At 66.5% G+C, this 56,648-nt stretch carries 49 protein-coding genes and 3 pseudogenes (2 of these 52 only partly in view); 17 read left to right on the top strand and 35 right to left on the bottom strand.

What is annotated here, in order from left to right; translation table 11 throughout:
* On the top strand, positions 1 to 1,616 hold the 3' portion of the coding sequence (locus K3F48_RS12100; protein ID WP_222575691.1) for a carbamoyltransferase N-terminal domain-containing protein. It extends 154 nt beyond the left edge of the window; only the last 1,616 of its 1,770 coding nucleotides appear in the window; its start codon lies off the left edge, out of view; its stop codon occupies positions 1,614 to 1,616.
* Here K3F48_RS12100 and K3F48_RS12095 read toward each other — a convergent pair.
* Positions 1,601 to 2,263, bottom strand: coding sequence for a hypothetical protein (locus tag K3F48_RS12095; protein WP_222575690.1), 663 nt, complete (start codon positions 2,261 to 2,263; stop codon positions 1,601 to 1,603). The two genes, K3F48_RS12100 and K3F48_RS12095, sit on opposite strands and share 16 nt — an antisense overlap.
* 36 nt (positions 2,264 to 2,299) lie before the next feature.
* Between K3F48_RS12095 and K3F48_RS12090 the strand changes: the two genes are divergently transcribed.
* Positions 2,300 to 3,658 (top strand): hypothetical protein, encoded by a 1,359-nt coding sequence (locus K3F48_RS12090; RefSeq protein ID WP_222575689.1) that lies wholly within the window; start codon positions 2,300 to 2,302, stop codon positions 3,656 to 3,658.
* 291 nt (positions 3,659 to 3,949) lie between these two features.
* Here K3F48_RS12090 and K3F48_RS24885 read toward each other — a convergent pair whose 3' ends face one another.
* The 7 genes and pseudogenes from K3F48_RS24885 to K3F48_RS12050 form a co-directional block, all read right to left on the bottom strand.
* Positions 3,950 to 4,183, bottom strand: coding sequence for a hypothetical protein (locus tag K3F48_RS24885; RefSeq protein WP_370631410.1), 234 nt, complete (start codon positions 4,181 to 4,183; stop codon positions 3,950 to 3,952).
* A 70-nt stretch (positions 4,184 to 4,253) separates the two neighbouring features.
* Positions 4,254 to 4,657, bottom strand: a pseudogene (locus K3F48_RS12075) (transposase); the annotation flags it as partial.
* A 143-nt stretch (positions 4,658 to 4,800) separates the two neighbouring features.
* Entirely contained in the window at positions 4,801 to 5,955 is a 1,155-nt protein-coding gene (locus K3F48_RS12070; protein ID WP_222575688.1) for an SRPBCC domain-containing protein, read from the bottom strand.
* Positions 5,952 to 7,649 carry an MFS transporter gene (locus K3F48_RS12065; protein ID WP_255608888.1) on the bottom strand — a complete coding sequence of 566 codons (1,698 nt, stop codon included), beginning with the start codon at positions 7,647 to 7,649 and terminating at the stop codon, positions 5,952 to 5,954. Before K3F48_RS12065 ends, K3F48_RS12070 begins: the two co-directional genes overlap by 4 nt.
* A 41-nt stretch (positions 7,650 to 7,690) precedes the next feature.
* A complete protein-coding gene (locus K3F48_RS12060) occupies positions 7,691 to 8,038 on the bottom strand; it encodes a helix-turn-helix transcriptional regulator (protein ID WP_159289268.1) in 348 nt (115 codons plus the stop codon).
* 178 nt (positions 8,039 to 8,216) lie between these two features.
* Positions 8,217 to 8,420: pseudogene (locus K3F48_RS12055) on the bottom strand (transposase); the annotation flags it as partial.
* 379 nt (positions 8,421 to 8,799) lie between these two features.
* A complete protein-coding gene (locus tag K3F48_RS12050; RefSeq protein WP_370631409.1) occupies positions 8,800 to 9,336 on the bottom strand; it encodes a TetR/AcrR family transcriptional regulator in 537 nt (178 codons plus the stop codon).
* Between the two features lie 167 nt (positions 9,337 to 9,503).
* Between K3F48_RS12050 and K3F48_RS12045 the strand changes: the two genes are divergently transcribed.
* Complete coding sequence (locus K3F48_RS12045) at positions 9,504 to 10,931, top strand: coniferyl aldehyde dehydrogenase (RefSeq protein WP_222575686.1); 1,428 nt, start codon at positions 9,504 to 9,506, stop codon at positions 10,929 to 10,931.
* Between the two features lie 264 nt (positions 10,932 to 11,195).
* Here the strand turns inward: K3F48_RS12045 and K3F48_RS12040 are convergent, their stop codons facing one another.
* Entirely contained in the window at positions 11,196 to 11,960 is a 765-nt protein-coding gene (locus K3F48_RS12040) for a transporter substrate-binding domain-containing protein (protein ID WP_222575685.1), read from the bottom strand.
* Positions 11,957 to 12,997, bottom strand: a complete 1,041-nt coding sequence (gene moaA, locus K3F48_RS12035; protein ID WP_222575684.1) for a GTP 3',8-cyclase MoaA — start codon at positions 12,995 to 12,997, stop codon at positions 11,957 to 11,959. The genes K3F48_RS12040 and moaA overlap by 4 nt, the downstream gene beginning before the upstream one ends.
* A 135-nt stretch (positions 12,998 to 13,132) precedes the next feature.
* Between moaA and K3F48_RS12030 the strand changes: the two genes are divergently transcribed.
* Positions 13,133 to 13,510 carry a gamma-butyrobetaine hydroxylase-like domain-containing protein gene (locus tag K3F48_RS12030; protein WP_222575683.1) on the top strand — a complete coding sequence of 126 codons (378 nt, stop codon included), beginning with the start codon at positions 13,133 to 13,135 and terminating at the stop codon, positions 13,508 to 13,510.
* Between the two features lie 99 nt (positions 13,511 to 13,609).
* Here K3F48_RS12030 and K3F48_RS12025 read toward each other — a convergent pair whose 3' ends face one another.
* The 3 genes from K3F48_RS12025 to K3F48_RS12015 form a co-directional block, all read right to left on the bottom strand.
* Positions 13,610 to 14,194, bottom strand: coding sequence for a L,D-transpeptidase (locus K3F48_RS12025; protein WP_222575682.1), 585 nt, complete (start codon positions 14,192 to 14,194; stop codon positions 13,610 to 13,612).
* A 200-nt stretch (positions 14,195 to 14,394) separates the two neighbouring features.
* The gene (locus K3F48_RS12020; RefSeq protein WP_222575681.1) at positions 14,395 to 14,802 is read right to left on the bottom strand and encodes a MucR family transcriptional regulator; all 408 of its coding nucleotides are present in this window, start codon (positions 14,800 to 14,802) and stop codon (positions 14,395 to 14,397) included.
* Between the two features lie 431 nt (positions 14,803 to 15,233).
* Positions 15,234 to 16,763 (bottom strand): FAD-dependent oxidoreductase, encoded by a 1,530-nt coding sequence (locus K3F48_RS12015; RefSeq protein ID WP_222575680.1) that lies wholly within the window; start codon positions 16,761 to 16,763, stop codon positions 15,234 to 15,236.
* Between the two features lie 173 nt (positions 16,764 to 16,936).
* On the opposite strand from K3F48_RS12015, the gene K3F48_RS12010 reads away from it, so the two are divergent.
* The gene (locus K3F48_RS12010; protein WP_222575679.1) at positions 16,937 to 17,425 is read left to right on the top strand and encodes a CDP-archaeol synthase; all 489 of its coding nucleotides are present in this window, start codon (positions 16,937 to 16,939) and stop codon (positions 17,423 to 17,425) included.
* A gap of 106 nt (positions 17,426 to 17,531) precedes the next feature.
* Here K3F48_RS12010 and K3F48_RS12005 read toward each other — a convergent pair whose 3' ends face one another.
* Entirely contained in the window at positions 17,532 to 18,614 is a 1,083-nt protein-coding gene (locus K3F48_RS12005) for an AI-2E family transporter (RefSeq protein ID WP_222575678.1), read from the bottom strand.
* 226 nt (positions 18,615 to 18,840) lie between these two features.
* Here K3F48_RS12005 and K3F48_RS12000 point away from each other — a divergent pair, with 226 nt between their 5' ends.
* From K3F48_RS12000 to lpdA, 5 genes are all read left to right on the top strand, one after another.
* Positions 18,841 to 20,223 (top strand): M20/M25/M40 family metallo-hydrolase, encoded by a 1,383-nt coding sequence (locus tag K3F48_RS12000; RefSeq protein ID WP_222575677.1) that lies wholly within the window; start codon positions 18,841 to 18,843, stop codon positions 20,221 to 20,223.
* A 92-nt stretch (positions 20,224 to 20,315) separates the two neighbouring features.
* Positions 20,316 to 21,059, top strand: coding sequence for an N-acetylmuramoyl-L-alanine amidase (locus K3F48_RS11995; protein WP_222575676.1), 744 nt, complete (start codon positions 20,316 to 20,318; stop codon positions 21,057 to 21,059).
* Entirely contained in the window at positions 21,056 to 21,943 is an 888-nt protein-coding gene (locus K3F48_RS11990; protein WP_222575675.1) for an SDR family NAD(P)-dependent oxidoreductase, read from the top strand. The genes K3F48_RS11995 and K3F48_RS11990 overlap by 4 nt, the downstream gene beginning before the upstream one ends.
* 23 nt (positions 21,944 to 21,966) lie before the next feature.
* Positions 21,967 to 22,320: a DUF2200 domain-containing protein gene (locus K3F48_RS11985; protein ID WP_222575674.1), complete on the top strand. Its 354-nt coding sequence runs from the start codon at positions 21,967 to 21,969 to the stop codon at positions 22,318 to 22,320.
* A 126-nt stretch (positions 22,321 to 22,446) separates the two neighbouring features.
* On the top strand, positions 22,447 to 23,859 hold the full coding sequence (gene lpdA / locus K3F48_RS11980) for a dihydrolipoyl dehydrogenase (RefSeq protein WP_222575673.1): 1,413 nt from the start codon (positions 22,447 to 22,449) through the stop codon (positions 23,857 to 23,859).
* A 44-nt stretch (positions 23,860 to 23,903) separates the two neighbouring features.
* On the opposite strand, the gene K3F48_RS11975 is transcribed toward lpdA, so the two are convergent.
* From K3F48_RS11975 to K3F48_RS11940, 8 genes are all read right to left on the bottom strand, one after another.
* Positions 23,904 to 24,173 carry an usg protein gene (locus tag K3F48_RS11975; protein ID WP_222575672.1) on the bottom strand — a complete coding sequence of 90 codons (270 nt, stop codon included), beginning with the start codon at positions 24,171 to 24,173 and terminating at the stop codon, positions 23,904 to 23,906.
* Between the two features lie 182 nt (positions 24,174 to 24,355).
* Complete coding sequence (locus K3F48_RS11970; protein ID WP_222575671.1) at positions 24,356 to 25,933, bottom strand: RecQ family ATP-dependent DNA helicase; 1,578 nt, start codon at positions 25,931 to 25,933, stop codon at positions 24,356 to 24,358.
* Complete coding sequence (locus tag K3F48_RS11965; RefSeq protein ID WP_222575670.1) at positions 25,927 to 26,535, bottom strand: response regulator transcription factor; 609 nt, start codon at positions 26,533 to 26,535, stop codon at positions 25,927 to 25,929. Before K3F48_RS11965 ends, K3F48_RS11970 begins: the two co-directional genes overlap by 7 nt.
* A gap of 432 nt (positions 26,536 to 26,967) precedes the next feature.
* Positions 26,968 to 29,568 (bottom strand): DUF3772 domain-containing protein, encoded by a 2,601-nt coding sequence (locus K3F48_RS11960; RefSeq protein WP_255608885.1) that lies wholly within the window; start codon positions 29,566 to 29,568, stop codon positions 26,968 to 26,970.
* A 106-nt stretch (positions 29,569 to 29,674) separates the two neighbouring features.
* Entirely contained in the window at positions 29,675 to 30,856 is a 1,182-nt protein-coding gene (locus tag K3F48_RS11955) for a lysine-2,3-aminomutase-like protein (RefSeq protein WP_222575668.1), read from the bottom strand.
* A 54-nt stretch (positions 30,857 to 30,910) separates the two neighbouring features.
* Positions 30,911 to 32,182 (bottom strand): choice-of-anchor tandem repeat GloVer-containing protein, encoded by a 1,272-nt coding sequence (locus K3F48_RS11950; protein WP_222575667.1) that lies wholly within the window; start codon positions 32,180 to 32,182, stop codon positions 30,911 to 30,913.
* A gap of 105 nt (positions 32,183 to 32,287) precedes the next feature.
* Complete coding sequence (locus K3F48_RS11945; protein WP_222575666.1) at positions 32,288 to 33,541, bottom strand: glycosyltransferase; 1,254 nt, start codon at positions 33,539 to 33,541, stop codon at positions 32,288 to 32,290.
* On the bottom strand, positions 33,538 to 34,773 hold the full coding sequence (locus K3F48_RS11940; protein ID WP_370631408.1) for a glycosyltransferase: 1,236 nt from the start codon (positions 34,771 to 34,773) through the stop codon (positions 33,538 to 33,540). The genes K3F48_RS11945 and K3F48_RS11940 overlap by 4 nt, the downstream gene beginning before the upstream one ends.
* A gap of 89 nt (positions 34,774 to 34,862) precedes the next feature.
* On the opposite strand from K3F48_RS11940, the gene K3F48_RS11935 reads away from it, so the two are divergent.
* Positions 34,863 to 35,768, top strand: a complete 906-nt coding sequence (locus K3F48_RS11935) for a hypothetical protein (protein WP_222575665.1) — start codon at positions 34,863 to 34,865, stop codon at positions 35,766 to 35,768.
* A 75-nt stretch (positions 35,769 to 35,843) separates the two neighbouring features.
* The gene (locus tag K3F48_RS11930) at positions 35,844 to 37,007 is read left to right on the top strand and encodes an LptF/LptG family permease (RefSeq protein ID WP_222575664.1); all 1,164 of its coding nucleotides are present in this window, start codon (positions 35,844 to 35,846) and stop codon (positions 37,005 to 37,007) included.
* 83 nt (positions 37,008 to 37,090) lie between these two features.
* Here K3F48_RS11930 and K3F48_RS11925 read toward each other — a convergent pair whose 3' ends face one another.
* The 5 genes and pseudogenes from K3F48_RS11925 to K3F48_RS11905 form a co-directional block, all read right to left on the bottom strand.
* Positions 37,091 to 38,614 carry a SpoVR family protein gene (locus K3F48_RS11925; RefSeq protein ID WP_222575663.1) on the bottom strand — a complete coding sequence of 508 codons (1,524 nt, stop codon included), beginning with the start codon at positions 38,612 to 38,614 and terminating at the stop codon, positions 37,091 to 37,093.
* A complete protein-coding gene (locus K3F48_RS11920) occupies positions 38,614 to 39,921 on the bottom strand; it encodes a YeaH/YhbH family protein (protein ID WP_222575662.1) in 1,308 nt (435 codons plus the stop codon). Before K3F48_RS11920 ends, K3F48_RS11925 begins: the two co-directional genes overlap by 1 nt.
* A 37-nt stretch (positions 39,922 to 39,958) precedes the next feature.
* Positions 39,959 to 41,902, bottom strand: a complete 1,944-nt coding sequence (locus K3F48_RS11915) for a PrkA family serine protein kinase (RefSeq protein ID WP_222575661.1) — start codon at positions 41,900 to 41,902, stop codon at positions 39,959 to 39,961.
* Between the two features lie 312 nt (positions 41,903 to 42,214).
* Positions 42,215 to 42,652 carry a Fur family transcriptional regulator gene (locus K3F48_RS11910; RefSeq protein WP_222575660.1) on the bottom strand — a complete coding sequence of 146 codons (438 nt, stop codon included), beginning with the start codon at positions 42,650 to 42,652 and terminating at the stop codon, positions 42,215 to 42,217.
* A 117-nt stretch (positions 42,653 to 42,769) separates the two neighbouring features.
* Positions 42,770 to 43,126, bottom strand: a pseudogene (locus K3F48_RS11905) (winged helix-turn-helix transcriptional regulator); the annotation flags it as partial.
* A gap of 72 nt (positions 43,127 to 43,198) precedes the next feature.
* Here K3F48_RS11905 and K3F48_RS11900 point away from each other — a divergent pair.
* Positions 43,199 to 43,816, top strand: coding sequence for an FMN-dependent NADH-azoreductase (locus tag K3F48_RS11900; RefSeq protein ID WP_222575658.1), 618 nt, complete (start codon positions 43,199 to 43,201; stop codon positions 43,814 to 43,816).
* A gap of 63 nt (positions 43,817 to 43,879) precedes the next feature.
* On the opposite strand, the gene K3F48_RS11895 is transcribed toward K3F48_RS11900, so the two are convergent.
* A complete protein-coding gene (locus tag K3F48_RS11895) occupies positions 43,880 to 44,749 on the bottom strand; it encodes a right-handed parallel beta-helix repeat-containing protein (protein ID WP_222575657.1) in 870 nt (289 codons plus the stop codon).
* Between the two features lie 247 nt (positions 44,750 to 44,996).
* Between K3F48_RS11895 and K3F48_RS11890 the strand changes: the two genes are divergently transcribed.
* The 4 genes from K3F48_RS11890 to K3F48_RS11875 all read left to right on the top strand — a co-directional run bounded on the left by K3F48_RS11890 (position 44,997) and on the right by K3F48_RS11875 (position 50,076).
* Positions 44,997 to 46,244: an argininosuccinate synthase gene (locus K3F48_RS11890; RefSeq protein WP_222575656.1), complete on the top strand. Its 1,248-nt coding sequence runs from the start codon at positions 44,997 to 44,999 to the stop codon at positions 46,242 to 46,244.
* Positions 46,245 to 46,328: 84 nt separating this feature from the next.
* Positions 46,329 to 47,672 (top strand): TAXI family TRAP transporter solute-binding subunit, encoded by a 1,344-nt coding sequence (locus tag K3F48_RS11885; protein WP_222575655.1) that lies wholly within the window; start codon positions 46,329 to 46,331, stop codon positions 47,670 to 47,672.
* A 152-nt stretch (positions 47,673 to 47,824) separates the two neighbouring features.
* Entirely contained in the window at positions 47,825 to 48,580 is a 756-nt protein-coding gene (locus K3F48_RS11880) for an ATP-binding cassette domain-containing protein (protein WP_222575654.1), read from the top strand.
* Positions 48,577 to 50,076 (top strand): glycine betaine ABC transporter substrate-binding protein, encoded by a 1,500-nt coding sequence (locus K3F48_RS11875; RefSeq protein WP_370631407.1) that lies wholly within the window; start codon positions 48,577 to 48,579, stop codon positions 50,074 to 50,076. Before K3F48_RS11880 ends, K3F48_RS11875 begins: the two co-directional genes overlap by 4 nt.
* Positions 50,077 to 50,136: 60 nt before the next feature.
* On the opposite strand, the gene era is transcribed toward K3F48_RS11875, so the two are convergent.
* The 7 genes from era to rpoZ all read right to left on the bottom strand — a co-directional run.
* On the bottom strand, positions 50,137 to 51,036 hold the full coding sequence (era, locus tag K3F48_RS11870; RefSeq protein ID WP_222575653.1) for a GTPase Era: 900 nt from the start codon (positions 51,034 to 51,036) through the stop codon (positions 50,137 to 50,139).
* A gap of 91 nt (positions 51,037 to 51,127) precedes the next feature.
* On the bottom strand, positions 51,128 to 51,829 hold the full coding sequence (rnc, locus tag K3F48_RS11865; RefSeq protein WP_222575652.1) for a ribonuclease III: 702 nt from the start codon (positions 51,827 to 51,829) through the stop codon (positions 51,128 to 51,130).
* Positions 51,830 to 51,845: 16 nt separating this feature from the next.
* Positions 51,846 to 52,637 (bottom strand): signal peptidase I, encoded by a 792-nt coding sequence (gene lepB, locus K3F48_RS11860; protein WP_222575651.1) that lies wholly within the window; start codon positions 52,635 to 52,637, stop codon positions 51,846 to 51,848.
* Positions 52,638 to 52,763: 126 nt separating this feature from the next.
* Positions 52,764 to 53,159, bottom strand: a complete 396-nt coding sequence (gene acpS, locus K3F48_RS11855; RefSeq protein WP_222575650.1) for a holo-ACP synthase — start codon at positions 53,157 to 53,159, stop codon at positions 52,764 to 52,766.
* Positions 53,156 to 53,923: a pyridoxine 5'-phosphate synthase gene (locus K3F48_RS11850; protein ID WP_222575649.1), complete on the bottom strand. Its 768-nt coding sequence runs from the start codon at positions 53,921 to 53,923 to the stop codon at positions 53,156 to 53,158. The genes acpS and K3F48_RS11850 overlap by 4 nt, the downstream gene beginning before the upstream one ends.
* Positions 53,924 to 53,932: 9 nt before the next feature.
* On the bottom strand, positions 53,933 to 56,146 hold the full coding sequence (locus tag K3F48_RS11845) for a bifunctional (p)ppGpp synthetase/guanosine-3',5'-bis(diphosphate) 3'-pyrophosphohydrolase (RefSeq protein WP_222575648.1): 2,214 nt from the start codon (positions 56,144 to 56,146) through the stop codon (positions 53,933 to 53,935).
* Between the two features lie 180 nt (positions 56,147 to 56,326).
* Positions 56,327 to 56,648: the 3' portion of a DNA-directed RNA polymerase subunit omega gene (gene rpoZ, locus K3F48_RS11840; protein WP_222575647.1), read on the bottom strand. Its footprint extends 65 nt past the window's final position; only the last 322 of its 387 coding nucleotides appear in the window; its start codon lies beyond the right edge, outside the window; it ends in the stop codon at positions 56,327 to 56,329.

Below are 56,648 nucleotides of genomic sequence, written 5' to 3'. Positions count from 1 at the left end.
GTCTCGATCGGGCCGATGTCACGATCGACGAGGTCGAATGCGTGGCCTATTATGAGGACCCTTACGCGAAGCTCGGTCGCAACATATGGCTCGGATTGCCCGATCTCCCGATCGCCACGCCGAAATCGCTCTATCGCCTCAATCCACATCTGCCCGAGCAGAGCATTCGCGAGCGCCTCGGTTTCGAAAGAGAGATTCTCTTTTACGACCACCACCTCTCCCATGCGGCGAGCGCCTACCATTATTCCGGTTTCCGAGAGGCCGCCATTCTGGTGGCCGACGGCGTCGGCGAGTGGCGGACGTTGAGCTTCTACAAAGCCGAAGGCGCGAGGATCGAACTCTTGGGCGACGTGTCGTTCCCGCATTCGATCGGTCTCCTCTACAGCGCGATCACCGCCTATCTCGGCTTCGAGGTGAACGACGGCGAGTACAAAGTGATGGGGCTCGCGCCTTACGGCTCGGACAAATATGTTCCGCACATCAGAAAGCTGGTGCGTCGCTCCGACGGCGGATCGTTCGAGCTCGACCTTTCATATTTTGCATTTCTGCGCGAAGAGAAAATGTATTCGGAGAGGCTCGTCGAGCTGTTCGAGCATCCTCCGCGTCGCAAAGAATCGGAACTCACGGATGTCCATGCCGACATCGCCAAGAGCCTGCAGATCGTGCTCGAGGAGCTTCTTCTCGAAAAGGCCGCGCATCTCCACACACTTTATCCGAGCGAGAATTTATGCATGGCCGGCGGGGTGGCGCTGAATTGCGTCGCCAACGCCAGGATTCGGCGCGATGGTCCTTTCGAGAGGCTGTTCGTGCAGCCTGCCTCGAGCGACGCCGGAGGCGCTCTCGGCGCCGCCGCGCTCGCATATGCGGAGCGTCACGGCGGATGCTCATCTGGGCGAGCTCTCGACCATGTGTATCTCGGGCCGTCATTCACCGATCGCGAGATCGGCGCGATGTTTTCGGCCAGGCATGTTCCTGTCGAAAATTATACCGCGGATGTCGAGCGATTGATCCAGGCCGCCGCGCGGCGATTGGCCGATGGCCAGGTCGTCGGATGGTTTCAAGGCGCCATGGAGTTCGGGCCGCGCGCGCTCGGCAATCGCTCGATCTTGGCGGATCCCCGCCGCCCCGAAATGCGTGACCGCATCAACGCCTCGGTCAAGATGCGGGAAGCGTTCCGCCCCTTCGCCCCTGCGACGATTTTGGAGCGGACGCCCGAGCATTTCGATCTCGACCATGAATCCCCCTTCATGTTGGAGACCTGCCGCGTCATTTCCGCGCTCGACCTTCCGGCGATAACGCATGTCGACGGCTCGGCGCGGATCCAAACGGTCGAAGCCGGTCGAAATCCACGCTTTCATGCGCTGATCGAAGCGTTCGGCGTCCTGACCGGCTGTCCCATCCTGCTGAATACTTCGTTCAACATGCGAGGCGAGCCCGTTGTCTGCACGCCGCTCGAAGCGCTCCTGTGCTTCATCAGATCGGATTTGGATTGTCTCGTTCTCGGCGGATTTCTGCTCGATAAGACAGCGGTTCCGCAGCGCTGGTCGGAATGGTTTGCGAACACGCGCCCAGAGCGTTTCGAGGGCGTCAGCAATACGGTCTACACATTCCTGTGAACGAGGACGGTCTCGTGGAAGATTTCGACAGGACGAAGTTTCTCGCGACGGAGCTCGCAAAACATCTGCGCGGTCGCGAAGGGGCGATGAGCTTGGCGCTCATGCAACGTCTGCGCTCGCGCATAGACGCAGAAAAGAAGTGCGAGGCGCCGGTTCGAACGAGCGAATCGAAAACCATCGGCGTCTGGAAGGCGTCCGCCGACGGCGGCTGGACACGGCAGATCGAGCGATTCGAGGAATGGCGATGCTGGGCCGATGTCGAATTCATTCCGCCGAAAGCCGACGGTAAGACTCGCATTCTGCTCATAGGCGAATCCGTTGCGCGAGGCTATTTTTTCGACCCGGCGGTCACTCCGGCGCGCATGCTTCGAACCCGGCTCGAATCCGCCTATCCGGGGCGGTTCGAGGTCGTCGACTTGGCTCGGATCGATATCAATCAATTCGCAATGCTCGACTTGATCGACAAAGCGAAGTGTCTGGAACCGGATTTCGTCGTCTTCTGGGGCGGGAACAATTGGGTCAATCGCGGCGAGCTCGAACCGCGGCACATGGATTGGCTTCTCGCCAATCTCGATCGCTACTATCAGGAAAGCCATCGCTTGTTCCTCGAAGAGCTTCTGCCGGCAGCAGCGGAGCGAATCGCGCATCGGTTGGCGCGGCTCGCGGAGGCCGGGAAGACGCTAATGATCGTTCCGGATTGGAATCTGGGACGCTGGCGTAACGAGCCCGGCGTCGCAATTCCGTTTCTGCCCGGCGGCGGGCATGGCCGCTGGTATAGGTTGCGCGAGGAAGCCGAGCGCGCGCTCGCCGAAGGCGATCTCGCCCATGCGCTCGAGATCGCAAATGAGATGGGTGCGATCGACGGCGGCTCGGGCGCGGATACATTCGAGATTCGGGCGCAGGTCGCGCTCGCGCAGAACCGTCCGGCCGACGCGCGGCGGGAGCTGGAAAAGTCGCGTGATGCGTTGGTGGGTCTGCCGATCCCGACGGGGCCGCGCTGTCCGGCGTCGCTGCAGGACGCCTTGGAGCGCGCAGCCACCGCGTCGGGCATGCGCGTGTTCGACCAACGCGAGAGATTCGCCGTCGACGGGCGCGAGCGCTACTTCATGGATTACTGCCATCTCTCCAGGGAAGGGCTGCTCGACTCGGTGCAGGAGATATTCTCGCATTTGCAGTCGGCTTTCGACTTGCCTGCCGCGACGCCCGAGAGCCCACCATCGGAATTTCCTCCCGAGGACGAGGCCCTGGCGCATCTTCTCGCCGCCGTGCACAATGCTCATCATGGCCAGAGCGACGCCGAAATCGGTTTTCATGTGCGCAAGGCGGTCGAGATCTTTCCGCAGATCCGCGACGACATCCACTCGCTGCTGGACGTCGTCAATCGACGAGCTCCTCGTTGGATGTGCGAGAGCTTCGAGCGATTGGCGAAGAAGGCCGTCGTGAATCGCTACCTGCATCCACGCAATCCGACGGAATGGGACAAATTCGAAGAGACGCCGTTGAATCGCGCGCTGTCGAGCGTGCTCGAGGAGGCGGAGGCGGCGGCCCTGAGCGAATTGATGCTGGCCGAACATTTCACTCCGTCGAAAGGCGTCGACCTGCTCGACTACCAATATCGCGCCCGCACCTTCCGTTCACGATTCGGCCATGGCTTGGGCTTGCCTGTCGGCTTCTTTCGCTCCTGCGAGCCGGTCAGCCGCTTCCGTTTGATCGCGCCGCAGTCCGCGCGCGTGACGCTGAAGATCACCTATCGGCTCGCATTCGATCCGACGCCTGGATGCGGACCAGAGGTAAGAGTGAACGGACGTGCGATTGCCGCGCTGGCGCCCGCGCGGTCCTGGGTCAGCTTCGTTATCGACGTGCCCGAAGAGGCGCTCGTCGGTGCCGGCCAAGAGGTGACGATCCATTGGCCCGAGCAGGATTTCGACTGGAGCGCGCATCGCAGGGAGATCGAATATTGCGTGAACTCGGGCGGGTTCGCCGACGCGCTTCCGATATTCGGCGAGGTCTTTCGGTTCCGGGCGACGTTCTCGACGCCGTGACGCCGTGTCGGCCGATCACTCTTCCATCGGCAAAAGGGCGTAAGCTGGGAGCGAAGGCTTATGCCGACCGCCCTTTTCTAGCAGAGGACAGCAAGGAGGAGGCAAGTCGGAGCGTGTCCAGGCGGCGCGCTTCGTTTCTTGCCTGCTCGGCGGTGAACTCGACGCCGTGTCGGCCGACCGTCACGCGATGGTCTCGGCCGCCCTGGCTGTATTGCAGGAGGTAGATGCGGCCCCCTTTAGGGGTCACCTTGCAGCCAAATCCGGGAATCTCGCTGTCCCAAAGACAAGGTGTCACGCACCGAAGGCTCGATCGCCTCGACCGTCCGCTTGGTGATCTTCTCCCGCATACCCGCTGGAAGCCTCGCCGCCGGTCAGGTCGAAGCCGATGACCGTTCCCGAGGCATCGGCTTTCGCGTGGATTTTCGTCGTGAAGCCGCCGCGCGAGCGCCCGAGCGCTTGCCCCTCTTGCCCCCCTTTTGCGCCAGCGGCGGAGACGTGAGCGCGGACGATCGTCGAGTCGAACATTTGGATGAGATGGGCGGAAGCGCTCATCGACGCGAGCGTGTCGAAGAACGCCTCGAACACGCCGGCCTTCGGCAGAAACCGGCCGCAGCTTGTAGTAGACGGAGCTGCGGGCGACGCCCAGCGCCTTCGCTTGCCGGGCGATCGGAAGATCGTGCTTACGGTCAATCATCTTTATGCGCTCAGCAATCCCGCTTTTGTGAGCGCGCCGGACAAAAAATCGTTCGCCAGCGTCAGTTCGCCGATCTTCGCGTGAAGCCCCTTCAGGTCGACGGCGGCCTCCTTCGGCTCCGTCTTCTCCGGCCCGAAAACGCCGGCCGCGCCTTCCAGCAACTGGCTCCGCCACGTGGTGATCTGGTTCGGGTGGACGTCGAACTGCTGCGCCAACTCGGCCAGCGTCTTCTCGCCCTTGATCGCGGCCAAAGCCACTTTCGCCTTGAAGGCCGGAGAATGCGTCCGGCGGCTCCGCTTCGTCATCGAATGCTCCTGATTCGCAGCGAGAATCCTCGCCGCTGTCAGGCAGAAAATCCACTCAAGCTACTGTCCGAATTTCCAGGGCCGGCTCTCTCTCCGCCGGGCCGTGATCCGCGACGAAACCCAGCAGGAGGAGAGGCGGACTCTCAAGTCTCCCCGCGCTTCAGGCGCGCCAGATACTCCTCGCGCGTCATGGATCTCGATCCCGCCTCCTCGCGCCGAACCCGATCCCGGCCCGGGAGGACGTCGCGGAGGACGTCCAGATTCTTCCAGGGCGCCATCTCGTCCCCGCGCGGCTCGCCCGGCACGAAGGGGGATGTTTCCGTGCGCTGATAGCGATGCACATAGCGCGAGCAGTTCACGAAGGCCTCATAGACCTTCACCACCAGCAAAAGCTCCGCGCCGGGAAAGGCGGCGAGCTCCGCCTCGTCGCGCACGAGGCGCGCGGCGCCGTGGATGCGCAGCCGGTGCGGCTGCTCGAAATCGATGAACAGCAGTCCGACCTTCGCATTGGCGGCGACATTGCCCGCGGAGAGATACATGCCGTTGCCGTCATAGCTCGGCAAGACGAGGGTGTCGTCGTCTGGCGCTCGAACGAATCCCGGCGCCCCGCCCTTGTAGGAACAGGTCGGAAAGCCGCGATGGTCGACGGTGGTGAGGAACACCATGTCCCGTCCGGCGATGAAGGCCCTGTGCTCGGCGGTCAGCGTGCTCGTCACCATCATCTTGCGCAGGGCGTTGGCCAGCGGCCGGCTGTCGAAGGCGTCCTGCAGCGAGCGGTGCGACTCGCCATAGAGCTCGGCGATCGCCCCGAGCGATGGGCGAAAGGCGGGCTCGTCCGGCGGGGGAACGAGCGACCAGACGAGCCGGTCGAGGCAGATCGTCCACAATATGCGGTGCGTCGCGGCCGCATCCTCCCCCTTTAGCTCGCCGTGGGTGAGCGTCAGCTCGCAAGCGTCGGCGCCCAATGGGCGCAGATCGACGTCGACCCGCGTCGGCGGCCCGCACAAGCCGGCTGCGGCGCCCTCATATTCCCAGCTCAAGGCGATCCGCCGCTCCGGCGCGACCTCGATGTAACGGCCGCAGAGCCGATAGCGCGTTCCATCCGGATCGAGGCCCTCCAGCCGGTATGCGCCGCCCGGACGCGGGTCGATGACCGCCTCCCGCAGCGCCCCGGCTCCCGGAATCAGCCAGCGGACCAGCCATTTCGGGTCCGTCCAGGCGGCGAATATCCGTCCCGCCGGCGCATTGACGCGGCGGACCAGGACGAGCGAGACCGGGCGACCCGCGGCGCCGGTCATGTCACGTTCTCCAGGGCGCGGCCGCGTGTCTCGGGCAGGAACAGTCCTCCGACGATGAGGGCGACCAGCAGGACGCCGGCCGCGTACCACAGGCCCGCATAGAGATCGCCCGTGGCCGTGAAGGCGGCGAAGGAGATCGCCGGCAGGAAGCCGCCGAACCAGCCGCCGATATTGTAGGACATCGCGAAGGCCGTGGTGCGGATGCGGGTCGGGAACATCTCCGCCATCCAGGCCGAAAGCGGGGCGGACGCCATTGCGACGAAGACGCTGAGGGCGGCCATGAGCGTGATCAGCATCGACACATTGGTCAACTCCGGCGCGGCGCGGGCAGGATATCCCGCATCGGCCAACGCAGCGGCGAGGGCGACGTCGAAGGCCTTGGCCTGCTGCGTGAAGGCCGCCCGGTCGAGCCCGACGCCCTCGAAGGCGGGAACCACCGCGGCGCCGATCTCCACCTCAGCGACGCGGCCCGGCGACGCTGCGCGATTGGCGTAGGGCACGCCGAGCTTGGCGACGGCGCGCCGGGCGATGTCGCAGGGGTTGCGGAACTCGGCGAGGCCGAACGGATCGAACTGGGGGCTGCACGTCGCCGGGTCGGCCGCCACCGTCACCGGATGCGTGGTCATCGCCGCCGCAAGGCGCGGGTGCGCATAGTGGGTGACGCCGAGGAACACCGGATAGGCGGCGAGCGCCGTGCCGATGAAGCCGGCGAGCACGACGGGCTTGCGGCCGATCCGATCCGACAGCCAGCCCGCCAGGATCATGGCGGCGATGAAGACCACGCTGTAGCCGAGGATGGTGTAGTGCAGCAGGAAGGGATCGATCTTGAGGTTCAACGCCAGGAGGTAGATCGGATAGGAGCCGGTCGCGATCGCGACCGACTGGCCAGCGGCGGCGCCGAACAGGACGAGCAGCGCTACGCGCAGATGGTCCCAGCGGCCGAACGCCTCGCGTAGCGGCGTCCGCGAGCCGCCGCCCGACCGCTTCATGGCCAGGAACACCGGAGATTCCTGCAAGCGCAGCCGGATATAGACCGAGACCAGCATGAGCACGGCGGAGAGCAGGAATGGAATGCGCCAGCCCCAGGCCTCGAACGCCGTCTTTCCGAGCGCCAGCTCGCAGGCGAGCACGACCAGGATCGCCAGAGCCAGGCCGCTCGCCGCGGTGACGGCGATCGCGCTGGTGGCGAAGCCGCGCCGGTGGGCGGGGGCATATTCGGCGATATAGGTGACTGCGCCGCCGAACTCGCCGCCATAGGCAAGGCCCTGCAGAATGCGCAACGCCATGAACAGCAGCGGCGAGGCGACCCCTATCGCCGCGTAGCTCGGCAGCAAGCCGATGAGCACGGTCGACAGGCCCATGATCAGGATGGTGAGTAGAAAGGTGAATTTGCGCCCGGCGCGGTCGCCGAGGGGGCCGAACACCAGCCCGCCGAATGGGCGGGCGACATAGGTCACGGCGGCGGAGAGCAAAGTGAAGATATAGGCATAGGCGGGATCGAGCCCGGAGAAGAACTCGGCGGCGACGATCGCGGCCATCGGCCCGTAGAGCACGAGGTCATAAGCTTCGAAGATGGCTCCGAGAGAGGAGGCCACCACCACCCGGCGCAGGCTTCCGGGATCGGCCGCCTGGTCGGCGGCGGGCGCGGGCACGGACGTTGTGGCCCGTTCGCTCGAGAGGGCATTCTGGGTCAAGCGCTTCCTCCATCTTGTTTCTACCGGTTGACGCCCGACTCCTAGGGGCCCGTGTCCTCCGCCTTCATCTGAGCGACCACGGCATCCAGGGCGTCGAGGCGCTCGCTCCAAAAGCGTTCATGCGCATCGAGCCAGTTCCGGGCGGCGTCGAGACCACGGCGGTCGAGGCTGCACATCTGATGACGGCCCTGCTTGCGTCGGATGACGAGACCCGCTCGTTCCAGCACCTTCATGTGGTTGGAGACAGCGACGAAGGAGATCGGAAATGCGGGAACGATTTCTCCAATGCTGCGCTCGTGTTCGGTCAGCATGCGCAGGATCGCCCTCCGGTGCGGGTCGGCCAGAGCGTGAAAGACCGTGTCGAGCGTCGCCTCAGAACATTTAATCATCTTATTAAATATCATCGCCCGCGACGTCGGTTGTCAAGATGGAGTGCAGAATAAAGGGCCACGCCTCTGCGGAAGGACGAAGGCGCCGACAAGACGAGCTATGCCGGAAAGTGGGTGATGACGGCGTGAGGAGAGCGGCGTAACGGGGTTGGTGTCCAGCCGACCCGAACCTCCAAGAGGCGCGCGTCTCCCAATCGCGATCACGATAGCCGTTGCGCTGAACACGGCGGTCCGCCGAGCGCTCGCCGTGGGCGGCGCCGGTCAGGGCGCCGACTTCGAGCTCCATCAGCCGCTCGGCGGCGAAGCCGATCATCTCACGCAGGAAATCCGCGTCCGGGGACTTTTCCAGCAGGGCGCGAAGGTTCATCATCTCGTCGGTCATCGGTGTTCCTCGGTTGCGTTTCGAATCGCAAACCGATGCTACCGGAGAACCGCCGATGACCGCCCAGCGGCACTCGGACGCGCTGCGCGGCGGCCTACGGCCTCCGCTCCGCGCGCCCGAGCGCCGCTGCTACACCTCTCCAAGGGGCACGATCCGTCTCCTCTCCAATCCTTCATCGAGGGGCTGGGCCGATACCCTTCGGCTGACGCGCTTCTTCTTCTGTGGGCGGCTATGTTCAGCCGCTCGCATGCGCAAGCGGCGCTTCGAATATCCGGTTTACGCAGAACCCACTACATAGGTGCGCCGTCGCCATTCTTTCTGCCGCAGCAATGCGCCGAGCGTGATTGACATTCGTGCGGGTTCCATTGGCGGCTCGACTTCACTCCTCTAGCCCTTCGAGCAGTGCAGCGAGCGCTGCCTCCATGGCGTCCGGTCCGACTTTCGCGGGCGGAAGCAATCCGCCGATGGCGAGCATGGTGAGCCCGTGCACCAGCGCCCAGCATGTCGTTGCTTGACCTTGAATGGGCCGTTTTCGTAAGACGCCTTCCTTCTGTCCGCGCTCCAGCGTTTCGAGCATGACGCCGAATGCAGCGAGCGCGCGTTCGCCCGAGTGGATATCCGCCGCCTTGCCCGCATCGGCGCCGAACATCAGCCGGTAGAGAGCCGGATTGGACGTTCCGAACCCGACATAAGCATGCGCCAAAGCAAATAGCTCCTCGCGGTGCGAGGCGAACGGGCGGCGCTCGGCCGCCGTCAGTTTTTCACGGAGGCGGTCGAAGCCGAGCATGGACATTTCAGCAAGCAGGGCGCCCTTGTCGGAAAAGTGCTTATAGGGAGCGGCATGGCTTACGCCAGCGCGACGCGCAACCTCCCGCAGCGTGAATTGCCAGCCCTGCTCCTCGTCCAGCATGCCCATCGCCGTCTCGATAATCGTCCGTCTCAAGTCCCCATGGTGATACGGGCGGTCGGATGTCTCCTGCATGGGTCCTCGAAGTTGTCAGTGACAACATATGTAGACGTCGCCTACTTTTAGGCCTATGTCAATGAGAGAAAGTTTTCACTGTCAACATCGAAGGAAGCGCCATGAACGCCACTTCCGAAATCCGAACCGACGCCCAATTCGGCGATATCCTCGCCCGTCAGCGCGCCGCCTTCCTGCACGATGGCCCGCCTCCGCTCGGCCGACGCCGGGCTGATTTGAAGAGGCTCAGGGCCGCCGTCATCGCCCGACGACCTGCCATTGAAGCGGCGTCGAACGCCGACTTCGGCCATCGCTCGAGGCATGAAACGGCGATGATGGAGATAATGACCTTGGTCATGGGCATCGACTATCTTCACCGCAATTTGCGCCGCTTCATGCGGCCGACGCGTCGGCATGTCGCGCTGCCCTTCCAGCTCGGCAGCGCACGCATCGAGTATCAGCCGCTCGGCGTCATCGGCGTCATATCGCCGTGGAATTATCCCTTCTCGCTGGCGCTGATGCCGCTCGCCACGGCGATTGCAGCCGGCAATCGGGCGATGATCAAGCCGTCGGAGCTCACGCCTGCGACAAGCGATCTACTCGGGACGCTGCTCGCGGAAATCTTCCCCGAGGAGCAGGTGGCGGTGGTGACCGGCGACGCAGCGGTGGGCGCCGCCTTCTCCGCCCTGCCGTTCGACCATCTGGTGTTTACCGGTAGCGCCTCGGTCGGGCGCGCGGTCATGAAGGCGGCCAGCCAGAACCTTGTGCCCGTGACATTGGAGCTCGGCGGCAAGTCTCCGGCGATCATCGGCGAGGGAGCCGCCATCGATCACGCGGCGGCGGGCGTCGCCTATGGCAAGCTCGCCAATGCGGGCCAAACCTGTGTCGCTCCGGACTATGTGCTCATAGGTGAGGCTGAGGTCGACGCCTTCGTCGCCGCCTATGGCGAGGCGGTAGCCGTGCAGTATCCAGATGGTCCGGCGAGCGATGATTATACCTCCATCGTCAATGACCATCACTATGCGCGTCTGACCGGCTTGCTCGAAGACGCTCGTGCGAAAGGCGCGCGCATCATAGAAGTCGGACAAAGGCCGAACGAGGCGCGTCGCCGTCCGCACACTATGCCGCCGACGGTCGTCGTCGGCGCGACGGACGACATGGCGATCATGCAGGAAGAGATCTTCGGCCCCATCTTGCCAGTCCTGCCCTATCGCGATATCGACGAGGCCGTCGCTTACGTCAATGCTCGGCCGCGACCGCTGGCGCTCTACTATTTTGGCGACAACGGCGAGAACCGCCGCAAGACGTTGACGCGCACCACCTCCGGCAACGTCACCATCAATGGCGCGCTGATGCACTATGCGCAGGACGATCTGCCCTTCGGCGGCGTCGGGCCCAGCGGCATGGGCGCTTATCATGGCATAGAGGGCTTCCGCTCGCTCAGCCATGCCAAAGGCATTTTCGACCAGGGGCGATGGAACGCAAGCACGCTTCTCCGCGCGCCCTTCGGGCAAATCGCCGATAAGATCCTCGGGCTGATGCTCCGTTAGGTCACCCGAAAACGGCGCTGTCGCCTCACAGGTCGCGGCGATGGCCACCGATCAAAAATCGCGCCACTGCTCGATAAGAGTCGCATTTCCGAATGTACAAAAATATCGATTGTTTGATTTCGATCAAGAGCAAAGATGCGCCTTCAAATTGTGGGTGGAGGCATGTCCGCCCTTGGAAATGACTTATGGTGAGTCGTTCGATGATGACGATCATCGCCCATTTTTAAGATCGAGCATGCCATGGTAGGGCTGCTTTGTTGGCGCTTATCTGAGCTCGAAGTCGAAATATCTGGCGCTTATCGCTCGAAGAGTTCCGTCGGCGATGATCGCGGCGAGCGCCGCGTCGACGCTGCTCTTCAGCGCGGAATCCTCCTTGCGCAGGCCGACGCCGAGCCCGGCGCCGAAATAGGCCGGGTCCTGCGGCAGATCGGCGGCGATGCGGCAGCAGCGCCCTTCCTTGCGGCTCTTCAGAAAGTCGAAGGCCGCGAGCTTGTCCGTGGCGACGGCGTCGACACGGCCTTCGGCGAGGTCGAGCATCGCCTCTTCCAGAGTCGCATAGCGGCGCAGCTCGATCTCCGGCAATTTGTCCTCGAAATAGGACTGTTGCGGACCATCGGCCGGCACGCCGACATGCAGGCCCTTCAACGCCGCGGCGTCGGCGCGCGCGAGCGCCGACGCCCGCTCGACGATCAGCGTCGAGGGCGTGCGCGCATAGGGCTCGGAGAAGGCGATGCGCTCGCGCCGCTCCTCGGTGATCTCCATGGCGGCGATAACGACGTCATATTGCTTCGCCGTGAGCCCTGGAACGAGGCTCTCCCATTCCTGCGTGACGAAGGAGCATTCGGCCGCAATGCGCTTGCAGATTTCGCGCATGAGATCGATCTCGAATCCGGCGAGCTGATTATTGGCGTCGAGATAGTTGAACGGCGGCCGTGCCCCCTCGCTGGCGACGCGCAGGCTTGAAGCGGCTCGCGCGCCGCAGGGCGCGAGAGCGAGCAGGGCGAGGACGAGCGCGAGGAGGCGGCTCATCCGCCGGTCGTGCTCATATGACGCGCGACCGCGGGGGCGCGCGTCGCGCGATCGATGACGAAATCATGCCCCTTGGGCTTGCGCGCGATCGCCGCGTCGATGGCGGCGTGCAGCGAGGCGTCGCTCGCGTCCGTGCGCAAGGGCGCGCGCAGATCGGCGGCGTCCTCCTGGCCGAGGCACATGAACAAGGTTCCCGTGCAGGTGACGCGCACGCGATTGCAGGATTCGCAGAAGTTATGCGAAAGCGGCGTGATGAAGCCGACACGCCCGCCTGTCTCGGCGATCCGCATATAGCGCGCCGGTCCGCCGCTGCGATAGTCGATCTCCTCGAGCGTGAAACCTTCGGCGAGGCGCTCGCGCACATGGGAGAGCGGGACATATTGGTCGATCCGCTCCGCGCCGTCGATCTCGCCGAGCGGCATCACCTCGATGAAGGTCATGTCCATGCCGCGCTCATGCGCAAAGCGGGTCAGGTCGACGAATTCCGACTCGTTCACGCCGCGCAGCGCGACGGCGTTCAGCTTCACGGCGAGTCCGGCGCGCCGCGCCGCCTCGACTCCCGCGAGCACGCGCGAATGGTCGCCCGTGCGCGTCAAGGCGCGGAAACGGTCGGGGTCGAGCGTGTCGAGCGAGACATTGACGCGCTTCACGCCGCAATCGGCGAGCGCCTGCGCATAGCGCTCGAGCTGCGAGCCATTGGTGGTCAGCGTCAGCTCCTCGAGCCGCCCGCCAACGAGGTGGCGGGAGAGGCGGCGGAACAGGCTCATGATGTCGCGCCGCATCAGCGGCTCGCCGCCGGTGATGCGCAGCTTGCGCGTCCCGCGCTCCACGAAGGCCGTGCACAGCCGGTCGAGCTCCTCCAGCGTCAGCAGGTCGCGACGGGGCAGGAACTCCATATGCTCGGACATGCAATAGACGCAGCGGAAGTCGCAGCGGTCGGTCACCGAGACGCGCAGATAGGAGATCGTCCGTCCGTAAGGATCGACGAGAGGGGCCGGCGCAGCCGGGTCATAGGCGATTGTCGGGCGCGGATTCATCGATAGACCGTCTCGCGGCGCGCCGCTTGGCGCGCAGCCTGCATCTACGGCCTATATATTTGGCGAAAGACGCCGCGTGAAGCCCCTCGGTCCACAGGGCGGGGGCGGCGCGGAACGGGAGCGAAGGAGGGGGACATGGGCGACGCCGACATTTGGCCGAGCGAGATACGCCTGCTCGAGGCGGGACGACGGCTGCGCGTGAGCTTCGAGAGCGGGGAGACCTTCGAGTTCTCGGCCGAACATTTGCGCGTGCGCAGCCCCTCGGCGGAGGTGCAGGGCCATTCGCCCGAGGAGCGCAAGACCGTCGGCGGCAAGCGCAATGTGGCGATCATAGCGGTCGAGCCGGTCGGCCATTATGCCGTGCGGCTCACTTTCGACGACCTGCACGACACCGGCATCTACACCTGGCCCTATCTGCACGCGCTGGGCTCGGGCGCCGAAGCCGATTTTTCCGCCTATCTGGGCGAGCTGGCCGCCAAGGGCCTGGATCGGGACCTGCCCGGGGAGCGCTGAGGCGCGCTCCCGTCGTGCCGCGTCCGAGCCTTTAGAGCGCTTTCCGATCGAACGGAACCGTCCGATCGATCAGAATTCGCTCCAATCAAGAAAACGGCTCTAGCGCTGGACGATGACGCGCGTGCCGACCCGCACGCGCTGGTAGAGGTCGACGACATCGTCATTGGTCATGCGGATGCAGCCGGAGGACACCGCCTGGCCGATCGTCTCCGGCTCGTTGGAGCCATGGATGCGATAGAGCGAGCCGCCGAGATACATGGCTCGGGCGCCGAGCGGATTCTCCGCTCCGCCGGCCATGTGGCGGGGCAGGTCGGGACGGCGGCGCAGCATCTGGGCGGGAGGCGTCCAGTCGGGCCATTCACGCTTGTTGGAGATGTAGCGCGTGCCGGACCATTCGAAGCCGGGGCGGCCGACGCCGACGCCGTACCGGATGGCCTGGCTGTTGCCGAGGACATAATAGAGCCGGCGCTCATTGGTGGCGACCACCACCGTGCCGGGCTGGTAACGGCTCGTGAAGCTCACGATCTCGCGGGGGATGGCGGTCGCCTGCGGCCGGCCGTCGGACGACTGGCCGCGCGTGGGGCCGAGCTCGAACAGCTCGCCGAGGGGGCCGCCGCCGTCATAGGCGAGAGCGGCCGAGCACGCGGAACCAAAAGCAATCAGAGCCACTGCGAAACGCCGCATGTTTCTTCCCCCGTTCCGGCATGATGAAAAGCTTCGGCGAGCCCTGCGCGCGCGACTGCCGCGCGGGAGGCGTTGCGCCGATCCGCGTTTTTGAGGTCCCGCACGCGCGCAAGAGAGGCGAGAGCGCGTGAGGCGATTTTCGGATTCCGGCGCGGCGCGTTGCGGCTGCGCGACGATCTCGGCGGCGGCGCGGCGCGTTTTTAGCGCGTGCGGCGGCGGCGCTGCTGGCCGAGGCCCATCTGCTTGGCGAGATTGGAGCGCGCCTTGGCGTAATTGGGGGCGACCATCGGATAGTCGGGCGCAAGACCCCATTTCTCGCGATATTCTTCGGGCGAGAGGCCGTATTGCGTGCGCAGATGGCGCTTCAGAGACTTGAATTTCTTGCCGTCTTCGAGGCAGACGATGAAGTCGTTGGTGACGGATTTGCGAACCGACACGGCGGGCTTGGGCGCCTCGACCGGCTCCACGACGGCGCCCGTGCCGACGCGCATCAGCGCCCCATAGACTTCGTTGATGAGCCCGGGAAGATCAGCCGCGGGAACGGAATTGTTGCTCACATAGGCGGAGACGATATCGGCGGCGAGTTCTATGTTGTTGGTCGAGGTCATTGCTTCACTCTTCACTTTCTTTCGTTTGGGTAAGCCGGTTTACCCTGGCGCGACCGAGCAGCCGACGGGACGGCGTCCGGAACAAGACTCGCGAGGGCAGATCAGCGCCGTTCGGTCCGCAAAGACACGGACTGTATACATCGGTGCATTGAGCGCCGCAACTATTTCCTAACGATCATGGACTAAATCTGGGTATAAATATTTAGGGCGACTGCTAAGTAGTACTACGGGCCGGGTCCGGCCCGCCGAACACTGTCCGGTTGTTCTTGGCCCTGCGCCCGGCCGCGGATCGAACGCCCGAGCCGCCCTCATCGCCTGGAAAACCGTCGCAAAAATGCGGGCGGGCGGGCACGCGGCCCGCCTGCGCCGAAGCCTTTCGGAAGAAGAGAGACATGCGCTCGCGCGAGTGAGTCTCGCGACGTCTTCGCGCCTCACGCGCCGGACGATTGTTCGAATTCGACTTCCGCGCGAAGACTGTCGAGATCGCGGCCGATCGTCGCGACGGCCAGCTTGCGATCGCCGCTGAAATAGCTCACGGCGCAATCGCGTTGTGCGACATCGCCGTCGATCTCGACGCGCTCCCAGGCGGGGGCGTGTCCGACATAGGAGATGACGAGATCGAAATGCCGGCTCCAGAAGAAGGGCGGCGCTTCGAAAGCTTCGCGCCGGCCGAGAATATTGCGCGCGGCCGTCTCGCCCTGCCGCTCGGCGGTGACGAAATGCTCGATCCTGATGCGTTCGCCCGTGCGATGATCTCTCCACCGGGCGATATCGCCGGCGGCGAACACGCCGGGCGCGCTCGTCTGCAGATATTCGTCGACGAGCACGCCGCGATCGGTCGCGAGGCCCGCCTGCTCGGCGAGCTCCAGCGCCGGCCGCACGCCGACCCCGACGACGACGAGATCGGTGGCGATCGTCGCGCCGCCAGAGAGAACCGCCTCGCGCTCGCCGATGGAGGCGACGGTCTCGCCGAGATGAAAAACGACGCCATGGGCTTCGTGAACCGCGCGCGCCGCTCGGCCGAGCGCGTCGCCGAAGGTCTTCTGCATCGGCGTCGTATCCGGCGCGACGACATGAACCTCGAGCCCGCGCTCGCGCAGCGCGGCGGCCGCCTCGAGGCCGATGAAGCTCGCGCCGATCACCAATGCGCTCGGCGACGCCTTTGCCGCGGCGATGATCGCGCGACAATCCGCGAGGCTGCGCAGGCAGTGGACATGCGGGCGATCGGCTCCCGGCGCCTGCAGCCGGACCGGCCGCGCGCCGGTCGCCAGCAGCAGCGCGTCATAGCGCAGCCTTTCGCCCGTTTCGAGCAGCACGGAGCTCTGCGCGAGATCGAGGGCGGCGGCTCGCGTCGCGAGCCGCAATTCGATGCGGCGCTCCTCGTAAAAGGCGCTCGGCCGCAGCGGCAGCCAGTCCTCGGGCGCGGCGCCCGCGAGATAATCCTTCGACAGATTGGGCCGGTCATAGGGAGCGTCGGCGTCGGCGCTCACGATCGTGAGCGCGCCGGAGAAGCCCTCGTCGCGCAGCGTTCGCGCCGCCGCCAGCCCCGCGGGGCCGCCGCCCACGATCACGACGCGCCCGAGCGCCGGAGGAGGAGGCGGTCTCACGCGCGCGTCCGGGTCGATCCTCTCGGCCGCGAACACATGTTCGCCGCGTCGCTCGGCGCGCCAGCAGGGAATGGGGTCGAGCGCGGGCGCGCGCAGCGCCCGGCCGTCGCGCAGGCTGAAGCAGGCGTGATGCCACGGGCAGCGGATCGTCTCGCCGACGACGAGACCGTCGGCGAGCGGTCCCTGATAATGCGTGCATGCCGCCCCGACGAAATGGCAGTCGTCGCCGCGGCGGATGAGCATCGCCGCTTCTTCCCCCACGCGGCCGCGCAGGATCGCGCCTTCCGCGACCTCCGCCACGGCGACGCCGAGGGAGAAATCGGGGCCGGAGGCGTCTTGTCCATGTTCGCCCATTCGTCACGCCTCGACAGGGAGCGGCCGCATCTGCGCGCGCGAGCACATAGCGCGCGCGACGAAAAGGACAAGCCGCGCGCCGCGGCCTCCGCCGGATGCCGTCGGCTTCGCCTCCCCTATATGCAAGCCGGACAGCCGTGGCCTTCGCCCGGAATGCGAGGAGGCGCGCCGCCATGAACGCCGTGCTCGTCGTGGAGCTCTTCGTGCTGCTCGTCGTCGCCAATGGCGCGCCGGTTCTGGGCAAGCGCCTGCTCGGCGCGACAGGCGCGCGGCCGGTCGACGGCGGCGCGCGATTCGTCGACGGCCGGCCGCTGTTCGGCGCGGCGAAGACCTGGCGCGGCATTCTTCTGTCGATCGCCGCGACGACGCTCGTCGCCTCCGCGCTCGGCCTCTCCGCGGCGGCCGGCGCGATCATCGGGGTCGGAGCGATGGCGGGCGACTTGTTCTCGAGCTTCGTGAAGCGGCGTCTGGGACGGCCCGTGAGCAGCCGCGCGCTCGGCCTCGATCAGATCCCCGAGGCGCTGGCGCCCCTGCTGGCCGTCGCGCCGATGGTCCCGCTCGGCCTGCTCGAAATTCTCATGACGACGGCGGGCTTCTGCGTCGGATCGCTGGCGCTATCGCGGCTGATGTTCGACCTGCGCGTGCGCGAGCAGCCGTTCTGAGGGCGAGAGCGCTTTCCGATCGAACGGAATCGTTCGATCGATTCGCTCCAAATCAAAAAAGCTGGAGCAGTTTTCGATCCACTCGGATCGGAAATTGCTCCAGCCGTCAGTCGCCCGAGGCGCGTCCGACGCTCGCCGTCGCGAGCGCGCCTTCCGCGGAGGGCTCGCCACTCGGCTCGCCGGGCAGAGGGGCCTCCTCCCCGAGCGCGTCGCGGACATAGAGCTTGTTCACCATCACGAACACGATGACCGTGATCGGCGCGGCGAAGACGGCGCCCGTCACGCCGAACGCATAGCCGATCGCCACGATGCTGAGCAGCATCACCGCGGGCGGCACGAACACCATTCGTCGCTGGATCAGCGGCATGATCAGCTGGCCTTCGGCCTGGTGGATGGCGAGATAGGCGACGAGCGTCCATAGCGCCGCCGCCGGACCGAGCGTCACCGCGACGAGAATGGCGGGCACGGCCGCGATGATCGGCCCGAGATAGGGAACGAATTCCGCCACTCCCGCGATCACGCCGAGCGCGAGCGGCGACGGCAGCCCGATGAGCCAGACGGCGACCCCCGACATGACGCCGATGATGATCATCTCGATCATCTGGCCGAACAGCCACAGGCGCAGCGCGCGCGCGACGGCGTCGACCGTGTCCTCGACCTCGCCCCGCCATTCGCGAGGGAACAGCTTGGCGAGCCCCTCCCTGTAGACCGCAGGTTGCGCCGCCAGATAGAGGCCGCCGAACACCATCACGACGACGCCGACGAGGAAATTGGCGCTCACGCTGAACAGGCGCCCGAATATGTCGGTGAGAGGCAGCTCGGCGCCGCGCATGCGGCTCAGCAGAACGCGGCCGATGTCCGACGACTGCAGCGATCGCCACAGAGCCGATTGGGCTTCCTGCACGCGATCGACGACGACCTGCAGCTGCGCCGCCGTCGCCGTTCCGAGCAGAAAGCCGACGCCGAGCAGCACGCAGAGAACGAGCGCTCCCGAGAGGAAGAGCGCGAGGCCGTGCGGCAGCCGCAGCCAGCGGAACGGCTCGGCGACGACCTGGAGCAGCACGGCGACGAGCACCGCCCCGACGATGACGAGCACGACGTCGGACAAGAGCCACAGCGCCGCGGCCGCCAGCAGGACGCCCGCGACGACGAAGGCGCGTTCGACCATTTTTTGCGTATTCGTCGCCATGGCCGCCCTTCGCCTCGGCCGGCGCGGCCGCCGCGCGCCGCTCGCGGAGAATATCGGCGCCGTCGCCCGCGGCGTCCAGTTGCGCGTGGCTCTTCGAGCGCTTCCCGCGGCGCGCTTTCCGCACTAGCTTGGAGGCTCGATTTCGGAGCCGGCGCCGGTCGCTCGAGCCGGGGCCAGGCTCGCGTATGGGCAGCGCCGTCCGTTCGGCAGAGGAGCGCCTCGAAACATGACGACCGAAACCGTTCTGGAGACGATAGACGCAAATCTCTCCGCCGCCACCGAGAGGCTGTTCGATTTTCTTCGCATCCCATCCATTTCGACCGATCCGGCCTTCGCGCAGGATTGCCGCCGCGCCGCCGATTGGCTTTGTGGGCAGCTGCGCGACCTTGGTTGTGACGCCGGCGTGCGCGCGACGCCCGGACATCCGATCGTCGTCGGACATGCGAAGGCGAAGCGTCCGGACGCGCCGCATGTGCTGTTCTATGGTCACTATGACGTGCAGCCGCCGGATCCGCTCGACAAATGGACGAGCGGCCCGTTCCAGCCGCGGCTCGCCGAGGGCGAGCATGGCAAGGAGATCGTCGCGCGCGGCGCCTCGGACGACAAAGGCCAGCTGATGACCTTTCTCGAGGCCTGCCGCGCCTTTCAGGCGAATGGCGGGCTGCCCTGCCACATCGTCTTTTTGTTCGAGGGCGAGGAGGAGACCGGCTCGCCGTCCTTGCCGGCGTTCTTCGCAGCCAATCGCGAGGAGCTGAGCGTGGCCGATCTCGCGCTCGTCTGCGACACGAGCATGTGGAACCACGAGACGCCCGCCATCACCACCATGCTGCGCGGCCTCGCGCAGGAGGAAGTGGTGATCCACGGGCCCGACCGCGATCTTCATTCCGGCCTGTTCGGCGGGCCCGTGCGCAACCCGATCCATGTGCTGGCGAAGATCATCGGCGATCTGCACGATGCGGAAGGGCGCGTCACATTGCCGGATTTCTATGACGGCGTCGCCGAACTGCCGGACGAGATCGCCGCGCAATGGCGGGCGCTCGATTTCGACGAGGCTGCCTTTCTGAAGAGCGTCGGCGTTTCGCAGGCGGCGGGCGAGATCGGCCGCAGCGTGATGGAGAAGATCTGGTCGCGCCCGACCTGCGACGTGAACGGAATCTATGGCGGCTATATGGGCCCCGGCGCCAAGACGGTGCTGCCGGCAAAGGCCGGCGCCAAGGTCTCTTTTCGCCTCGTCGGCAGGCAGAATCCGGAAAAGATCCTCGAGAGCTTCCGCGCCTTCGTGCGCGAGCGCCTGCCCGCCGACGCGCGCGCCGAATTCGTCACCCATGGCGCGTCGCCGGCGCTGCAGCTGCCTTTCGATTCCGAGGCGCTCGCGCGGGCGCGGCGCGCGCTCGGCCAGGAATGGGGCAAGGAGGCGGCGCTCATCGGCTGCGGCGGCTCGATCCCGATCGTCGGCGCCTTCAAGGTGCAGCTGGGGCTCGACGCGCTGATGATCGGCTTCGCGCTCGACGACGACCGCATCCACTCGCCCAATGAGAAATACGCCTTCGACTCCTTCCACAAGGGAACGCGCTCCTGGGCGCGCGTGCTCGCCGCCCTCGCGGCGTGAGCGTCGCTTTTCAGGGCCTCGCGGCCGGCGGACCGGGTCTATATAATGCCCTCCGCGGCGCTTTCGCCGCGCCGTTCCGCCGACGCTCGCACATGGTCGCTCCCGATTCTCCCTTTGCCGCCGAGCTGCGCCTCTCGCCCAATCACGGCGAGCGGCTGCGCCCGCTCTCCGCGCTGATCCTCCACTATACCGGCATGCCGACCGCAGCCGCAGCGCTGCGTCTGCTGACGATCGCCGAATCGCAAGTCTCCTCGCATTATTTCGTCGACGAGGACGGGACCATATTGCAGCTCGTGTCGGAGGCGCGCCGCGCCTGGCATGCGGGCCACAGCTTCTGGGCGGGTGAGGAAGACATCAACTCCGCCTCGATCGGCATCGAGATCGTCCATCCCGGCCATGACGATCCGCATCCCTTCCCGGATCGTCAGATCGAGGCGGTGGCCAAGCTCTGCCGCGACATTTGCGCGCGCAATGCGATCGTTCCGGCGCGCGTGCTCGGCCATTCCGACATCGCCGTCGGCCGCAAGATCGATCCGGGCGAGTTCTTCCCTTGGAAGGTTCTGGCCGAGCGCGGCGTCGGCCTTTTCGTCGAGCCCGCGCCCATCGTCGGGGGAGAGACGCTGGAGCGCGGCGCGCAAGGCGGCGAAGTCGAGGCCTTGCAGAGAGCGCTCGCCGATTACGGCTACAAATCGCCCGTCTCCGGCTCCTATGGCGACGACACCGCGGCAGTCGTCGCCGCTTTCCAGCGGCATTTCCGGCCGCGACTCGTCGACGGCCGCGCCGACGCCTCCACCCTCGAGACCTTGCGCGCGCTCGCCGCCGGCGCGCGCGCATGAGCGAAAAGCGCGCCATCGTCGTCACCGGCGTCTCCTCCGGCATCGGCCATGCCGTGCTCGAGGCGCTGACGCGCGAGGGCTATCACGTCTTCGGCAGCATCCGCAGAGAGGCCGATAGCGAGCGCCTCGCGAACCTCTACGGCGCCGGCTGCTTCACGCCGCTGCTCTTCGACGTGACCGACGCCGAGGCGGTCGCGCGCGCAGGGCGCGAGGTCGAGCGGCGGCTCGAGGGCGCGACGCTCGCCGGCCTCGTCAACAACGCCGGCGCCGCTTTTCCCGGGCCGCTGCTCCACCAGCCGCTCGAGGAGTTCCGGCGGCAGATCGAGGTCAATCTCATCGGCCAGCTCGCCGTCACGCAGGCTTTCGCGCCCCTCCTCGGCGCGAGCGAGGCCCGCCGCGGGACGCCCGGCCGGATCGTCAATATGAGCTCGGTGGCGGGCTCGGTCGCCGCGCCGTTCCTCGGCGCCTACGCCGCGTCCAAACATGCGCTCGAAGCCTTTTCCGACTCGCTGCGGCGCGAGCTGATGATTTATGGCGTCGACGTCGTCGTGATCGAGCCCGGCGTCGTCGCGACGCCGATCTGGGACAAGGCGGAGCAGGCCGATTTCTCGGCCTATGAGGCCACGGCCTATGGCCCGGCGGCGCGGCGGCTCAAAAAATGGGCGGTCGAGAGCGGCCGCATCGGTCCGCCGCCCGACCGTGTCGCCGCGGCCGTGCTGCGCGCGCTGCGCGCCCAGCGCCCGCCCGCACGCATTCGCGTCGTGCCGAATTATCTGCTCGATTGGGTCCTGCCGCGCATGCTGCCCGCGCGCCTGCTCGACCGGATCATCGCCCGCCGGCTCGGCCTGAGGCGGCAAGATCGCCGACCGCCGCAAGGTGGCTGAAGCAAGTCCAGGAGTCGCAGCTCATGGCGAAGCACAGAATTTACACGACTAGTTTTGCGAGCGTTTATCCGCTCTATATCGCGAAGGCTGAAAAAAAGGGGCGTGCGAAAGAAGATGTCGACAAGGTTATTTCGTGGCTGACGGGATATAGCCGGCAGGAACTCGATCTTCGGCTGAAGCGGCGCATCGACTTCGAAACTTTCTTTGCGGAGGCTCCGAAGATGAATCCCTCGCGAGCGCTGATCAAGGGCGTCGTCTGCGGCGTCCGGGTGGAGGACATCGAGGAGCCGACCATGCGCGAGATACGCTATTTGGATAAGCTCATCGATGAGCTGGCGCGGGGAAAAGCGATGGACAAGATTCTTCGCGAGGCCTGATTTTCGTCGATCTCGCCAGCGGAAAATCGAGCCGAGCCGCCGCTCGCCCGCGGCCACAGGATACGGGAAAGCTCTTTCGTGCTAAGCCTCGCCTCGACGGACGCAGCGCGAAGGGGACCTTTCGGGATGTCATATGATCTCATCGTCATCGGCACGGGACCCGGCGGCTATGTCTGCGCGATCCGCGCCGCACAGCTCGGCCTCAAGACCGCCGTCGTCGAGAAGCGCGCGACCCATGGCGGCACCTGCGGCAATGTCGGCTGCATTCCCTCCAAGGCGCTGCTGCACGCCTCGCATATGTTCGAGGAGGCGGCGCGTGGCCTCGCCCCGCTCGGCGTGATCGTCGAGCCGCCGCGGCTCGATCTCGAGGCGATGATGAAGCACAAGGCCGAGACGGTCGCCGCCAATGTCGGCGGCGTCGCTTTCCTGTTCAAGAAGAACAAGATCGACAGCTTTCACGGGACCGGCCGCATTCTCGGGCCCGGCCGCGTCGAGGTGACGCCGGAGGAGGGACCGGCGGAGACGCTCGAGGCGAAGGCGATCGTCATCGCCACCGGCTCGGCGGTCGCGCCGCTGCGCGACGTCGACGGCAAGGAGATCGCCTTCGATGAAAAGACCATCCTCTCCTCGACCGGCGCGCTCGCGCTCGACCGCGTGCCCGAGCATCTCGTCGTCGTCGGCGCCGGCGTCATCGGCCTCGAGCTCGGCTCGGTCTGGCGCCGGCTCGGCGCCAAGGTGACGGTGATCGAATATCTCGACCGCATCCTGCCCGGCGCCGATTCCGAGATCGCGACTCGCTTCCAGAAAATTCTCGAGAAGCAGGGCTTTGCCTTCCACCTCGCCTCCAAGGTGACGAAGATCGAGAAGGGCGGCGACGGCCTCTCCGTCTCCTTCGCCTCAACCAAAAGCGGCGGCGGCACGCCGATCAAATGCGACGCCGCGCTGATCGCCACGGGGCGCATCCCCTTCACGGCGGGCCTCGGCCTCGAGGAGGCGGGCGTTGCGACCGAGCGCGGGCGCGTCGTGATCGACGATCATTTCCGCACCAATCTGCCGGGCGTCTATGCAATCGGCGATGTCGTGCGCGGCGCCATGCTGGCGCATAAGGCCGAGGAGGAGGGCGTCGCCGTCGCCGAGCTGCTCGCGGGCGAGGCGGGACATGTAAATTACGGCGTCATTCCGTCGGTCGTCTACACCATGCCCGAGGTCGCCTGGGTCGGCGTCACGGAGGACGAGGCGAAGGCCGCGGGCCACGCCTATAACGTCGGCAAATTCCCTTTCTCGGCCAATGGCCGCGCGCGCGCCAGCCGGCAAACGGAAGGCTTCGTCAAAGTGCTCGCCGACGCGGCGACGGATCGCGTCATCGGCGTGCATATTCTGGGCTCCGACGCCAGCGAGATGATCGCGGAAAGCTGCGCGCTGATGGAGTTCTCCGGCTCCGCCGAGGATCTCGCGCGCACCTGCCATGCGCATCCGACGCTCTCCGAAGCGGTGAAGGAAGCGGCGCTCGGCGTCGCCAAGCGCGCAATTCACATGTAGTCGGCTCTCGACACCCCCTCCTCCGCTTCGCGGGAGAGCAGGCCTCAATGAAGGTGGAACTCCTTGTCGACCAGCGAGAATTCCGCCGGCCGGATCAGCCCGCTGTGCGCGACATGGACGGAGTGGAGCCTGCCGTCGAGGCTCTTCTCCCAAAAGGCCAGAAACTTGCGCAGATGCGGGAAGTCCGGCTGCAGATCATAGTCCTGCCAGACATAGGACTGCACGATCGCCGGGTGATCCGGCAGACGGTAGAAGATATTGGCCGTCGTCAATCCATATCCTTCGAGCATCTTGCGGAAATCGCGTGAGGCCATAGCGCCGTCTCCTTTCCGGCCGAGGATCGATGATAGTCGCAGTCTTGGAGCATGCAAGGCGAATGCCGAAATAATCGTTACACTACAATGTGTTGGCAGCATTGCCGGGCGAGTGCTGATGGCTTCCGGAGGCGTGTGTCGCGCTTCGCACGCGACTCCCACATCGAGGAAATGCGCGAACGCTACCGCGACGCCGCATCCTTCTCCCCATGCGTGCGAACAAGAAGCAGAAAAGACTCGGCTTCGATGCTCTCGTCGGCCGCCGAGCCCAGCGCGTCGAGACTTTGGAGCCTTTCGATCGCTATTCGTCGCAGCAGCGCGTCAGACATGACGCGACGCGGCGGGAGCGCCCGTCTGCGGGCGATGTCGAAGCGCAGCCGCTTCAATGCGCGCAAAATAGCTTCGTCGCAGACGCGCAGCGGTTCTTGTGGCGCCGCGATCTCGGCGACGGGGAGGGCCGGCTCCGGGGCGCTGGGCTCGACGTCGTCGACCGGCGCCTCGGCGTGCGCGAAACGCGCGAGCGCGGCGACGCGCAGCCGCAGGCCGACGAGGCCCGCGCGCCGCGGCAGGGACAACAGCCCGCCCCGGCAATTGTCGCAACGCCCGCATCGCCCGCTCTCCTCGCCGAACGCCCGCAGCAGCGTCTGGAAACGGCAGGACGGCGTGAGGCACAGATCCGCGATGGCGCGGCGGCGGAGCGCGCCGGCCTCGCTCGCAGGAGAGACGCCCCAGCGCGCGGCGAGATCGCGCGGATCGAACAGAGCCAGCGCGTCGGCCGGCGATCCATCGCGGCCGGCGCGGCCGATCTCCTGATAATAGCTCTCGATCGAGCCGGGCAGATCGGCGTGGACGACATAGCGCACGTCCTGCTTGTCGACGCCCATGCCGAAGGCGATGGTCGCGACCATCACGACGCCGTCGCGCGCGAAGAATGCGTCCTGATGCTCGCCGCGCGCGCCGGCGTCGAGGCCGGCGTGATAGGGCAAGGCGTCGAAGCCGAAGCGCCGCAGGAGCTCGGCCAGCTCCTCGGTCTTGCGGCGCGAGGCGCAATAGACGATCCCGCTCTGCCCCTCCCGCCGACGCAGAAAGCTCGCGATTCGCCGCAGCGAGTCGCGCCGGCGCTCGAAGGCGAGGCGCAGATTCGGGCGCGCGAAGGAGGAGACGAAGATCTCCGGCTCGCGCGCGAACAGCCGCTCCACGATGTCGGCGCGCGTCGCCGGCCCCGCCGTCGCGGTGACGGCGAGAATCGGCGGCGCGCCGAGCCGCGCCGCGACCTCGCCGAGCCGCGCATAGTCCGGCCGGAACTCGTGTCCCCAATGCGAGACGCAATGCGCTTCGTCGACCGCGAGCAGCTTCACGCGCGCCTCGTGCAGCAGCGCGATCGTCGACTCTTGCGCCAGTCGTTCGGGCGCGACGTAGATCAGCCTGGCGCGGCCGTCGGCGATGGCGGCGATCGCATGGGCCTGCTCCGCCTCTGTCTGTGCCGAATGCAGGGCGACCGCCGCGGTCGCGGCGACGCGCAATTGGTCGCGCATCAGCGAGATGAGCGGCGACACGACCACGACCGGGGCGCGCCCCATGGCCGCGGGCAACTGGTAGAGCAGAGATTTGCCGGCGCCGGTGGGCATGACGGCGAGCGCATCGCGGCCGGCGAGCACGCAGGCGAGGACGCGCTCCTGCCCAGGGCGGAAATCCTCATGGCCGAAGACGGCGGAGAGAACGCGCCGCGCCGCGTCGAGATCCGGGGGCGCGTTCAGCACGTTTCGGAGCGCCGGGCGAGCAGAGACAGGCGGACGAGATCGGAGAGATTGCCGGCGCGCATCTTCGCCATCAAATGCGCGCGATGCGCCTCCACCGTGCGCACGCTCGTGCCGAGCTCATGCGCGATGATCTTGTTCGAGCGGCCGCCGAGAATGCCGGACAGAACCTCCTTCTCCCGTGCGGTCAGCGTCGCGATGCGCTCGCGCGCCTCGATCGCCTCGGCGGTTTCCCCGCGGCGGCTCAAGATCTTGCGGACGGCCCCGAGCAACGCCTCGTCGCCGAACGGCTTCTCCAGAAGATCGAATGCCCCCGCCTTCATCGCCCGCACCGCGAGCGGCACATCCGCATGGGCGGTGATCACGATGACGGAGAGGCCGATGCGCCGCGCCTTGATTTCTGCGATGAGATCGAAGCCGCTCGCCTCGGGCATGCGGACGTCGGTGATGACGCAGCCGGTCTCGTCCGGCGCGACGACGGCGAGGAACTCGCGCACGGAGGCGTGCGCGCGCGCCTCGATCGCCTCGGTCGACAGCAGCAACTTCAAGGAGTCCCGGACGGCGGGATCGTCGTCGACGATATGGACGATCCGCGCGCCGCTCATCGACGCGGCTCCCCTTGCGCAGCGGGGCGGCGGACGGAGGCTCGGCCCGACGCCGACTCTCGGCCGGGATCGAGCGCGCGCGGCGAAGCCGCCGGGTCGCCAGACGATGGGGGCGCCACGATGTTCGTTCCGCTCTCTTCGAAACCGCGCGCCGCCGATGGGCGCCTGAACCAGGCCGGCTCCCGCCTGCCGGGCGATAGGGAGGGATAGTGGAATCGGCTCGGCCCTTTGGCAATAGGCGGCGCGTCGTGACAAGGGCTCATGCCGGCGACGAGCGCGGCCACGACGCTCGAAAGACGCCCGTTCGTCGACCCGAGTCGGCCTTGGCCTCGTGACGCGATGACGCGCCCGAGCTAGTGGCGTGACTCAGCCGAATCGAGCGAGCCTGAAGGCTCGCTCGTCGAGAGGCTGCAAATTCGTCGACTCGAGCCGTTAGACATTCGCCACCGCATAGCCCCGCTCGCTCTCGCCGGCCGGCGCGACGCCCGGCGCGGCGAAGGGCTCGAAGCCGGCGAGCTTCACCACGGTCGGCGGCGGCGCCGGCGGCGCGACGGTCACGCCCGCCTCGGCGAGGCGGCGGAAAATGTCGAAATGCAGATCGCTCTTGATTCGCGTCGACTGCTCGACGTCCTCCACATAGCACCAGAGCTCGAAGCGGAAGGCGGTCTGCTCCATCGACAGGAACATGACCGACGGCGCCGGGATGCGCAGCACGCCGTCATGGGCCCTGGCGGCTGCGAACAGGATCGCGCGGATCTCCTCCGGATCGACGCCCGCATGCGGGGCGAGCGCGATCTTGATGCGGCCGATGCGGTCATTGCGCAGCCAGTTCTTGACGACGCCGGACACGAGATTGGAGTTGGGCACGATCATCGTCGCGCGGTCGAAAGTCTCGATCTCGGTCGAGCGCACATTGATGCGCTTCACATAGCCCTGCTCGTCGCCGACGACGACCCAGTCGCCGACGCGGATGGCCCGTTCCCACAGCAGGATGAGGCCCGAGACGAAATTGCCCACGATCGACTGCAGGCCGAAGCCGATGCCGACCGAAAGCGCGCCGGCGACGATGGCCAATCGCTCGAGGCCGAGGCCGAGCTCCGACAGGGCGACCGAAAGCGCGACGATGAAGCCGGCGTAGCCGACGCTCGCGCCGATCGAATGGCGCAGGCCCTTGTCGAGCCGGGTCAGCGGCAGAAAACGCTGGTCCAGCCAGCGCCGCAGCGCCCGCGTCGCCCCATAGGTGAGCGCGAACAGCGCGAGAGCCGTCGCCATGCCCGAGGGCGAAATGACGACCTCGCCGATCTTGAACCCGGAATAGGCGGATTTCAAATTGCCGAGAATATCGTCCGACTGGAAGCCATAGGGGACGAGCGCCACGAACAGGGCGAAGCCGTAGAGCGCCAGCGACGCGACCCCGGAGAGAAGAAGGGCGAAGGGGCCGAGCGATTCGGGCCGCGCGCCGAAGCCGGAGACGAACAGGCGGCCGAGCGGCGCAGATGGCAGGAAGGCCTGTTCGGCGCCGGCGTCGACGAAGGCGAGCAGCAGATAGAGGGCGGCGCCGACCGCGGCGAGCCAGGCCATCTGCATCAGCAGGAAATTGGCGAAGGCGACATATCCGGCCGCCAGCGCGCCGGTGATGACGACGATCTCCGTCCAGGCCAGGAGCCGCAGCGGCGCGGTCCAGTCGCGCGCGCCTTCCGGCGCGCCGGGATCGTCGGCGCCGTTCTCGTGGCGCGTCGCGACATTGACGATCAGGAAGAGGAGCGCGATGACGAGGGCGCCGGCGCCGCGCGTCAGCACGACGACCGAAACTCCAGCCTGGACGAATTCGGCGATCTGTTCGAGCACGCGCGTCGCCGCGGCCACGGCGCCGACGGTGACGGCGAGAGACAGTATTCTCCGCGACATCCGCTCCCCGATGCGCAGCAGACGCCATTGCGGAAGCCCTGGAGCGAGCAGGCCGCGCGCCAGCGAGTGCGAAACGGCGACGAAGGCGACCGCCTCGGCCAGGCGACGCCCGAGCGGCGCGAGGACCGGATCGTCGAGATCGAACGCCTGGATCGCGAGCGTGAGCGCCGAAACGGCGGCGATTGGAATGGCCGCGCCGGCGACCGCCGCCCACAGGCCTCCGGCCGCCTTGCGGAAGCGGCTCGGCTCCGGGGTCTCCGCCGCGCGCGTGACGATGCGACGGGCGAGGCGCGTCTCCGCGCCGACGAGCAGCAGGATCACGAAGGCGGCGGCGAGGAAGCCGGCGAGCTGGCCGTCGCGCAGCCGGGCCGAGACAACGCCGGCGCGCTCCTGGAGGGCCATCGCGAACACTTTCGCGTCTAGGGGCGCCTCCTGCAAAGCGGCGCTCCACAGGGCCGGCGAGAACAGGCCGCTCGTGCGCAGGAACAGGGTGCTGGCGAAGAGCGCGCGCTGGCGCGCCCTGATCGTCAGAGCGGTCTGCCGCGCCTCCAGCGCCAGGGCGCGCGCCCGCTTCAGCGTCGCGTCGGTTTCGTCATAGAGCTTTTTCTGCTCCGCCCATTCGGCGTTGACGCTGGCCGCGGCGAGCGATTCGCCATCGGCCGGCGGAGCGGGGGCCGGCGCCGGCTTGGGCTCGACCGAAACCTTGGCCGCCAGGAGCTTGCCGGCGATCGGGACCTGCGCGCCTTTTCCCGGCGGCGGAAAGATCTCCTCGCGCTTTTGCGGCGCCGGCGGCTCGGGAGCCGTCTCCTTTTTTTCGGGCGCGGACTTGGCCGGGCCGGCGAGCTCGTCGAGCCGGGCCTGCAACCCGGCGAGGCGCGGAGTCAGCCGATCGATCACGTCCTGCAGCTCGGCCGGCAAGGCGTCGACCCGATCGCGCAGGCTTTGCAGCGTCGCGTCGCTCAGCGAAGGGTCCGCCAGCGCCTTCTCCACATCGTCGAGAGTGGCGCGCGCGGCGTCGAGCCGCTCGTTGAGCCGGTCGAGGCCGGCCGTCTGCTCGGCGGCGAGAGCCGGGCAGGAGAGAAGGGCGAAGAGGGCGATGGCGAATGGGAGCAGAAATCGACGCAAGGCGAAGCTTTCGTTGCAGAAGTGATGTCGGGAGCAGTCAGAAACCCAAAATTTCGCCAATCTCGGGGCGGAGCAATCGGACGAGCGAGAGCGTCGCCGCGAAGCTTCAGTCTGCCACGGCCCGTTGCGCCATCTCGTCCGCGCTCTCGCCCGGATAGGCGTGCGCGCGCCCGGCGCGGTCGCGGACGAGCCAGCCGCCGTCCGGGCTGCGCTCGAGATGGGGAGGCTGCAGCGGAACCTTACCGTAGCCGCCGGGAATGTCGAGGACATAGGCCGGCGAGGCCACGCCCGAAACGCGCCGCGCCAGCTCGGCGTAGAGGGCGCGTCCCTCGTCGATCGAAACGCGGAAATGGGAGGTGCCGGGGGCGAGATCGGGATGATGGAGATAATAGGGTTTTACACGCAGCGAGGCGAGCGCGCGCATCAGCCGCTCGAGCGTGTCGGCGTCGTCGTTGACGCCGCGCAGCAGCACGGTCTGGGCGAGCGTCGTGACGCCGGCCTCCTGGATGCGGGCGATGGCTTCCCGCGCCCGCGGCGTCAGCTCGCGCGCATGATTCACATGCAAGGCCATATAGACGGCCTTGCCGCTGGCGGTCAGCGCCGCGAGCCGGTCGGGGCTCGCGAGATCGGGAGAGGCGGTCGGCGCGCGCGTGTGAATGCGCAGCAGCGCGACATGCTCCATTTCCCGCAGCCGCTCGGCGACGGCGCGCAGACGCCGCGCCGACAGGGCGAGCGGATCGCCGCCGGTGAGGATCACTTCGAAGATTGCGGGGCGCGCGGCGATATAGGCGAGCGCGCGCGACAGCGCCTCGTCCGAGAGGGCGCCGCCCTTGCCGTGGCCGACGCTCTCGCGGCGAAAGCAGAAGCGGCAATAGACCGGGCAGACGGAGAGAAGCTTCAGCAGCACGCGATCGGGATAGCGATGGACGAGCCCCTCCATCGGGCTGAACGGGCCGTCGCCGATCGGATCGGCGAGTTCTTCCGCGCGCGTGTCGAGCTCGCGCGGATCGGGCAGGAATTGGCGGGCGATGGGGTCGCGCGGATCGGCGCGGTCGATCAGCGCCGCAATGTCCGGCGTCACCGCGACGCTGTAGCGGGACGCCACGGCGGCCAGAGCCGGAGCCGCTGCGGGCGCGAGCAGGCCCGCGGCGACGAGATCGGCGGGAGATTTCAGCGTCGGCGCCGTCGCGTCGGAACGCGCGAGGCTGTGGCCGCCAGAGGCGCCGGGCGGCGTTCGGATCTCATTGTCGCCGCGCTCCTCGGCGCGACGGGCGGTCTGCTCGGTCATCGCGCGGCTTATAGGGTCTTATCGGCGCAGGCTCAAACCAGCCGCCGTCGGCGCTCACTTATAAACGAAGACCGTGCCGCAGCCGTAGAGGCCCTTCGGGCAATTGGCGCTGCGGTCGCCTCCGGTCAGCGTCGTCCCATAGATCACGCCATTGGTCATGACGATATCGGCGTAGGGAACGTCTCCCCCCGCGTCCATCGGCTTGAAGGAATGGAGAACCTTCGCGCTCCACCGCGTCCCCGACGCCGGCGGGCTGAGCCTGTAGAGCGTTCCGCCGCCGCTGGCGCCGCCTCCGCCGCTGGTTCCGTAGAGATTGCCCGAGGCCGCCCGGACGAAGCCGGAATGCGGCAGATTCGGCAGCGCGGTCCCCTGGCCGAACACATAGAGCTGCTTATAGGTCCAGGCGCCGCCGGTTTTCGCTGGCGGCTTCAGCGAATAGGCCGTTCCATAGCCGGAGGCGTTGCCGCCGAAAGTGGTCGTTCCATAGATGGTCCCGTCCGGGCCGAGCGCGAGGCGCCCCTCCGGATTGGCGCCGTCGGTCGACTGGGGGATTTGGATGGTCCCCTTGAAATTGTAGATGACGGAATAGGACCCGCCCTTGGTGACGCGGAACACCGCGCCCTGATTATATTTGCCGCCGCCGAAGGTCGTCCCGTAGATCGCCCCGTCCTTGCCGAAGATCAGCTCGCCTTGCGGTCCCGAGGTGAAATTGCCGGCGAAATTGTGCAGGATGCTGAAGACGCCGGTCGCGCCGATCTTGAAGATGACGCCGGACTGATTGGAGCCGCCGCCCGAGGTCGTTCCGTAAATCGCGCCGTCCGAGCCCACCAGCACGCCGCCGATCGGCGTCGTTCCATGCGTGCGGTCGAAACGGCGGATCACCTTATATGTATAGGTCGATCCCGAGGGCGTGAGCCGGAACACCTCGCCGCATCCGCAGCTGGGATCGGCGCCGGCGGAGGTGGTTCCATAAATCTTGCCGCCGGCGATGGTGAGCGGGCCCGTCGGCGCGATGCCGTCCGGTCCGAGCTCGAACTTATGTAGGATCTTGAAGGTCCAGGTCGTCCCGCTGGTCGGCTTCACGAGCTCGTAGATGACGCCGCAGGTCGAGCAATTGCCGCCATAGAGCGTGGTCCCGAAGATATTGCCGGCGGAGTCGACGGCGATGCCGCCACGCGGCCAATTGCCGTTCTTCGAGAACTTGTGAATCGTCGAGAAGATATCGGCGAATTGGGTCGCCGCCTCTTGCGCCAGCGCGCGCTGGTCGAGCGTCGAAGCTCCGAGAAACAGGATAAAGGCCGCAAGGGCCTGCCGAGCCGAACGCATCGGTTCCTCCGTCGCACGAAAAATGGCCCGTTCAATCGGGCGCTATTCTGAACGCGAGGATCGTTAAAGGCAATGGCCGCGCCCGAGGCAGGCGGGTGCGAGGCGTCAGTCTCGCATCGCCGCCTCGCGCAGCAGAGCGGGAACGAGCGAAGCGAGCCGGCGCGCATAGGCGGACAGCGAGAAATTCTCGTCGTAAGTGCGCCGCGTCGCGCTCGCCGCGCGCTCGGCCTCGGACGCGATGCGCGGATCGTCCGCCGCGTCGCGCAGGGCGCGGGCGAAGGTCTCGGCGTCGTCGGCGATCACGACATTGGGGAAATCCGCCGCATTCATGCGCATGCCGCGAAAAGCGTGGCGCGTCGCGATCATCGGCAGGCCGCTCGCCATCGCCTCCACCGTCTTGATCGACAGTCCGTGACCGCTGATCGTCGGCAGCAGCACCAGGCGCGCCGCGGCATAGACGGCGGCCGGATCCTCGACGCGCCCGATGAAGCAGGATCGAGCGGCGCGATAGATCGCCGGGTCGCGCGCCTTCACGCCCGCGTCCACATTGCCGACGATTTTTATGGGCGGAGCGCCGGCGCGGCCGAACACCTCGCGCAGGAACCAGATCACGCTCTCGACATTGGCGCTGTTGTCGCTCGCCACCAACACGATGTCCGGCCCGCCGGGCCCGAGCGGCGCGTCCGGCGCGCCGGGATAGTGCAAGGCGTGAGTCTTCTCCGGCAGGAGAGCGCGGAAATCGTCATATTCCTGCGCGTTGAGATGCAGAAGAACATCGGCGCCGCGCATGAGATCGAGCTCCCGGGCGAGCATCTGCTCATAGCTCACGCGGGGAGAGAGGAGGAAGGCGCGCTCGTTCATCAGAGCGAACTGGCGCGCCTGAAGATCATGCGTGTCGAGCAGGATCGGCGCGCGCGCGGCGGCGAGCCGCTTCGCGACCGGCATCAAAAAGAAATGATTGCAGTGAACGAGATCGAAGCGGCGTGCCGCCAGCGCCGCCGAGACTCGCGAGCGCTCCGCGATTCCAGCGCGGATGATCGCCTGATCGCCGTGCAGATAGGGCCACAGCGCTTCGCTCAGGAAGCGCGGCGCGACGAAGGCGCGAAAGGGCGCGCCGCCGAACCAGCGCTCGCCCTGCGACAGCTCCGGCGTCGCCTCGACGAAACTGCGCCAGCGCCATGCGCGCTCGGGCGCAAAGCCCGGCAGGTCGCTGACGGCGATGGGCGCGACGCGCGCGCCGAGCGCGCGATAGGCGGCGATCTGCCCGAGCACGACGCGATAGGTTCCGCAAGAATGCCAGGCCGGATGCACCAGCGCGACGTCGCGGCCGGCGAGCGGCTGTGGCTCGGTCCCGCTCACGCGCGCAGCAGCGGCGCCGCCGCCTCCTCGAGCGCGCGCGCATAGGCGTCGAAGCTGAATTTCTCGTCATAGAGTCGGCGCGTGTCGGATTCGCCGCGCGACGTCGTCTCGGAGCGCGTTCCGATCGCGCGCAGCGCGGCCGCGAAACTCGCCGCGTCGTCGGCGAGAGTCACATTGCGCAAGCTCGCGGGATCGAAGCCCATGCCGCGAAAGGCGTGGCGCGTGGCGATCAGCGGCGCCCCGCTCGACATCGCCTCCACCGTCTTGATCGACAGCCCGTGTCCCTCGATGGTCGGCAGCAGCACCGCGGCCGATTGCGCATAGACGGCGTTCAAATCCTCGACGCGGCCCTTGAACAAATGGCGATGCGCCTCGTACAGCGGCCTGTCGAGACCGGCGAGCCCCGAATCGATATTGCCGTAGATCTCGATCGCAACCTGCGGCGCCAGCGGCAGCGCCTCGGCCAGCAGCCAACGCAGGCTCTGCCGATTAGGCAAATTGTTGCTGGCGACGAAGATCACGCGCTCGCCGCCGGGTCCGCAGGCCACGGGCGCGATCGCCGGATAGACGAGACGGTGCGAAGACTGCGGCAGCAGCCGCGCAAAATCGGCATTCTCTTCCGCGTTCAAATGGATGCAGCGGTCGGCCCGGCGCATCCAGTCGAGCTCGACGGCGAGCAGGTCCTCATAGCGCGCGACCGGCGGCGCGCAGAAGCGCGTCTCGTTGCGCAGGACGAATTGGCGCGCCTGAATGTCCTGCGTCTCGAGCAGAACCGGCAGGTCGCGCGCGGCCTTCAAGCGCGCGACCAGCGGCAAAGTGAAGAAATGATTGGCGTGGACGAGATCGATCCGCTCCCTCTCGACCCCGCTCGGAAGCTCGACGCGCTTCGTCATCTCGATGAGATAGCCGGCCTCGTCGCCATGGACCACGCGCCACCATGCGGGCAGGCCCATGCGCGTCGGTCCGCAGAAATAGCGCGCGTCGGCGGGAAGATCGGAGGTCGCGGCGATATAGGCCGGCCAGCGCCCGCCGTCGGGCGGCGGCGGCGATGGCGCATCCATCACCGCGATCGAGATCGTTCGCGCGCCGAGGGCGCGATAGGCGAGCAGCTGACTCACATTGAGCTGATAGCTGCCGCAGGAATGCCATGCGGCGTGAACCACTGCGACCGTCCTGCCGGCGAGCGGCCGGCTGGCGGCGGCGACGGGGCTCGAAACGGCGGTGTCGATCACGGCCTCCTGCAACCTCCGGGACGCAAAGGGAAAATCTCCTTCCCAGCGTCCACTTGCTCGGAGGCGTAATTTCCAAGTAGAAGGCTTATATGAGCGACGGCCCTGCAAATCCACCCCTATCCTCCCCCGAGACTTTCGAGCCCGAACAGAGCGCGGCCGCCAATGAGGCCAAGCGCTGCGGGATCGCCATTGTCGGCAACGACAAGATCATCGACTGGCTCCTGCCCTTCCTCGAGAGCTATCTCGCGACCAATGCGCATCTGCCGATCTACCTCATCCCCTATGACGAGAATGTCGCGCTGACGCGCCGCGCCGCGGACATCTATGGCGCGCATTTCATCGAGGAGACGCCGGCCGCGATCGACAGTCTCGCGCTCGAGCTCTATCCTGGCTTTTTCAACAGCCATCGCCGGCGCCTGCGCAAGCTCCACGCGCTCGCCCTTCCGCTCGACGAGGTCGCCTATGTCGATGTGGACGTCGTGCTGTTTCGCGATTTTGCGCCGATCTTCGGGCGGCTCGAGGCCGGCCAGACGGAGTTCATCGTCGCCTCTGGGAGCCTCGAATATGTCTACAACGAGAAGCGCGCCAATTACGACTTTCTGCGCGACGCTTTCCTCTTCAACGACGGCTTTTGGATCACGTCGAGCAAATATCTGAAGATCGAGCATTTCATCGAGACGATCCGCGAAGATGCGGCGATCTTCCACGAAGTGCGCAAGCGCGGCCAATTATTCGCGCAGCCGCTCGTGAATTTCGTGACGCACCGGCGCGGCGTCGCCATTTCCACTCTGCCGCAATGTGTCGAGAAAGCTTCGTCCGAGAGCTTCTATAAAGCGAAGGGGATCACATTCGAGGACGGCAAGCCGCTCGATCCCTGGGGCGCCGAAATCTATTTCGCCCATTGGGCGGGCGCGACACTGCTGCCCTCGACCCGCGCTTTCGACGCCGCCTGGAAGGAATATTCGCGCCGGGCCTGGGAGCGATTTCGCAAATAGGCCGAATTCCGCTATTCATATGCGGCGAAGGCGCCCCTGCAGAGGCGTCGCGCGCCGCGCGCCGGAACGGGATCCATGCCTCGCTTATTGTTCGTCTATCTCGCCCGGCGCATCCTGTTCAGCATGGCGGTCGTGCAATTCGCCCTCAGCGTGCCGGTCGTTCTGTCCTATCTGCTCTACACGCTCACGCCGGCGGCGATCCGCGCCGGCCTGATGGCGCCCGCGCTGATCGGCACGACGCCGACCGTCGCCTACATCACCCTGCCCATGGCGATCGGCGTCGCCACGGCGCTCGAATTCGCGCGCATGTCGAGCGAGGGCATGATCGCCGTTCTCTATGCGCTGCGGCTGTCGGTATGGGCCGTGTGCCGGCCGGCGATCGTCTGCGCCGGGGCGATGGTGCTGCTCGGCTATGGCCTCGCCAATTTCATGGCCCCGCATTATGCGGGCGCGCTGCAGGATGTCATCAATGTCGTGCGCAACACGCTGAACCACCGCATGCTGGAGGCGGCGCGCTTCTACACTTTCGACAATGGCTTGAAGACACTGTACCTCGAGCGCTGGGAGACGCCGGACGTCGCCGTCAACCTGTTCGTGCGGCAGCTGTCGCTGGCGAAGAACCAGGAGGAGACCATCACCGCCGCACGCGCCGAATTCCGCCGCACGCCGACCGGCGTCATCCTGGCCTTGTCTCGCGGCAGCATTCAGACGCGCCCGTTCGACGCCGACGAGGTGCGCATCGCCGGCTTCGACGAATATGCGATGGCGCTGCCGATGCAAGGCAGCGAATCGCTGCCGGCGCGCAGCTGGCGCGGCGTCTATGAGATGGGTCCGCGCGAATTCCTCGATGATTGGAGCGTGGCGCGGCTCGACCGGCGCCTCTCCGGCGAATGGGCGGCGGAGGCGGCCAAGCGCTTCGGCATGCCGCTGCTCTCCCTCGCCCATACATTGCTGGCGATGGCGCTGGTGCTGACGTTCGGCAATGTCACCGGCCGGCGCGGCGCGTCGAGCAGCCTCGTCATCATCGCCGTTCCGGCGGCGCATATCTTTTTTCTGGTGGCGCTCGAGACCCTGCTGCGCGCCGATCCGCGTTACGCTTGTCTGCTCGCGGCGCTGATCGCCGCAGAGATCGCGATCGCCGTCGTCCTGATCTCGCGGCGGAATAGAAACGCGAGCCCGATGCGCCGCGTCTCGGCCTATGAGGAGGTCGACCGGGAGCGCGAGAGCCTCGCAGCTTAGCGGTTTCGAAATGCGAGCCTGCTGAAGGCTCGCGGTCCAGGGGGCGGGGCTTGGACAGCGAGCCTTCAGGCTCGCTCCTTTTCTCACCCGTGCTCCGGCCGCACCATATGCTCCTTGAGCACCTGCTCGTTGGTCGAGTCGATCTCCTGCAGCAAGACTTCGTAGCCCCAGAGATTGGCGAGATGGCCGAGCACCATGGAGGCGTTGGCGAGCTCGAGCATTTTTCCGTCGCGAACGCGGTGATGCAGCACGAGCTTGCGATTGCCGGCGAGATCGACGTCGACGATCTGAATATCCGGGGCATATCCGCCCACCTCATATTGGGCGGCGAGGCTGCGGCGCAGGTCGCGATAGCCGCGTTCATTGTGGATCGAGGCCACTTCGAGATGCGGATGCTCGCGATCGTCGACGACATGGAACAGCCGCCAATTGCGGATGAGCCGCGGGCTCAGGAATTGCGCGATGAAACTGTCGTCGCGGTAATTCGCCCAGACATGGCGCAGAACCTCCATCGCGTCGCCGGTTCCGGCGATCTCGGGGAACCAGTAGCGGTCCTCCTCGGTCGGCTCGCGCACGATGCGCTCGATGTCGCGCATCATGTCGAAGCCGAGCGCATAAGGATTGATCCCGCTATAGGACGGGCTGTCGTAGAAGGGCTGGCGCGTGGCGTTGGTGTGCGAGGTCAGAAATTCGAGAAAGCTGCCGTCGCCGATCTGCCCTTTCTCGTGCAGCCGGCCGAGCAGGCGATAATGGCAATAGGTCGCGCAGCCCTCGTTCATCACCTTGGTCTGCTGCTGCGGATAGAAATATTGCGCGATCAGCCGGACGATGCGCAGCACCTCGCGTTGCCAGGGCTTCAGCCGCGGCGCCACCTTCTCGAGAAAATAGAGGATGTTCTCCTGCGGCAGGCCGAGCAGCGCGCGCCGCTTGTCGCTGGCGAGCTGGCGCGAGCCGCGCGCGCGGCCCGGCACGGTGCGCCAGAGATCGTCATAGAGCCGCTCGCGCTCCTCCTTGCGATCCTGCTCGCGCTTCTCCTCCAATTGCAGATTCATCGGCCGCTTGCGCGGATAGCGGTCGATGCCCTGCGGCATCAAGGCATGGGCGGCGTCGAGCAGGCGCTCGACCTCGGCATGGCCGTAGCGCTCCTCGCAATTGGCGATATAGGTCTTGGCGAAGGAGAGATAATCGAGAATGCCTTCCGGATCGGTCCATTGCCGAAACTGGTAATTATGCTTGAAGAAGTGATTGTGGCCGAACGCCGCATGGGCGATCACCAAGGTCTGCATCGTGGCGGTGTTCTCCTCCATGATGTAGCTGATGCAGGGATCGGCGTTGATCACGATCTCATAGGCGAGGCCCTGCAGGCCCATGCGATAGACGCCCTCATGCTGGGCGAATCGCTTGCCGAACGACCAATGCTTGTAGAACAGCGGCATTCCGGTCGAGGCGTAGGCGTCGAGCATCTGCTCGGCGGTGATGATCTCGATCTGATTGGCGAAAGTGTCGAGGCCGAGCTCCTTATGGGCGATCGTCGCGACCGCGTCATGGACGCGCTGGATCGTCTCGAAATCCCAATCCTTGCCTTCGAAGAGCAATTCGCCCCGCATCAGTTAGCCTCCGCGGTCTTGGCGGCGCGCCGCTGGAACAATTGGCGGAACACGGAATAGATGTGCTCACGGCGCGAGACGCGGCGCATCTGGAACTTGTCGTTCTCCTTCTGCAGCGTGGCGTAGGTGATCCACAGCGAGCTCTGGCCGTGGTGCGGCACATAGCCATGCGTCTCGGCGTTCGGTCCGCTCACCTCGACATAAGCGAAATATTGGCAGAGCGGCAGAATGTGGTTCTGCAGCAATTCGCGCGTCAGCGGATTGTCGCTCGACAGATTGTCGCCGTCCGAGGCCTGCGCGGCGTAGATGTTCCAGACGCCCGGATCATAGCGCTCGCGGATGACGCGCGCCATTTCCTGCAGCGCGGACGACACCATGGTGCCGCCGGTCTCGGCGGAACGGAAGAAGGTCTCCTCGTCCACCTCGCCCGCCCTGTCGGTGTGGCGGATGAACACGATCTCCACGCGCTTGTAGCGGCGCGTGAGGAACACATGCAGCAGCATGAAGAAGCGCTTGGCGAGATCCTTCATATGCTCGGTCATCGAGCCGGAGACGTCCATCAGGCAGAACATCACCGCTTGAGTGACCGGCTTCGGGAAGCGCTCGAAGCGCCGATAACGCAGATCGATGGGATCGAGATAGGAGATGCGAGCCCGCTTCTGCTGCAGCGCCTTCAGCTCGGCGCGCAACCGCTCGGCCTCGGCCGAGTCGCGCAGCGCCGCCGCTTCGATCCGTTGGGCGAGCTCGTCGATGGTCTGCTGCTTCGGCCGCTTCAAGGCGATGCGGCGCGACAGCGAGGTCTGCAGCGTGCGATGCAGAGCGAGATTGGCGGGCGTGCCGCTGGTGGTATAGCCGGCGCGGCGCAGCCCTTCCTTCTCGGTCTGCGCGACGCGCCGCTTGGCGAGATCGGGCAGCTCGAGATCATCGAGGAAGATGCTCAAAAACTCGTCGCGCGTGAGGATGAAGCGGAAGGCGTCCTCTTGCCCATCGCCGCGGCCGACCTGGCCGCCGGCCCCTTCGCCCTCGCCCTCGCCCTGCGGGCGCTCGATCAGATCGCCTTCGACATATTCCTTGTTGCCGGGCAGCACGAGGTCGCGCCGCGAGCCCTGCGTATGGCGGAAGGTGGGCTCGCGCGTTCCCTCGGAGGGGATGGAGATTTCGCCGGGGCTCTCGAGGTCGCCGATCGCGCGATCCTTGCTCGCCTCGCGAACCGCCTTCTCCACCATGTCCTTGGCGCGCCGCAGAAAGCGCTGGCGGTTGGCGAAGCTCTTGCTTCCGGGGTTCAACCGACGATCGACGATGTGCATCGTTCCATCACCCGCTCTTCGCCGGCCTCCCTCTCCGTCAGCCGGCCTGTTTGACGCGCATGTACCATTCGACCAGACGGCGCACCTGTCGCTCCGTATAGCCGCGGGCCATCATGCGGCTTACGAATTCTGCATGTTTTTTTTCTGTCTGGGTGTCTTTTTTCGATCCGAACGAAATGATCGGCAGCAGCTCCTCGACCTGCGAGAACATGCGCCGCTCGATCACGTCGCGGATCTTCTCATAGCTCGCCCAGGATGGATTTCTCCCTTCGTTGGCGGCGCGCCAGCGCAGCGCGAACTTCACCACCTCATTGCGGAAATCCTTCGGATTGGCGATGCCGGCGGGCTTCTCGATCTTGGTGAGCTCCTGGTTCAGCAGGTCGCGGTCGAGCATCTGACCCGTGTCCGGGTCCTTGAAATCCTGATCCTCGATCCAGGCGTCGGCATAGTCGATATAGCGGTCGAACAGATTCTGGCCGTAGTCCTGATAGGATTCGAGATAGGCCTTCTGGATTTCGTTGCCGATGAACTCGGCGTAGCGCGGCGCGAGCTCGGCCTTGATGAACTCGAGATAGCGCTTTTCCGTTTCGGCCGGCAGCTGCTCGCGGCGCAGCGATTGCTCGAGCACATACATGAGATGCACCGGATCGGCCGCGACCTCGACCGTGTCGTGATTGAAGGTCGCAGCCAGAACCTTGAAGGCGAAGCGGGTGGAGAGTCCATCCATGCCCTCGTCGACGCCGGCCGCGTCCTTGTACTCCAGCATGCTGCGCGCGCGCGGATCCACCTCGCGCAGGCTCTCGCCATCGTAAACGCGCATCTTGGAGAAGAGGTTCGAGTTCTCGTGCGGCTTCAGGCGCGAGAGCACGATGAAGCGGGCGAGCATCTCGAGCGTGCTCGGGGCGCAGCTCGCCTCGGCGAGCTCGGAGCCGTGCAAGAGCTTCTCATAGATGCGCTGCTCCTCGGTGACGCGCAGGCAATAAGGCACTTTGATCACATAGATGCGGTCGATGAAGGCCTCGTTGTTGCGGTTGTTCTTGAAGCTCTGCCATTCCGCTTCGTTGGAATGCGCCATCACGATGCCGGAGAAGGGGATCGCGCCGATATTCTCGGTGCCGATGTAATTTCCCTCCTGCGTCGCCGTCAGCAGAGGATGGAGCATCTTGATCGGAGCCTTGAACATCTCGACGAATTCGAGCAGTCCCTGATTGGCGCGGTTGAGCCCGCCCGAATAGCTGTAGGCGTCCGGGTCCGCCTGAGCGAGCGTCTCCAGCTTGCGGATGTCGACCTTGCCGACCAGCGACGAAATATCCTGATTATTCTCGTCGCCGGGCTCGGTCTTGGCGATGCCGATCTGCCGCAGCCGCGACGGCGTGAGCTTGACCACGGCGAACTTCGTGATGTCGCCGCCGAACTCGTCGAGCCGCTTCAGGCACCAAGGGCTCATGAGGCCGGTGAGGCGCCGGCGCGGAATGCCGTAGCGATGCTCGAGCATGTCGCCGGCGGTCGCCGGATCGAACAGGCCGAGCGGGCCCTCGAACACCGGCGAAAGCTCGTCGCCGGCCTTGAGCACATAGATCGGATCGACCTCCATCAGCGCCTTCAGCCGTTCGGCGAGGGAGGATTTGCCGCCGCCGACGGGGCCGAGCAGATAGAGGATCTGCTTGCGCTCCTCGAGCCCTTGCGCCGCATGGCGGAAAAAGCTGACGATCCGCTCGATCGTCTCCTCCATGCCGAAAAATTCGGCGAAGGCCGGATAGATGCGGATCGTCCGGTTCATGAAAATGCGGCCGAGCCGCGGGTCGCGCGAAGTGTCGATCAGCTCCGGCTCGCCGATGGCGTCCAGAATGCGCTCGGCGGCGCTCGCGTATGTCTTCGGATTTTCACGGCAGAGGTCGAGATAGTCGGACAGCGACATCTCGACCGCCCGCCTCCCTCTGTAGGTCCGCGCAAAATCAGAGAAAACGTCCGAGTTCGTCATGGGGCACCTGTCGCCTTGCCGCGCTACGGCTCATCGTTCCGACGACCCGGGAATAGCCTCGGGCCGTCCCTCGCCAGTTCCGGTCGACCGCCCCACCCCCGTCGACCGGGAGCATGCGAGGCAAAGATTGTGCCGGGCTGGCGGGAAGCCTCTCTCAACGTCCATATGAGCATCGCATCGGGCTCAGGGTAGACGTGACGGTTCTTTCCGTCATCAGTTGGGGCGTCGAAACAGATATTGGCGAAGTTCGCGCGCCGCGTCGATATGATTCGTCGCGAGCATGGTAAAGTTCTCGACGGCGAGCGGTCTCGGTCAAGCCTGGCGCGCCGCCTCGAGGCAGCGCGCGCAGCGGCCGGCGATCTCGATGACGCGCGTGCGCGGCTCGAAGCGCACGGCCTGGCTCGAGCCCGTCAGCGCATTCGCGAGCGCGGGCGAGGTCGCCTCGCGCACCTCGCCGCAATCGTCGCAGATGAAGAAGATCACCGGCTCGCCTTCCTCGTGATCATGGCCGCAGACGACGAAGGCGTTGCGCGAGGCGAGCCGATGGGCGAGGCCCTGATCCAGCAGATAGCCGAGCGCGCGATAGACCGAGATCGGGGCAGGACGCTTGCCGCTCTCCTCCGCGAGCAGGTCGATCATCTCATAGGCGCCGACCGGGCGGTTGGCCTTGGTGAGAATATCGAGGGCCGCCCGCCGCGCGGGTGTGAGGCCGCGCGGCTGCGTCCGCGGCGCGACTCGCTTTGTGCTCATGGCTCATTGTAGCGTGTCGGCGCGACGAAGACGAGCGCGCCGCGGCAACCCGGTGTCGCGGACAGGGCCCGCGCGCATCTGCCGGCCTGAGAAGGATGAGCCGCCGACCTCGCGAGCCGCGTCGAAGCTGCGGCGCGCGTCCTCGATGCGGTCGATGTTCTGCATCGCCCAGTCTCCCAGCCGCTGGACCGGCTCCAGCAGCGAGCGGCCGAGCGGGGTCAGCTCGTAGTCGACCCGCGGCGGAATGCTCGGAAAGACCGTGCGCGTCACGAACCCGTCGCGCTCCAACGCCCGCAGGGTGAGCGTGAGCATGCGCTGCGAAATGCCGCCGACCCGCTTCCGGATTTCATTGAAGCGCAGCGGCCCGTCGCTGAGCAGCGCGACGACCAGAATCGTCCATTTGTCGCCGATGCGCGACAGCACCGCGGCGATGCGTTTGCAATCTCCGGGAACATGAGTGTGACCGCGTTCCAAAAATGTGCCTCCTTGCGCGCCAGCAACGAACTCATCTAGCCTGAGTTACTCAAATATACCAGGAGCGCGCAAATGACAGGCTTGTTGCATATCGATTCCAGCATCCTTGCCGAAGGCTCGGTCAGCCGCCTCCTCACGGCGGAGCTCGTCGCCAGGTTCGGCCGCGAGATTCCCGGCCTCGCGATCACCTATCGCGATGTCGCGGCGTCCACGCCGCCGATCCTGTCGAGCGCCCATTTTTTCGCGCGTGCGAGCGGCGCGGAGCCCGATGACCCGCAGCTGCGCGCCGACCTCGCGCTCGGCCGCGAGCTGCTCGACGAGTTTCTCGCGGCGGACATCGTCGTGATCGGCGCGCCTATGTATAATTTCTCGGTCCCCACGCAGCTGCGCGCGTGGATCGATCATCTCGTCGTTCCCGGCCGGACCTTCGCCTACACGCCGTCGGGCATTCAGGGGCTGGTCTCCGGCAAGCGCATCATCGTCGTCTCCACGCGCGGCAATGTCTACGCCGGTGACGTCCCGCGGGCGCCTTTCGATCACCAGGAGGCCTATTTGCGCACAGCCTTCGGCAATATCGGCGTATCCGATCTCGCCTTTGTCCGCGCCGAGGGCGTCGGCCTCGGCGAGGCGCAGAAAGGCAAGGCGATCGAAGCGGCGCGACGGGACATTTCGGCGCTGCGAGCCGCGTGAGAAACGTCACCAGGGGCGCTCCGGCGCGATCCCCGGCGACCGACCCCGACCCGTCGGCGGGCCTCACTGCCCGCCGACGACCGTCACCACGCCCGAGACGTTGGTGGCGTTGTCGCGGATGAAGTTGTTGCCCGCGCTCTCGATCTTCGATCCGCCGCCGTAACGGACGAGGCCGGTGACGTTCTGGGATGCGGTGGAATGGGCGATCTCCAGTCCGGCCTGCCCGCCGGCCGCATAGCCGACCGAGCTGTTGGTGACGAGCGAATCGGTCACGCTCACATGGTTCCAATAGTCGACATAGACGCCCGCCGATCCGGCTCCGTTCACGGTGAGATGGCGGATCGCGCCCGAGGCGGTTCGGGGCGTCGAGCGGACCCACACGCCATCCTGCCCGACATTGATCACGGTCGTATCCTCGATGAGGAACTTGATCTGGCCGACCGTCGGGGCAATCGCCACTCCGGCGCCCCAGAAGTCGCGAATGACGCAGTTCTTGACCGTCAGCGCGCCGGCGGACAGGGCGTTCACGCCGCGGAACGCGATGCCTTCCGGAGCATGAGCGCCGGAGCCGACGAGCTCGAGGCCGATGATGTTGACGACATCGGCCACGCCGGCGGCGACCGTGACGGCGTCGCCGACGCCGTACTGGCGGATCATCGCGCCCTCGACGCCGGAGACGGTCAGCGACTTGCCGATGGTGAAGGCGCCGAACTGGCCCGGCGTGATCGCCTTGACCTCGCCGCGCACGGCGGTCTGGCCGACCGCATAGCCGAAGGTGCGGCAGGCGGTCGCCGTCGTCGCGCAATCGCCGGAGTCGGCGCCAGCGCTCGAGACATAGGTGATCGGCGAGCCGGCCCAGGCGGGGCCGACGAAGGCGCAGGGAGCAACAGCGGCGGCGAGGAGCGCGGAGCGAAGACGAAGGAAGGCGCGCATTTTGTAAACTCCTGTTTCGATTTTCGACGCCGCGGTGACCGCCGCCGCGTCCATGGCCGAGCTTCTAGCCGGCGACGGAGCGCGCCGACATGCGCCAGAGCACGCGCCGAGAGACCGGCGAGGCCCTTCGCTCGCCTTCGTCCGATGATCCATCCGAGCGCTGGTTGCGAGCGCCTTGCACAGGCGGCGAGCGCCGGTATAGTCGCGCCACGATTTCGGCCGCCCGGCCATGGAGAAGAAGAAAGTCATGTCTCGCGCCAAGAAAGACGTCAAACGCGTCGTCCTCGCCTATTCGGGCGGCCTCGACACCTCGATCATCCTCAAATGGCTGCAGACGACCTATGGCTGCGAGGTCGTGACCTTCACCGCCGATCTCGGCCAGGGCGAGGAGCTGGAGCCGGCGCGCGCCAAGGCGGAGCTGCTCGGCGTCAAGCCCGAGCACATCTTCATCGAGGATCTACGCGAGGAGTTCGTGCGCGACTTCGTCTTCCCGATGTTCCGCGCCAACGCCCAATATGAGGGGCTCTATCTGCTCGGAACCTCGATCGCCCGTCCCCTCATCGCCAAGAAGCAGATCGAGATCGCGAGAAAGCTCGGCGCCGACGCCGTCTGCCACGGCGCGACCGGCAAGGGCAACGACCAGGTGCGCTTCGAGCTCGGCTATTATGCGCTGGAGCCGGACATCAATGTCATCGCGCCCTGGCGCGAATGGGATCTGACCTCGCGCACCGCGCTCATCGACTTCGCCGAGAAGAACCAGATTCCGATCGCCAAGGACAAGCGCGGCGAGGCGCCCTTCTCGGTCGACGCCAATCTGCTGCACACCTCCTCCGAGGGCAAGGTGCTCGAGGACCCTGCGCAGGAAGTGCCGGATTATGTCTATTCGCGCACCGTCGATCCCGAGAAGGCGCCCGACGTTCCGCAATATGTCACGATCGACTTCGAGAAGGGCGACGCCGTGGCCGTGGATGGCGTGGCGCTCTCGCCGGCGGCGCTTCTGACCAAGCTCAACGAGCTCGGCCGCGCGCATGGAATCGGCCGGCTCGACCTCGTCGAGAACCGCTATGTCGGCATCAAGTCGCGCGGCATGTACGAGACGCCCGGCGGCGCCATTCTGCTCGTCGCCCATCGCGGGATCGAGAGCGTGACGCTCGACCGTGGCGCCGCGCATCTCAAGGACGAGATCATGCCAAAATATGCCGAGCTGATCTACAACGGCTTCTGGTTCGCGCCCGAGCGCGAGATGCTGCAGGCGCTGATCGACAGGAGCCAGGAGCTGGTCGCCGGCCGCGTGCGGCTGAAGCTGTACAAGGGAAGCGCCATCGTCGTCGGGCGCGAGAGCCCCTATTCGCTCTATGACAAGGAGCTCGTCACCTTCGAGGAGGGCGCGGTCGCCTATGACCACCGCGACGCCGAGGGCTTCATCAAGCTCAACGCGCTGCGCCTGCGCACGCTCGCCAAGCGCAACGCCCGCGGCGCCAAGGGAGGCGCATAATTTTCATCGGTTCGCCTTGGAGAAATCCACAATCGGTCGCACATTGCCGGCAGATTCGGCTTCGTGACCGAGGCTGCCCGAAAAATGACGCGAACCGTTCTCGCCGCCGTCGCCGCCGTTCTCGTGATCGTCGGCGGCGTCGCGGCGGCGCTCTACGCCTATAATCGTCCGACCGAGCTGCGCGTCGCCGTGGCGCAGGGCGCGCAGGACTTCCGCCTGATGACGGCGGCGGCGCAGACCTTCGCGCATCAGCGCGAGGAGGTGCGCCTCAAGGTCGTCCCGGTCGCCGACGCCGCCGCGGCCGCGGCCGCTTTCGAGCATGGTTCGAGCGACCTCGCGGTGGTGCGCAGCGACGCTTTGCCGCCGGACGCGCGGGCCATGGTGGTGCTGCATCGCAATGCGGCGCTGCTGATCGCGCCCGGCGGAACGAAGCTGAAACGCATCGCCGATCTGCGCGGCAAGAAGGTCGGAGTGGTTCAGGAGGTCGCCGGCGCACAGTCCAATGCGCGGCTGCTCGAGACAATTCTGGATCAATATGACATACCGCGCCAGAGCGTGACGACGACCGTCATCGCTCCCGGGGCCGTCGAAGACTCGCTGCGCGCGCGCACGCTCGACGCCATCTTCCTCGTCGCGCTGCCGCAGATCGGCGTCGCCAGCGAGGTCGTCGGCAAGGTCGCCGCGGCCGGCAATGGCAAGGCGCCCGTCTTCCTGCCGATCGCCGAAGCCAAAGCGATCGCCAAGCGCGTCCCGACGCTGGAGGCCACGGAGGTGCTGCGCGGCGCGCTCGGCGGCGATCCGCCGCGCCCGGCCGAGCCTCTGGAGACGCCGAGCGTCGCGGTGCTGCTGGTCGGCCGGCCGGGCATCGCCGCGAGAGTAGCCGGCGAGGTCACGCGCGAGCTCCTCGTCCACCGCGCCGCGATCGCCGTGCTCGCGCCGCTCGCCAATTACATGGAGGCGCCGTCCACCGACAAGGACTCGGCTGTGCCCGCGCATCAGGGAACGATCGATTTCATCGACGGCAACGAGCACGGCTTCTTCGACACATACAGCGACTTCTTCTATCTCGGCGCGATGCTGATGTCGCTCGTCGGCTCGGCCGCGGCGGCCCTCGCGAGCCGCTTGCGCGTCACGACGCAGGAGCGCTCCGAGCAATTGATCGAGCGGCTGCTGGAAATCCTGCCGGCGGCGCGCTCCGCGTCCGGCGCCGCCGAGCTCGACGATTTCGAGCGCGAGCTGGATCAGGCGATCATCGACGCCATGGCCGACGTGCGTCTGCGCAATATGGCCTCGACCGAGCTGCATATGGTGTCTCTGGCGCTCGATCAGGCGCGTCTCGCCATTCAAGAGCGCCGTCGCACGCTCCGCGAGACCCGCGCCGAGATCGCGCCCGTCCGCAGCTTGCGCGAGGCGCGGGCGGCGGATTAGAGCGAGCTGCTAGCGGCATGATTCAGCCGATTTGACAGGGTGAAAGGGCGAGCCTTAGAGGCCCGCTCTCGCCGCGTCGCCCTCGTCGCGTCCCCCTTGGCGCGTCGCCCATTCGCTCCAGATAAGCGTCACGCCACGCGCACGCGGCCGTCATGATCCGTCTGGACGAGGTCAGCAAATCCTATGGCGACGTCCTCGCCGTCGATCGCGTCACGCTGACGATCGAAGACGGTCGCACGACGGCGCTGATCGGCCCGTCCGGTTCGGGCAAATCCACCCTGCTCTCGCTCATCGTCGGGCTCGAGCAGCCGGACGCGGGAACCATCGAGGTCGAGAGCCATCTGCTCACGCCGAAGTCGGCGCCGCATCTGCGCAGGCTGATGGGCTATGTGATTCAGGACGGCGGGCTGTTCCCCCATCTCACCGCGCGGCGCAACATCGAGCTGATGGCGCGCGAGGACGGCTGGTCCGCAGAGCGCCGCGCGGCGCGCCTCGACGAGCTCCGCCAGCTGACCCGCCTGCCGGGCGCGGCGCTCGAGCGCTATCCCGCCGAGCTCTCCGGCGGTCAGCGCCAGCGCGTCTCGCTGATGCGCGCGCTGATGCTCGATCCCGACATTCTGCTGATGGACGAGCCCTTGGGCGCGCTCGATCCGCTCATTCGCGCCGATCTGCAGGATGATCTCGCCGCCATCTTCGAGCGGCTGCGCAAGACGGTCGTCATCGTCACCCATGACCTTCCAGAAGCCGCCTTCTTCGCGGAACGAATCGTGCTGATGAATCACGGCCGCCTCGTGCAGACGGGCCGTTTCGCCGATCTCGTCGAGCGCCCGGCCGGCGAGTTCGTGACGCGCTTCGTGCGCGCCAGCGCGCGCCGGCTCGCCGATCCGCCCGCCGCGGGGCCGATGTGAATCGCGCCCTCACGATTTTCGCGATTGTGACGCTGGCGCTCGTCTGCGCCTGCTCGCGCCGATCCTTCGATGTGAGGGTCGGCTCCAAGACATTCGTCGAGTCGGCGATCGTCGCCGAGATCGTCGCCGATCTCGCCTCGGCGTCCGGCGCGAATGTCGAGCGCCGCCTGGGGCTCGGCGGCACACGCTTGCTGTGGAACGCGCTCGTCGCGGGAGAGATCGACGTCTATCCGGAATATTCGGGAACTCTGAAGCAGGAAATTCTCAGCGATCGCACTGTCTCGACCCTGGCCGAGATCGAGCGGGCGCTCGCCGAGCGGCAAATCAAGATGAGCCTGCCGCTCGGATTCGGCAACAGCTATGCGCTCGGCATGCGTCGCGACCGGGCGGAGGCCTTGCGCATCGCCGCGATCTCCGACCTCGCGCGACGGCGCGAGCTGACCTTCGGCGTCAGCGAGGAGTTCCTCGCTCGCGCCGACGGCTGGCCGGCGCTGCGCTCCGCCTATGGCCTCGATCCCGACACAATACGAGGCCTCGACCATCACCTCGCCTATAAGGGGCTGATGGACGGCTCGATCGATGTGATGGATCTCTACACGACGGACCCGGAACTCGCCGATCGGCGCATCCTCGTGCTGGACGACGACCGTCGCTTCTTCACCGAAAATCGCGCCGTGCTGCTCTATCGCGCCGATCTCGCGCAGCGCGCGCCCAAGGCGCTCGCCGCCATGCTGCGGCTCGAAGGGCGCATCGAGACCGCCGCCATGGCGGCGATGAACATCGCCGTGAAGACGGGGCTGCGCAGCGAGCGCGAAGCGGCGGCGAATTTCGTCGTAGCGCAATTCGGCGTCGTTCCGTCGCTTCCCTCGCATGGTCTCGCCGAACGGGTGTGGCGGCGCACGCTCGAGCATATCTTCCTCGTGTCCGTCTCTCTCCTCGGCGCCATTGTCGTGGCGCTGCCGCTCGGCGTGCTGGCGTCGCGGCGCCCGCGCCTCGGGCGCTTTGTGCTGGCGGGTGCGGGGCTCTTGCAGACCATCCCGTCGCTGGCGCTGCTCGTCTTCATGATCCCGCTGCTCGGCCTCGGCGCGGCGCCGGCGATCGCGGCGCTGTTCCTCTACAGCCTGCTGCCGATCCTGCGCAATGTCGCGACGGGGCTCGCGAGCATTTCGGCATCGATCCGCAATTCGGCGATCGCCATCGGCCTTTCGCCCCGGCGCCGGCTGCTGCTCGTCGAGCTGCCGATCGCCTCGCCCGCCATTCTCGCAGGCCTGGAGACGGCGGCGATCATCAATATCGGCACGGCGACGCTCGGCGCGCTGATCGGCGCCGGCGGCTATGGCGAGCCGATCTTCACGGGCGTGCGGCTCGACAATCTCGCGCTCATTCTCGAGGGCGCCGTGCCGGCGGCGCTGATGGCGCTCGCCGCGCAGGGGCTGTTCGCGCTGGCGGAAAGGCTGCTCGTGCCGAGAGGGCTGCGGTTGAAAGCGGGCGGATGAGACGACGACCGAATGCTTTCAGGCGCCCGCTTCGACGAGAATGCGGGCCCTTGCCGCCGCTCACTCCTTCGGAAAATCGAGCCGCATCTCGCGATAGCGTTCTGGATCGTCGGCCCAGTCCTCGCGCACCTTCACGAACAGGAAGAGATGCACCTTCTGCTCGGCGGCGTCCTCGATCTCGCGCCGCGCCGCCTGGCCGATCGCCTTGATCGTGCGGCCGCCCTCGCCGATCACGATCTTCTTCTGGCCGTCGCGCGCCACATAGATCGTCTGCTCGATGCGCGCCGAGCCATCCTTCTGGTTCTGCCAGGATTCGGTCTCGACAGTCGATTGATAGGGCAATTCGTCGTGCAGCCGCTCGAAAATCTTTTCGCGCGTGATCTCGGCGGCGAGGATGCGCAAGGGCGCGTCGGAGAGCTGGTCTTCGGGATAGAGCCAGGGCGAGGGCTTCATCATCGAGGCGAGCTTCGCCAGCAGGTCGGGCACGCCGTCGCCATTCAGCGCGGAAATCATGAAGGTGTCGGAGAAATCCGCCTTCTGCGTCACCGCCGCGGTCAGCCCCAGCAGCGATTCGCGCGGCACGACATCGACCTTGTTGAGCACGAGAATCTTCGGCGCCGAGAGCTCGCGCAGCTTGGCGATGATCTCCTCGACCTCCGCGTCGAGACCGCGGCGCGCGTCGATCAGCAGCACGATGGCGTCGGCGTCGCCGGCGCCGGCCAGCGCGCTCGCCACCATGGCCCGCTCGAGCCGGCGCTTGGGCGCGAATATGCCGGGCGTGTCGACCAGGATGATCTGCGCCTCGCCCGAGATGGCGATGCCGCGCACCAGCGCCCGCGTCGTCTGCGCCTTGCGCGAGACGATCGACACTTTGGCGCCGACGAGTTGATTGAGCAGCGTCGATTTGCCGGCGTTGGGCGCGCCGACCAGCGCGACGAAGCCGCAGCAGGTCTCTGTCACGAGAAGGCTCCAACGCGCGCCGCGTCCACCCTTCGAGACGCCCGCTTCGCGGGCTCCTCAGGGTGAGGGATTGTCCATTTCGCCCGGTTCATCATACCCCTTCCCGGTCTATGCCTTCGCGATCGAGAAAGGCCTGGGCCGCCGATTGCTCCGCGATGCGCTTCGACGCGCCGCCGCCCGCCGCCGCGATGAAGCCCTCGACCTCCACCTCGACCACGAAGAAGGGCGCGTGATCGGGCCCGCTGCGCGATTTCATCTTGTAGCTCGGCGTCGGCAGGCGCCGCCCCTGCGCCCATTCCTGCAGCGAGGTCTTGGCGTCGCGCAGGCGCCGCCCCTGCGTCTGCATGCGCGCGCCGAAGGCCTCGCGCACCACGGCCTCGGCCGCCGCCGCGCCGCCGTCGAGATAGACCGCGCCGATGATCGCCTCGCACATATCGCCCAATATGGCGCGCTTTTTCCGTCCGCCCGTCTGCGCCTCGCCGTCGCCGAGCCGCATGAAGGCGCCGACGCCCCAGCGTTCTGCCACTTCGGCGCAGGATTCCTTGCGCACGAGATCGGCGAGGCGGCGCGACAATTCGCCCTCGCTCTCGGCCGGAAAGCTCTCGTAGAGCATATGCGCGACGACGACGCCGAGCACGCGGTCGCCGAGGAACTCGAGGCGCTCGTAGGAGTCCGTCCGCGCCGTCGAGCCGCTGACGTGAGTGAGCGCATGCTCGAGCAGGCCCCGGTTCGCGAAACCGTGACCGACGCTCGCCTCCAGCGCCTCGAGATCCTTGCGGCCGGGCGATCCCATCTTTCCTGCGCGCGCGTCAATGCGCCGGCTGGAACAGCCGGCTCCAGCGCACGGACCAGGGCCAGCGCCAGAAGGCGAGCGCATATTCGTCCTTCTGCACAGAGAAGAAGATGATCTCGGCGCGGCCGACGAGATTCTCGAACGGCACATAGCCGACGCCGCCTTCGTCCGCCGCAAAGCGCGAGTCCGTCGAGTTGTCGCGATTGTCGCCCATCATGAAATAATGATTCGGCGGCACGACGAAGAGCTCGGTGTTGTCCTTGTAGCCGTGGTCGCCCTCGATCTCGACGATCGTATGGGCGACGCCGCCCGGCAAAGTCTCCGTATAGGTCGGCACCTCGACCTCGCGGCCGTCGCGGCCCTCCTGGCGTTCCTTGGCCTTGGCCTCGCGCGGAACGATCTCGCCATTGATGGAGAGGCGGCCGTCGATCATCTGAATGCGGTCGCCGGGAAGGCCGATCACGCGCTTGATGTAATCCGTCTCATTGTCGCGCGGCAGCTTGAACACGACGACGTCGCCGCGCTTGGGCTCCGAGCCCATCACCCGGCCGGAGACGAGATCGAGCCGCCAATCGAGCACCGGCACGGAGGGGAGCGAATAGTTCGAATAGCCATAGGCATATTTGGAGACGAACACATAATCGCCGATCAACAGGGTCGGGATCATCGAGCCCGAGGGAATGTTGAACGGCTGGAACAGCAATGTGCGAATGACCAGCGCGATGATCAGCGCCTGGACGATCACCTTGATCGTCTCGAGCAATCCCCCTTCGTCGCGCCGTTCCGCGACCGAGACGTTCCTGGTCAAGCTGCGTCACTCCCTCTTGGCCGAAGGCCGCTTTTCCGGTCGTTTGGTGGAAGGCGAGCCTGAAGGCTCGCGGCCCGAGCGCACGCCTGGACCGCGAGCCTTCAGGCTCGCCATCCTCCCGCTCTATCACGTCACCGCCTCGATGAGAACCTGGGCCTGCGCGAGCGGATATTCGTCGGTCAGAGTCAAATGAATGACGATGCGCGCTCCGGCTGGGGCGAGCTCGGCGAGACGCTCGGCGGCGCCGCCGGTCAGCTCCACGGTGGGCTTGCCGGAGGGCAGATTGACGACGCCCATGGCCTTCCAGGTGACGCCGTCCTTTATGCCGGTGCCGAGCGCCTTGGCGCAGGCCTCCTTGGCGGCGAAGCGCTTGGCGTAGGACGCCGCCCGCGACGCGCGCCCGTCGGATTTGGCGCGCTCGACATCGGTGAAGCAGCGGCGCGTGAAACGCTCGCCATAGCGCTCGAGCGCCTCTTCTATGCGACGGATGTCGCAGAGATCGCTGCCGAAGCCGATGATCATGGGGTTGCCGCGACGCCCAAATCGATGGTCCCCTGGTCGATCGCCCGCCGCATCCGCCGGATCGATTCGGAAAGGCCGACGAACACGGCTTCGCCCACGAGGAAATGGCCGATATTGAGCTCGACGATCTGCGGCAGCGAGGCGATGCGCCGCGCCGTCGCATAATCGAGCCCATGGCCGGCGTGGCATTCGACGCCGCGCTCCGCCGTGTGCGCGGCGGCGGCGGCGATGCGTGCGAATTCGCGTTCGGCCAGCGCCGCGTCGCCGATCTCGACCGCATGACACCAGGCGCCCGTATGCAGCTCGACGACGGGCGCGCGGATCGAGGCCGCGGCGTCGATGGCGTCGGGGTTCGGCTCGATGAACAGCGACACGCGAACGCCGGCGCGGTTCAATTCGTCGACGAAAGGAACGAGATGGTCGTGGCCGCCGAAGACGTCGAGCCCGCCCTCGGTGGTGCGCTCGGTGCGCCGCTCGGGCACGAGGCAGACGGCGTGCGGCTGCGTCTTCAGCGCGATGTCGAGCATCTGCTCGGTCGCCGCCATCTCGAAATTCAGCGGCTTGGAGATGCTCGCCTTCAGCCGCGCCATGTCCTCGTCGCGAATATGACGACGGTCCTCGCGCAAATGCGCCGTTATGCCGTCGGCGCCGGCCTCGATGGCGAGCAGCGCCGCGCGCGCCGGATCGGGCGAAAGGCCGCCGCGCGCATTGCGGATCGTCGCGACATGGTCGACGTTCACGCCGAGGCGGATGTGACGTGTCATGATTCGAGCTCACCCATTGACGCGCTCGACCTTGCTGACCACGGCGCTGGCGCGAAGGCGGGCGATGATGTCGTTCAAATGCTTCAGGTCTGCGACCTCGAGGTCGAATCGCATCTCGCGGAAGTCGGGAGAATGGACGCTGAAGGAGACATTGTCGATATTGGCGCCCGTCTCGCCGATCAGCGTCGCCAGCGCGCCGAGCGTGCCGGGCTCGTTGATGGCGGTGACGAGAATGCGGGCCGGGAACAATTCGCGATTCTCGGGATCGATGTCCCAGCGCACGTCGAGCCAGCGGTCGGGCTGATCGTCGAAGGCGGTCAGCGCCGGCGATTGAATAGGATAGATGGTGATGCCCTCGCCGGGGGTCAAAATGCCGACGATGCGGTCTCCCGGCACGGCGCCGCCCTCGGGCGCGAAGCGCACCGGCACGTCGCCGCGCAGGCCGCGAATCGGAATGGCGCTCGCCTCGCCGGTCGCGCCCGGCGCCTTGAACACGACATTCACATTGGACTTCATGCCGAACCAGCCCGGCTCTCCGGGCTCGAGCCGCTTCAGCGGCGCGGGCTGCTTGCGCTCCTCGGTAAAGTCCGGATGCACCGCCTTCACCACATCGCCCGAATAGATCTCGCCGCGGCCGACGGCGGCGAAGGCGTCGTCGAGAGAAGGGCGCGCGAGGCGCGGCAGCGCGATCTTCAGCTTATCGTCGGAATAGGGGCGGCCGGCGCGCTCGAAGGCGCGCGCGACGATCTGCCGCCCGAGCCCGGCATATTGCATGCGCACGGCTTCGCGCGTCGCGCGGCGGATCGCCGCCCGCGCCTTGCCGGTCACGACCAGCGATTCCCAGGCCGCCGGCGGCACATGGCCCTCGGCGCGGATGATCTCCACCTCGTCGCCGTTCTGCAATTGCGAGAGCACTGGCGCGATGCGTCCATTGATCTTGCAGCCGACCGCCGAATTGCCGACCAGAGTGTGCACGGCATAGGCGAAATCGATCGGCGTCGCGCCGCGCGGCAGGGCGATGAGCCCGCCCTTGGGCGTGAAGCAGAACACCTGATCCTGGAACAATTCGAGCCGCGTATGCTCGAGAAACTCGTCCGGGCTGTCGCCATGGGCGAGCAAGTCCAGCGTGTCCTGCAGCCATTTGAAGGCGCGGCTCTCCTTGGCCAGCTCCTCCTTGCCCTCGATGCTGGCGCTGTCCTTGTAGAGCGCATGGGCGGCGATGCCGAAGCGGGCGATCTCGTGCATCGTCGCGGTGCGGATCTGCAATTCGACGCGCTGATGGCCGGGGCCGATCACCGTCGTGTGAATGGAGCGGTAATCATTCTGCTTGGGCGTCGAGACATAGTCCTTGAAGCGGCCCGGCACGCTCGGCCATTTGGTGTGGACGACGCCGAGCGCTCGATAGCAGTCCTCGACCTCGTCGACGATGATGCGGAAGCCGAAGATATCGGAGAGCTGCTCGAAGGCGATGGATTTGCGCTCCATCTTGCGCCAGATCGAAAAAGGCGTCTTCTGCCGCCCGGTGACCGCGGCGTGTATGCCGCGCGCGGAGAATTCTTCCGTCAGCTCCTTCTCGATGCGCTTGATGATGCGGCCGTTCCTGGCGCGCAATTCGTGCAGGCGCGATTCGATGGCGAGATAGGCCTCCGGCATCAGATGGCGGAAGGCGAGGCCTTCCAATTCCTCGCGCAGGCGCTGCATGCCCATGCGTCCGGCGAGCGGCGCATAGATGTCGAGCGTCTCCTGCGCGATGCGCGCGCGCTTCTCGACCGGCACGAAATGCAGCGTGCGCATATTGTGCAACCGGTCGGCGAGCTTGACCAGCAGCACGCGCACATCATCGGCGACGGCGAGCAGCAGCTTGCGGAAGTTCTCGCCCTGGGCGGCTTTCTTGGAGACGAGGTCGAGCTTCTCGATCTTGGTCAGCCCGTCGACCAGCTTGCGGATCTGCGGACCGAACAGCCGCTCGATCTCGTCGAGCGTCGAGCTCGTGTCCTCGACCGTATCGTGCAGCACCGCAGCGACGATGGTGGCGTCGTCGAGCTTGAGGTCGGTCAGGATCGCCGCGACCTCGAGCGGATGCGAGAAATAAGGGTCGCCCGAGGCGCGCGTCTGCTGCCCATGCGCCTTCATGGCGTAGACATAGGCGCGGTTGAGCAGGTCCTCGTCGACCTTCGGATTATATTTGCGAACCCGCTCGACGAGTTCGTATTGGCGCATCATCGGCGTCGCCCAACGATCATGTCGTGCGGACCGTCGGCGGCCTGTCGGAACCCTCGAAGGTGAACGGGCGAGCGAACAAAGAGCCGAAAGCCGGCCCGAGGCCGCGTTTCGCCCTCAATGTAGACCAGCTCGCCCCGCGTCTCCAGCGCCATATGCGTCCGCGCGGGACGGCGCGCGGACCTACTCGCCCTCGTCCTCGACTTCGGCCGGCGGCACCAGGCCTTCGAGGCCGCGCAGCAGATCCTCTTCCGTCATGCGGTCGAATTGCGCGTCGCCCTCTGCGATGTCGGCGCCGCTCGCCGAAAGCGGCGGAGCCGCCTCGGTCTCCGGCTCGTCGACCTCGACATGGCGCTGCAACGAATGAATGAAATCTTCCTTCAGATCGTCGGGGGCGAGCGCCGTCTCGGCGATCTCGCGCAGGGCGACCACCGGATTTTTGTCCTTGTCGCGCTCGACGAGGATCGACTGGCCGGAGGAGATCAGCCGGGCGCGATGCGCCGCC

Source organism: Methylosinus sp. Sm6 (genome assembly GCF_019802345.1).
In the GTDB taxonomy this organism is placed as follows: Bacteria; Pseudomonadota; Alphaproteobacteria; order Rhizobiales; family Beijerinckiaceae; genus Methylosinus.
Note: the sequence above shows the minus strand (reverse complement) of the source record. Positions and strands in the feature narration are given on the sequence as shown.

Coding starts and splice junctions, on each gene's coding strand:
- K3F48_RS11850 (WP_222575649.1), bottom strand. CDS start 53,923: ATGACACGTCACATCCGCCTCGGCGTGAACGTCGACCATGTCGCGACG.
- rnc (WP_222575652.1), bottom strand. CDS start 51,829: ATGGGATCGCCCGGCCGCAAGGATCTCGAGGCGCTGGAGGCGAGCGTC.
- K3F48_RS11910 (WP_222575660.1), bottom strand. CDS start 42,652: ATGAGCACAAAGCGAGTCGCGCCGCGGACGCAGCCGCGCGGCCTCACA.
- K3F48_RS11880 (WP_222575654.1), top strand. CDS start 47,825: ATGATCCGTCTGGACGAGGTCAGCAAATCCTATGGCGACGTCCTCGCC.
- K3F48_RS11965 (WP_222575670.1), bottom strand. CDS start 26,535: ATGAGCGGCGCGCGGATCGTCCATATCGTCGACGACGATCCCGCCGTC.
- K3F48_RS12015 (WP_222575680.1), bottom strand. CDS start 16,763: ATGGGCGAACATGGACAAGACGCCTCCGGCCCCGATTTCTCCCTCGGC.
- K3F48_RS12000 (WP_222575677.1), top strand. CDS start 18,841: ATGACGACCGAAACCGTTCTGGAGACGATAGACGCAAATCTCTCCGCC.
- K3F48_RS24885 (WP_370631410.1), bottom strand. CDS start 4,183: ATGTTCGACTCGACGATCGTCCGCGCTCACGTCTCCGCCGCTGGCGCA.
- K3F48_RS12060 (WP_159289268.1), bottom strand. CDS start 8,038: ATGATTAAATGTTCTGAGGCGACGCTCGACACGGTCTTTCACGCTCTG.
- K3F48_RS11935 (WP_222575665.1), top strand. CDS start 34,863: ATGAGCGACGGCCCTGCAAATCCACCCCTATCCTCCCCCGAGACTTTC.
- K3F48_RS12005 (WP_222575678.1), bottom strand. CDS start 18,614: ATGGCGACGAATACGCAAAAAATGGTCGAACGCGCCTTCGTCGTCGCG.
- K3F48_RS11985 (WP_222575674.1), top strand. CDS start 21,967: ATGGCGAAGCACAGAATTTACACGACTAGTTTTGCGAGCGTTTATCCG.
- K3F48_RS11950 (WP_222575667.1), bottom strand. CDS start 32,182: ATGCGTTCGGCTCGGCAGGCCCTTGCGGCCTTTATCCTGTTTCTCGGA.
- K3F48_RS11885 (WP_222575655.1), top strand. CDS start 46,329: ATGACGCGAACCGTTCTCGCCGCCGTCGCCGCCGTTCTCGTGATCGTC.
- K3F48_RS12090 (WP_222575689.1), top strand. CDS start 2,300: ATGATCGTTCCGGATTGGAATCTGGGACGCTGGCGTAACGAGCCCGGC.
- K3F48_RS12070 (WP_222575688.1), bottom strand. CDS start 5,955: ATGACCGGCGCCGCGGGTCGCCCGGTCTCGCTCGTCCTGGTCCGCCGC.
- K3F48_RS12030 (WP_222575683.1), top strand. CDS start 13,133: ATGGGCGACGCCGACATTTGGCCGAGCGAGATACGCCTGCTCGAGGCG.
- K3F48_RS12025 (WP_222575682.1), bottom strand. CDS start 14,194: ATGCGGCGTTTCGCAGTGGCTCTGATTGCTTTTGGTTCCGCGTGCTCG.
- lpdA (WP_222575673.1), top strand. CDS start 22,447: ATGTCATATGATCTCATCGTCATCGGCACGGGACCCGGCGGCTATGTC.
- K3F48_RS12020 (WP_222575681.1), bottom strand. CDS start 14,802: ATGACCTCGACCAACAACATAGAACTCGCCGCCGATATCGTCTCCGCC.
- K3F48_RS11890 (WP_222575656.1), top strand. CDS start 44,997: ATGTCTCGCGCCAAGAAAGACGTCAAACGCGTCGTCCTCGCCTATTCG.
- K3F48_RS11995 (WP_222575676.1), top strand. CDS start 20,316: ATGGTCGCTCCCGATTCTCCCTTTGCCGCCGAGCTGCGCCTCTCGCCC.
- K3F48_RS12040 (WP_222575685.1), bottom strand. CDS start 11,960: ATGAGCCGCCTCCTCGCGCTCGTCCTCGCCCTGCTCGCTCTCGCGCCC.
- K3F48_RS12095 (WP_222575690.1), bottom strand. CDS start 2,263: ATGCGCGATTCGCTCCGCTGCTGCCGGCAGAAGCTCTTCGAGGAACAA.
- K3F48_RS12045 (WP_222575686.1), top strand. CDS start 9,504: ATGAACGCCACTTCCGAAATCCGAACCGACGCCCAATTCGGCGATATC.
- K3F48_RS11895 (WP_222575657.1), bottom strand. CDS start 44,749: ATGCGCGCCTTCCTTCGTCTTCGCTCCGCGCTCCTCGCCGCCGCTGTT.
- K3F48_RS11990 (WP_222575675.1), top strand. CDS start 21,056: ATGAGCGAAAAGCGCGCCATCGTCGTCACCGGCGTCTCCTCCGGCATC.
- K3F48_RS12010 (WP_222575679.1), top strand. CDS start 16,937: ATGAACGCCGTGCTCGTCGTGGAGCTCTTCGTGCTGCTCGTCGTCGCC.
- K3F48_RS11900 (WP_222575658.1), top strand. CDS start 43,199: ATGACAGGCTTGTTGCATATCGATTCCAGCATCCTTGCCGAAGGCTCG.
- K3F48_RS12050 (WP_370631409.1), bottom strand. CDS start 9,336: ATGGGCATGCTGGACGAGGAGCAGGGCTGGCAATTCACGCTGCGGGAG.
- K3F48_RS11915 (WP_222575661.1), bottom strand. CDS start 41,902: ATGACGAACTCGGACGTTTTCTCTGATTTTGCGCGGACCTACAGAGGG.
- K3F48_RS11975 (WP_222575672.1), bottom strand. CDS start 24,173: ATGGCCTCACGCGATTTCCGCAAGATGCTCGAAGGATATGGATTGACG.
- K3F48_RS11845 (WP_222575648.1), bottom strand. CDS start 56,146: ATGATGCGCCAATACGAACTCGTCGAGCGGGTTCGCAAATATAATCCG.
- K3F48_RS11925 (WP_222575663.1), bottom strand. CDS start 38,614: ATGCGGGGCGAATTGCTCTTCGAAGGCAAGGATTGGGATTTCGAGACG.
- acpS (WP_222575650.1), bottom strand. CDS start 53,159: ATGATCATCGGCTTCGGCAGCGATCTCTGCGACATCCGTCGCATAGAA.
- K3F48_RS11955 (WP_222575668.1), bottom strand. CDS start 30,856: ATGACCGAGCAGACCGCCCGTCGCGCCGAGGAGCGCGGCGACAATGAG.
- K3F48_RS11930 (WP_222575664.1), top strand. CDS start 35,844: ATGCCTCGCTTATTGTTCGTCTATCTCGCCCGGCGCATCCTGTTCAGC.
- K3F48_RS11920 (WP_222575662.1), bottom strand. CDS start 39,921: ATGCACATCGTCGATCGTCGGTTGAACCCCGGAAGCAAGAGCTTCGCC.
- moaA (WP_222575684.1), bottom strand. CDS start 12,997: ATGAATCCGCGCCCGACAATCGCCTATGACCCGGCTGCGCCGGCCCCT.